The organism is Citrobacter sp. wls717, from assembly GCF_005280955.1.
Lineage (GTDB): Bacteria > Pseudomonadota > Gammaproteobacteria > Enterobacterales > Enterobacteriaceae > Citrobacter > Citrobacter werkmanii.
The window spans coordinates 1-57,671 of record NZ_SZWW01000007.1 but is presented as its reverse complement, the minus strand read 5'-3'; the positions used below and the strand labels follow the sequence as shown (position 1 = coordinate 57,671).

Genomic DNA, 57,671 nt, shown 5'->3' with positions numbered 1-57,671 from the left:
AGGACAGTATCTGAAGACTTAGTCAGCGCGGTGCCATTCCATGCCACTCCTACGTTCAGGGTAGATGCATCACCACTGGCGTTGGTCAGAGTGTTGCTAATGATCTGCGCAGTCAGCTCAAAATCAGTTGCCGTCTCCTGGCCCTGAATAGTCACATCAAAAGCACCGTCCTGAGAGTTGAAGGCATTCAGTCCTTCAGCATACTGGAAAGTCAAAGAGTTTAGCGGGGTGACAACCAACATGCTGGTGGTATCTTTTGTTGCCGTCGCATCCCACGAGGCAGTTGCAGAAGCAGTAACATCTGCCATTGCATTTGCCGCAACAAATACAGAAGCCAGAGAGGTTACTAATAATAGTTTTTTCATTTTTATCTTCTCCTAAGAACAAACTCACCACCGAGTCTTATTATTAAGTCACTCCAGCGGTTCCATTAATTGCGAGCCAGAATTGCCGCGCAAAAAAATTATCATTTGAATTAAGTAACATCTCAACAAACCCTGAAACGCAGAAATTACAAAAGACTAAGAATTTTCTTACACAAATAGTCTTCCAGGAACTTTCCCAAGATATATTTACTCAAAATAAGCCGCATTTCAGAATTATTAACCACACAAATAAGTCGAACCAAACAATTCATCTTTTTTATGTTTTTGATAAATATCAAAAAGGTCATACAAATAAAACCCTAATAAAATCCTTACAAAACATAAAGATAATTAAAATATTTATATCTTTTCTAAAATGCTGACTATTTGTTACAACTTTGATAAATTTTCATCTTCACAAGAAAATTCTCATAAAACTTTCGTTTGAAGGGGAATATTCTTATAAACAAAGAAAAAATCTGGAGGATTAATACTCGAATTGATAATTATTTCACACAAATAAAACCAGGAATTTTCCATATAAAAAGAATATTCCTGGTATTGCAAGAAAAAAATCATATTCATAAAAGCGAGAATTAGATGAAGCTTTTCAAACCGAGATAACTATTAAGTGTTACCGTACGTACACGATGTAAGGTAATCAAATCTTGTTGTTCGAGTGATTTTAATGAACGGCTGACGGTTTCAATTTTAAGATCGAGATAACTGGCAATTTCTTCCCGGGAAAAAGGCAATCGAAGCGTCGTTTCCGGTCTGCCAATACGCAAATGCATCTCGTAAAACTCCACCAGGAAAGCGGCGATTCTGGCCTCCGCGTGTTTATTCGCATAACGCCGCAATTTCTCAACAATGAACCCATTATCTCTGCACAGAAACTTGATGACTGCTGCGGCAACTGAAGGATCCTTCTCTGCGACCTTGAACAACCGCGCGATGTCGATATGGCAAACTTCCGCAGTCGTTGCAGCCCTGATGGTGGTCAGATACGTTCTCCCTTCGACAGCATCCAGCGCCATGATATCCCCTGGAACATAAAAGCGGCTGATAAAAACGTTATCGCCACATTCCACGCTGGACTTGCAATACCCCTCATGAATCACAAAAAGCATCTCTGCGGCTTCATCCTGCCGAGCGAGAATCTCACCGGCTTTAAACTTCCTTCTTTTGTCTATTAACTTGTACTCATTATCACGATCAATAGCCGTTCCCTTTGGACACAGCGAACAATGGCGGGGTGGGAACGGATTGCCGAGCGGCACAACAGGAATACTAAGTTTGTGAATATCCGATTTCACGCAACAACTCCTCATAAAAATGAGACTGATTCTAATAGAACAAGCGTTGGGAACAATACGTGAACCGCAGACCAGGAAAATTCATTCCAGACAGGGAAAATTCTGTGCTGGCTCACTTTTCTGGCACAAACGAGAATATGAATAAATATAGTCTGCTGCGGATGATTAAAAACGCAGAGCTCAAACGAACGCGGGTATGGCGAAGAAGGTTAAAACAAACCGGGCGATGCATTACTGGCCTTGCGAATCAAACGCCTGTTTTGCATCACCCGGTTTCAATTACGCGCGAATGGTATCATCTCCGAAGCCAATCCACTTGTATGTGGTCAGTGCTTCCAGTCCCATTGGGCCACGCGCGTGCAGTTTTTGCGTACTCACCGCCACTTCAGCCCCCAGTCCAAACTGGGCGCCATCGGTAAAACGGGTGGAAGCATTCACGTATACGGCAGAAGAATCAACTTCATTCACGAAACGGTTGGCGTTGCTGAGCGTGCGCGTCAGGATAGCGTCGGAGTGTTGGGTACCGTGTTCGCGAATGTGCGCGATAGCGCCATCCATATTTTCGACCACCACAACGTTCAGATCCAAAGACAGAAACTCGTTATCCAGCTCTTCCGGTTTCAGCGGCACCAGTTTGGCCGGGCCATGCAGTACCTGCATCACGATTTCGTCGCCGTGCAGCGTAACACCGCTTTCCGCCATCTTGTCGCTTAACGCAGGCAGGAAACGCTCAGCGATATCCTGATGCACCAGCAAGGTCTCCACGGTATTGCAGGTGCTCGGACGCTGGGTTTTGGCATTGACGATAATCTTCAGCGCTGGCGCGATTTCAGCAGAATCATCCACATAAATATGACACACGCCAATGCCGCCGGTGATGACCGGGATAGTCGACTGCTCGCGGCACAGCTTGTGCAGGCCCGCGCCACCGCGCGGGATCAGCATATCGATGTACTTATCCATACGCAGCATTTCAGCGACCAGCGCGCGATCCGGATTGTCGATTGACTGCACCGCTGCTGCGGGTAAACCGCAGGCTTCCAGCGCCTTTTGGATCACCGCCACGGTCGCAGCGTTAGTCCGGTAAGTCTCTTTCCCGCCGCGCAGGATCGCCGCATTACCGGTTTTCAGGCACAGGGAGGCAACATCAACGGTAACGTTAGGACGCGCTTCATAAATCACGCCAATCACGCCCAACGGGACGCGACGACGCTCAAGACGCAGTCCGCTATCCAGCAGGCCCCCGTCAATCACCTGCCCGACAGGGTCAGCAAGATTACACACCTGACGCACGTCGTCAGCAATCGCTTTCAGACGCGCAGGGGTCAATGCCAGGCGGTCGAGCATTGCTTCGCTCAGACCATTTTCACGCGCCTGTTCTACATCCTGCTTGTTAGCGCTAAGGATACTTTCCCTTTGCGCTTCCAGCTCATCGGCTATTTTTTCCAGCACGCGATTTTTTTCGCGGCTGGAGAGCAGCGCCAGCTTGTATGACGCAGCTTTGGCAGCAATGCCCATTTGTTCCAGCATATGCCTGTTCCTTAACGGGTAATCATGTCGTCGCGATGGACAGCAACCGGGCCGTATTCATAGCCGAGGATGGTGTCAATCTGCTGTGAGTGGTGTCCGGCAATACGGCGGAGCGCGTCGCTGTTATAGCGGGTCACGCCGTGGGCGATATCGCGCCCTTCGAGATTGCAGATACGAATCACTTCACCACGAGAAAAGTTGCCTGTCACGCTTTTAATGCCTTTTGGCAGTAATGAACTGCCACGTTCCAGAATCGCTGCGGTCGCGCCCTCATCGACGGTAATTTCCCCGGCAGGCGGCGCGCCGAAAATCCAGCGTTTACGGTTTTCCAGTGGAGAGGCCTGAGCATGAAAACGCGTTCCAACGGAAACGCCTTCCATCACATCGCCAATCACGCCTGGCTTGCTGCCTGCGGCAATGATGGTGTCAATCCCTGCGCGGCACGCGACATCAGCGGCCTGCAATTTCGTGCCCATACCACCCGTTCCCAGGCCAGAAACGCTGTCGCCGGCAATGGCGCGCAACGCATCGTCAATACCGTGAACGTCTTTGATCAGCTCCGCCTGCGGATTGGTGCGCGGATCGGCTGTGAAAAGTCCCTGCTGATCGGTCAGCAACAGTAGCTTATCGGCTCCGGCCAGAATTGCCGCCAGCGCCGAGAGATTGTCATTATCGCCGACTTTAATTTCGGCGGTCGCCACCGCGTCATTCTCATTGATGACAGGAACGATGTTGTTGTCCAGCAGCGCGCGTAACGTATCGCGGGCATTGAGGAAGCGCTCACGGTCTTCCATATCCGCACGCGTCAGCAGCATCTGCCCGATATGGATACCGTAAATAGAGAACAGCTGTTCCCACAGTTGAATCAATCGGCTCTGCCCTACCGCCGCCAACAGCTGTTTCGAGGCTATCGTCGCCGGAAGCTCAGGGTAACCAAGATGCTCACGCCCGGCGGCGATCGCGCCTGAGGTAACGATAACAATACGATGCCCTGCGGCATGAAGCTGCGCGCACTGGCGAACCAGTTCTACGATATGGGCGCGGTTCAGGCGGCGCGATCCGCCCGTTAACACACTGGTGCCAAGTTTTACCACCAGCGTCTGGCTGTCACTCATGATTCTCTGCCATTCAAAATTGGGGAAAATGATATCAAACGAACGTTTTAGCAGGACTGGCCCCGGTTGCCAACAGCCAGCGCACAAAGCATGAAATTTTATTGCGCAGGATCAGCAAGCGTAGCGGCAGATTTTGACGCATTTATTACAGAAACATAAAAACACTCTTTTTTAAAAATATTCTTACTTTGTCATAAAACGTTCATTGCCAGACGTTAAAAACCTTCCTGTCTTTTAACGGGGATCACACCCAGTGAATATTAGCGCGTACTTTTAATCAGGAATGAAAATGAAAAAGAGCACTCTGGCATTAGTGGTGATGGGGATTGTGGCGTCGGCATCCGTACAGGCAGCTGAAGTGTATAACAAGAACGGTAATAAACTGGATCTGTATGGCAAAGTTAAAGCCATGCATTACATGACGGATTATGACAGCAAGGACGGCGACCAAAGCTATATCCGTTTAGGCTTTAAGGGCGAAACGCAAATTAATGATGAACTGACGGGTTATGGTCGCTGGGAAGCAGAGTTCGCAGGCAATAAAGCTGAAAGTGATTCCAACCAGCAAAAAACACGTCTGGCCTTTGCCGGTCTGAAATTAAAAAATCTTGGCTCGTTTGATTATGGTCGTAACCTGGGCGCGCTGTACGATGTAGAAGCGTGGACTGATATGTTCCCGGAGTTCGGCGGCGATTCTTCTGCACAGACCGATAACTTTATGACCAAACGCGCCAGCGGCCTGGCGACTTACCGTAACACCGACTTCTTCGGCGTCGTGGATGGCCTGGATCTCACCCTGCAATATCAGGGTAAAAACCAGGACCGCGATGTGAAAAAACAGAACGGCGATGGTTTTGGTACATCCGTTACCTATGACTTTGGCGGTAGCGATTTCGCCGTAAGCGGCGCTTATACCAACTCCGATCGTACCAATCAGCAGAATCTGCAAACTCGCGGTACGGGCGATAAAGCAGAAGCCTGGGCAACGGGTTTAAAATATGATGCTAACGATATCTATATTGCGACGTTCTATTCTGAAACGCGCAATATGACGCCGATTTCTGGTGGCTTCGCCAATAAAACGCAGAACTTCGAAGCGGTTGTTCAGTACCAATTTGACTTTGGTCTGCGTCCGTCACTGGGTTATGTGCTGTCAAAAGGTAAAGATATTGAAGGCGTCGGCAATGAGGATCTGGTGAATTATATCGACGTTGGCGCCACGTATTATTTCAACAAAAATATGTCCGCGTTTGTCGATTATAAAATCAACCAGCTGGATAGCGACAATAAACTGGGCATCAACGATGATGATATCGTTGCCGTCGGTATGGTTTATCAGTTCTGATTTAGGATAAAAAATGCCGGATGGGGTTGCGCCGCCATCCGGTATTTTACTGTTCATTATGCGGTTAATTTAACCGGCTCATCTTTAAAATCGTCAGCAGGCTCCAGCGCCAAATCCAGCGACGTTAACAACCCACGTAATTTTTCATGAAACTCACGTAAGGTGTATTCCAGTCGCTCTACCACTTCAGTCTCTTTCACCGGCACCGCCGTCCAGTTGCCATCTTTATCAAACAAACCAAACTGATAGCTGTAGGTAAAGCGTTTTTCCTGCGCCTCAAGCTCCATCCACCAGCCCCAGAACTCGCGTTTCTCAGGGGCGGGTTTCACGTTGACGCAAACAGCCAAACAATCGAAAAAAAAGCGATTATCTTCGCACTGCCCTTCCCGGATGTACGGGCCAAGCGCGGTGAATTTCTTGATCAATCTACTTTTCGGATGCCCACTCGGTAACGTCATTACGATCTCCTTAGGTGAAGCTCCTGTTTTACCAAATCGATAAAATTTAGCAAACTTTTAACACAATCTCTGATTGATCCACTTGGTTATTTCTTGCAGTCCTTTGTCAAAATTGCGATACACCGGGTTGAATGGAATCTCCAGCAGCTTACCGTCAGAAGATGACGAGGTGATTAAACGCGACTCCTCTTCCGGGCTAAACGGGTCATTTTTCCAGAACCCAGACAGCATTGGCGTCGGGCAGCGTCGACCGAGCAGTCCCTGCACTTTTAATGAATAGCGATTAAGCTCAACGCGCAGTGCTTCATCGGAAGCGTCGTGCATCCCCAGGCGGCTGGCCAGAACGTCAAGATACATTTCCGGGACGCTTGCCTGACGCTGCGGGTCACTCAGCAGCGCATGCACAACCGGTCCCAGGCAGGCCACCGCCTTCAGCCGTGACGACTCCAGATACGCCAGGCGTACCGCTACGTTAGCGCCAAAACGGAAACCGAAGGCCGCCACGCGGGTGTGATCCACCCACGGGACATTAGGCAGCGCCTTTAATACATGCTGATGCAGCAGGCTGGAATCCTGAGTCAGTTTCCATTTTGATGAGAATCCGACCGACGGCATATCCAGCGTCAACATGGCAATACCGCGCGGAGCAAAGTAGCGCTCATACAGCGTATAGTAGTCCGTTTGCATGGAATCGAGACCGCCGCACATCAGTACCGTCGGGAACGGACCATCGCCTTTTGGCATATGCAGGAAGCCGGTTATCGGCGCGCCGCCAGCGACCGCAAACTCCATCTCACGCAGCGTGCCCGGCAGCCGTTGAGCGGCTTCTTCATAGGCGCGATTAGCCAGAGCCTGCGCCTGCTCTGCCAGCTCATCGCCTTTCAGATGCGGATAAGCGGCAATGTTGTACAGCGTAGAGGCATGCAGCCAGTGGCGTCCGCTTAACTGCGGATCCTCCTCCATAGACGCTTTCTGTTGCCATTCCATCGCCTGCTTTGCCCACTCATAGATCCAGTTCCCGCCACGATAGCCAATGACCGTATCGTAGAGCTCTTTATCCGTACGTTCGGCTTCGCTCATCACGATACGCGCCTGTACTTCGAGGATTTCACGCGGATCGATGCCGCGCCAGATCCACATCAGACGATTCACCATGCGATACCAGTGCGGGATTGTTTTGCCATCCAGGGCAGATTGTACGGACGGCTGCGCGCCGTGATTAAAACGACGAACCAGCGTAGACGTTTCAGGGTGTTTGAAGCGGGGTTTGAACAGGACTTCGCTGAGGTTAGCTTGTGACATTCTTGCAGCCTCCATGAATACTCATTAAGGCATAGTGTAACCTGATGGGGATTAATAAAGAACAACGCCCGGCAAAGCCAGGCGTTGAAAGCGCTGTTGATTAGCGACCAGAGATCGGCGGGACAAACACTACGCCCATATCCCACGGCTGTTCAATCCAGGTATCCTGAGGGATATCAACAATATAATCATTTACCAGCGGACGACCTGCCGGCTTAGCGAAAATAGTGACGAAATGCGCTTTAGGATACATTTCGCGGATCGCAACCGCGGTGCCGCCGGTGTCAACCAGGTCGTCGATGACGATAAAACCTTCACCGTCGCCTTCAGCACGCTTAAGCACTTTCAGCTCGCGCTGGTTGTCGTGATCGTAGCTGGAGATGCATACGGTATCGACATGACGAATACCCAATTCACGCGCCAGCAATGCGCCCGGCACCAGACCACCACGGCTAACGGCAATAATGCCTTTCCATTGTTCAGAAGGCATCAAGCGGCTTGCCAGTTTACGTGCATGGATCTGCAACATGTCCCAGGTGACGACGTATTTTTCGCTCATGTGAAGTGTCCCAGCCTGTGTATCTACGGCTAATTAATAATTGAGGGTGAATCAGGTTGCGCGAGATTATAGAGATCTGACGCACTAAAAACCAGTGTTTCGCGGAATCCGCGCCTCTTTTTGCATGCTTTATGCTAGCCGTCGGCGGAGAAAGTGGTATTCTCAATCGCATCGCGCAAGCCTGACTTGTGGTGTTTTTAATTCAGCTAACCCCGTGGACTGCAAGCAAGTTTTGTAGGACACCGCCAAGGAGACTCAACGTGTCTGAACTGTCTCAGTTATCCCCGCAACCGCTGTGGGATATTTTTGCCAAAATCTGTTCTATTCCTCACCCGTCCTACCATGAAGAGCAGCTCGCTGAACACATTCTGAGCTGGGCCCAGGAGAAAGGTTTTCACGTCGAGCGCGACCAGGTCGGTAATATCCTGATTCGCAAACCTGCCACTGCAGGCATGGAAAACCGCAAACCGGTGGTTCTGCAGGCGCACCTGGATATGGTTCCGCAGAAAAACAACGACACCGTGCACGACTTCACCAAAGATCCTATCCAGCCTTATATTGATGGCGAATGGGTGAAAGCCCGTGGCACCACGCTGGGCGCGGATAACGGCATCGGTATGGCGTCCGCGCTGGCCGTACTGGCGGATGACAATGTGGTACACGGTCCGCTGGAAGTGTTGCTGACCATGACCGAAGAAGCGGGTATGGATGGCGCGTTCGGTTTGCAGGCAAACTGGCTGCAGGCAGATATCCTGATCAACACCGACTCTGAAGAAGAAGGTGAGATCTACATGGGTTGCGCAGGGGGTATCGACTTTACCTCAAACCTGCCGCTGTCCCGTGAGGCGGTTCCGGCTGGTTTCCAGAGCTTTAAGCTGACCTTAAAAGGTCTGAAAGGCGGTCACTCCGGCGGCGAAATCCACGTCGGCCTCGGTAACGCGAATAAGCTGCTGGTACGCTTCCTGGCGGGCCACGCTGAAGAGCTGGATCTGCGTCTGATTGATTTTAACGGCGGTACGCTGCGTAACGCGATACCGCGTGAAGCCTTTGCGACCCTCGCCGTGGCCGCAGATAAAGTTGATGCGTTAAAAGCACTGGTTAACACTTACCAGGACATCCTGAAAAACGAACTGGAAGCCAAAGAGAAGAATCTGGCTCTGCTTCTGGATGCTGTCGCCAACGATAAAGCCGCCCTGACCACGCCGTCTCGCGATAGCTTTGTTCGTCTGCTGAACGCCACCCCGAACGGCGTGATCCGCAATTCCGACGTGGCGAAAGGCGTGGTGGAAACCTCCCTGAACGTCGGAGTCGTGACCATGACTGACGATAATGTACAGATCCACTGCCTGGTTCGCTCGCTGATCGACAGCGGTAAAGACTACGTGGTAAGCATGCTGGATTCACTGGGCAAGCTCGCCGGTGCCAAAACCGAAGCCAAAGGTGCGTATCCTGGCTGGCAGCCGGATGCTAACTCTCCGGTTATGCACCTGGTTCGCGAAACCTATCAGCGTCTGTTCAACAAAACGCCGAACATCCAGATTATCCACGCCGGTCTGGAATGTGGACTGTTCAAGAAACCGTATCCGGATATGGACATGGTTTCCATCGGGCCAACTATCACCGGTCCGCACTCCCCGGATGAGCAGGTTCATATTGAAAGCGTCGGCCACTACTGGACGCTGCTAACCGAGCTGCTGAAGTCGATTCCAGCGAAATAAGTCTCTGTAATAAAGCCGGATAGCGCTGCGCTTATCCGGTCTACGCGCTGATTTGTAGGCCGGATAAGGCGGTTACGCCGCCATCCGGCAATACATCAGAGTCAAATTCCCAGCAGCAGTTGCCTTTCCAGCTGTGGATCAAGCAGCGTGACGTGTAATCCCACCAGCCTTACGCCCCGCCCGCCCCGACGTTCATCCCAGGTTTTGCGCGCTGTTGCAATTAAGTCATCTTTGCTTAAGCGCGGCCAGACGTGCTCCTGCGTGGTTTGCTGAAAATCATTAAACTTGAGTTTAATTCCCTGCCGGGCGATCAACAGATCCGGTTTTACCTTTGCCAGACGTCGTTCCAGTTCGGGATATAGCCGCTCAATAATCTCCTCACATTCAGCCCATTCATGAATATCTTCTGCCAGCGTACGCTCAACGCCGACAGATTTGCGCAGTCTGTCGTTGTTGACATCCCGCTCATCAATGCCCTGGCTGCGTTCCCACAACACGCGACCAAACTTACCAAACCGTTTGAGCAACATGGCCAGGTCGTATTTTTGAACATCCTCGCAAGTACGCAATCCCATCGCTTCCAGCTTAGCGGCAGAAACTTTGCCTACGCCGGGTATTTTCCCTAGCGGCAACGTTCTGAGAAATTCGGGAACATCAGCGGGGGTAATGACATATTGCCCGTTGGGCTTATTGAGATCGGAGGCTATTTTTGCCAGAAACTTAACCGGCGCAATCCCGGCGGAGGCGGTTAACTGTAACTCGTTGAAAATCGTCTGGCGGATCTCCTGCGCTATCAGCGTGGCAGAACCGTGACAGTGAGCACTGTCGGTCACATCCAGATAGGCTTCGTCCAGCGAAAGAGGTTCGATGAGCGAGGTATAACGGGAGAAGATCGCCTGAATCTGGCGGGAGGCTTCTTTATAAGCCTCGTATCGACCAGGCAATAACGTGAGATGCGGGCACAGTTTTAACGCCATTCCGGTCGGCATTGCGCTACGCACGCCAAATTTCCGCGCCGGGTAATTGGCCGTGCTGATAACGCCCCGGCGTTCACGACTGCCGCCGATAGCGATGGGAATGTCGCGCAGGGCTGGATTATCACGCATTTCCACCGCCGCGAAAAAACAGTCCATATCAACATGTATGATTTTGCGCATGACTCGCCTCCCACAACACTGTTTAAGTATACAGTATTTTTATGGTGTGAGAAGTCTGATTATGCCTTACGCTGGACCATTCATGACAAAGCGCGCATCGCACAGGTAACGTACGATGTCCGTGGTCTTATGTTCTGCGGGATTACCCGCCGTACTGACAAAAAGCTTATTCACTTTGCGAATCTTTGCCCGCAGCAATTTTTCGATCGTCATCAGGCGAAATGCATCATTTTCAACGCAGAAAAGCTCGTAGTCGCCCAGACGCTCTCCACAAATTTCACAATGATTCATCCAGTAACGTAGCCCGGTGGTTTTACTTTTATCCAGATAGTAATTGCTGGCCTTAATGTTCTTTTTTATCTCTTCAGGCAGAGAATTAATATGAAACAGAAAGGTATTCCGTCGAATAGATTGCCAGCCTTGGCCATCATGATCCTTTCTAATAAACCGGGTAAACATCACTCCGTGAATATGGGTGAGCTGGTGGCAGTTCCAGCAGTGCATCTTCGAGGTAATTACCAGATAGTACGGCGCGACGATGTTAAAACTGTCGGTGTTGTAGACATAGTCACGAAGCGCCTCGTTTAGCTCATGAGGTTCGGTATACCAGATCCCTGAAATCTGGTCGAAATGCGCGCCCTGACAGGCCACATCCGTGACGTTATCAGTATGAATATCCAATGGAATAATATGGGTTACATCTATCACATTGCCTTCCTGCGGGATAATTTGCCCCCCACGTTGCGTGGAGGACCGGGAGTCAAATTAATGAGTGACGGGAGCAGAATGTTGACGTAAAGAAGTCACCTGCTTTTGTTTGTCCAGCTTATCAATCAGCGGTTGTACGACCTTCTCGCCGTGTTGGCCAAAATATTGATACAGCGTATCAGAAGCGCTTTGCGTTAATACCATGATCTCAATGCGACGGTTGCCGGCGCTTTCCGGATTTTTCGCATCCAGCAGCATTTGGTCGGCCATTGCGCTGACCTGCATAACTTTATTCTGTGGCATTCCGGCATCTTCCAGTACGCGTCGAGCAGACAATGCGCGGTCGCCTGACAGGTTCCAGTTGTTGTAAATGTTACTCTTATAGCTCATCGCGTCCGTATGCCCGGTGATGATGATCTTATTGTCCAGCGAGTCAAACACGGGGGCCAGCTCAACCAGCAGCGATTTAAAGAACGGCATAATTTTGGCGCTACCGCGTTCGAACATATTACGGTTCTGATCATCTTTAATCAGTACGCGCAACCCCTGAGGAACAATCTCCATCTCAAGGTTGGTCTCCATATGCGCCTTGCGGGCAATGACGTTAATGTCGGTCGCCAGCTCGCCTAACTCCTGGGCTGATTTTTGTTTCAGTAACGCCGTTTTCTCATTCACATCCAGCGCCTTTTTAGCGTTCTCTTCCGTGATCCTCGCCGTCTCCTGTGGATTCACGGTTTTATCAAGCTTGTTGCGTGTGACGTTTTTCTTCTGCGCGCCTGGCGCTATCGGCAGTTTGCCCAGCTTGTTTAACGGCGCCATACCGCCACCGTTAAAGATTGACTGGCCATGCAGCGCCGCCACGATATTTTCGCGGTCAGCCTTGCTGACGCTGTTCACAATCCACAGCGTCATAAACAGCGCCATCATCGCCAGCGTAAAGTCAGCAAAGGCGACCTTCCACGCCCCGCCATGATGACCTGCATGGTTCTTTTTAATTTGTCGGCGGATAATGGTGGTTTTCGCGCCGCGATCGCGACGATTTGGCCCCTTCCTCATGCTTATTCCTGCTCCAGCATCGCATTAACCCACGCATCCAGATTGGCGAAAGTGGGTTTAGAGGCCAGATGGAGAAGTTTACGGCCAGCATCGACCGCCAGTAGCGTCGGTTTACCGCCCGCTTGCGCCACCAGTACGGTACGTACGCATTCGAGCAGCGAATGCTCTGCCCGCGCCTGCTGTTCCATAGCGTTTGCCAGCGGGTCCATCAGGCAATAACAGATGAACACCCCTAAGAATGTCCCCACCAACGCCGCCGCCACCTTCAAACCGATAAGCGCAATGGAGCCATCGATAGACTGCATGGTGATGATAATGCCCAATACCGCAGCACAAATACCGAATCCAGGCATCGCCTCGGCGGTACGCTGCAAGGAGCGCGAAGGGGTTAACAAAGACTCTTCAGCGGTATCCAGTTCCTGATCGAGGATCCCTTCCAGTTCATGGGCATCGATTTTACCCATCGCCATCAGACGGAAGTTATCGGCGATAAATGTCACCAGTCGCTTCTGAGTCAGCACCAGCGGGTATTTTTGGAAAATGGTACTTTCTTCCGGCTGTTCGATATGCTGATCCAGCATACGCAGACCACCGTTCTGCACCATTTCCAGCAGCTCATACAGGCACATCAGTAGCTGACGCTGAAATTCCGGTCCCATTTTCTTTTTACTGATCACCCCTTTGATCTGATGGGCGATCTCTTTCAGCACATGTACCGGGTTCCCAATAATCATCGCCCCCAGGCCAGCACCAACGATAATAATAATTTCTGCTGGCTGCCAAATAGCAATTAACTGCCCACCAGCCTCAAAGTAACCGCCAAATACGCAGCCCAAAACCACTAATAAGCCAAAAATCTTTTGCATTACGTCCTCCGCATGTTGATTCGGAATTGTTAGTCTGGATATAAACAATCACGAATCTTGTGCGTGATTTTTTTATTCATTTGACAGATTCGGGCTTCGGTCAGCCCTAATACCAGCGCGATCTCTTTTAAATTCATATCGTGTTGGTAATACATTGAGAGCACGAGGCCCTCTTTTTCGCTGAGTTGGCTCAGGGCGTAACTCAACATTTCCTGCGTGACGAATTGCTCTTCCAGCCCCCGCCCTTCGAGCGGTGCTATCGGCATATCGCCATTCAGTAATTCATCCAGGCTGGCCAGCGTTTCCGCACCTTCCAGCTGTTGGTATTCCTGATAATCCTCAGACGATAATCCCCGTCGGGACAACTCCTCCCATGAGGGTTCATGCCCAAGCTGTGTGCGCGCATCACGAATCAAATCTTTAATCTGATGGTATTTTTGGCGTAGCTGGCGAGGCCGCCAGTCGAGGCTGCGCAGCTCATCCAGAATTGCGCCGCGTATGCGGTGAACGGCATAACCGGCAAAACCTTCGTCTGGTTGACCGTAGCGTCGAATCGCATTCAGCAATCCCATCAACGCCGTTTGTTCCATATCCTGCCTATCCATAACGCAGGTACATTGCGGCGCAAGTTGACGCACCACTTTGCGCACCAACGGCAGATAAGCCTGTAAATAATGGCTCTCTTGCTTTGGCGTAAGCATGGGCGTCGCATTAAAGTCTTCTGACTCGTAAGCATCCTGTATCATGTTATTTCCTGGCTTGTCGCTTATTGGAAAACGACTTTTTTCACCAATATCTCCTTATAAGGTGTCGCCATTTTGCGTTTCGCTAATTCAACTTTCAGATTTTCAAATATTTTCTTTCTGATTTCGGAGATCTTCAGCGCCCGAATATCTTCATACTTCATATTCGAAAGCTCATCTACGGTAATACTTTGATAGAGCGGTTCGTCCTGCTTAATTTTTTCAGCGTCTTTCTCTGAATCAACAACCATCACCAGCTCAGCGACCATATAGCGATCGCCGCCTTCATCATCATGCAGCGTAACCACCGTTTCTGGCAGGGAGACAAAAATATTGTTGGACTCATCCTGGCTATCTTCCGCTTCGTGAGCGGGAGTCGCTGCCGCAGCCGTGGTTCCCTTATTCATAGCATGATAAATGCCCCATCCGGCCCCCCCAGCAATACCCAAAGCGACGACGGAACTGATCACACACGCGATAACGATTTTCTTCATTTTGCTTTTACACTTTGATCAGAACGGATTCATTCCGTTGAAATTGAGGTTCATCATTGAGCACTAATGCTGACGCCACCTCATCCTGTTGATGACCTGACTGCTGTTTTTGCTGCTGCGATTGCCCCTCGGAAGAGACCTGAACATTGACTTCCATGAAGTTCTGCGCCGTCAGGTGCTGACGTAGGTTTTCGCTAAACTGCTGCAATGAGCGGCAGACATCGCTCTGATTTGCGCCGATGTGTACCATCAGCTTCCCGGCATCCAGTTGCACAGCAATTTCAAGTTTGCCCAGCGACGGAGGATCAAGACGGATGGTCGAAATTTGCTGTTGCTGACCTATCTGGAACTGAATTCTGTCTTTAAGCAACGCAGTGAGTTTCTCCCCGAGTTCCTCCGTGGACATCGTCACTGGTGCGGAAACTGGCGTCGACACGATGTTATGCTCGGTCAGTGGATTCACTGGCTGATTTCCCTGCGCCGCGGTATTGAGCAAATTCTGCGTAGAGAGCGCAGGGTTGACCGTCACGCCAGCGGTTTTTCTCTCCACCACCGGGCGAGGACTGGGGTTCTGGGTTGATTTCACCCGAGCAGAAATTTGTTGGGAGGTCGAGAGTGACGCAGGCTCCGGCGCAATCGCTCGCAGATCCTGGGCGGAAAACGTCGCCAGCTTAGCCTGTTGATCCGGGGTTGCTGGCGGCAAATCCTCGCTGAGTGACGCCAGTAACGTTTGCAGCTTAGGCGGCAGTGACGATAAGTCGGTTGTGTGCTGATCAGCCGATGGCGCGGATGTTTTTTCCGGCTGGGCCATGGCGCTCGCCAGTTGGCGCAGCAATGATGACCCCGAATGGGTGGTTTGCACCTGCGCCAGCATTCTCAACATGTCGCCATCAGGCTGCTTTTGTACATCGGCCGGGGCTGCCTGAGTCGGTTGCGCCAATAGCATAGCCAGCAATGCCTGCATGGCTGCCGGATTCGCGTCGTCTTGTTTATGCGCAGCCGCCGATGTCTGCTGATGACTCAGTTTTGCGCCAATCAACCGCTCAGCCGCGGCGTTCAGCCCCGACTGGGATAAAGAAAATGCGCTGCCGCCCTCAGGGGTTGACGGCGCCGAAATCGTCGCCTTTTCCGGTGTGGCCTCTGCCGACGCACTGACCGAGGCCAGTAATACAGGATTCATGCCTTCTCCGAAATTAAATTAACCATTGAATACGCCAACATTCCTTCCTGGTTTTGCTGATGTTTCTCCATCCGCGTTTTGAGTTCTTCCGCACGCTGCGTTCGCCGCGCAATTAATGTCTCAAACGCGACCAGCAGTCTGCTTTTCACTTCCCGTAGCGCCTCGGCGTCAGTTTCCCAGGCAGCATAGGCATGAAAGTCACGCATCACCTGCTGATGCAGACCTGGTAATCGACGCCACCGTTTTTGATCCAGGGCATCGTTCATCGCCGCCACCAGGGCATAAAGCTGCTGTTGCTGACGCTCTCTTTCCATCGCCTTATCCAAGTTTTGCTGACAGACCTTCCCAGCCTGTACGCAGATTCGTCAGGATGAGGATCACTTCATCAATTTTTTCTAACGACAACTCGCCGCTGGCTTCATACAGGCGGTAGACGCAGTGGTCATACAGCCGGGAGAGATTCACCACCAGCTCACCGCCGGTTTCAAACTCCAGCGAGCTGGTTAAGGCGTTGAGAATATCGATGCATTTATTGATGCTTTGCGCTTTACGCTCGTAGCGTTTGTTCTCAATGTGGCTTTTCGCGCGTTCCAGTTCGTCCATCAGTCCCGAAAACAGCACCAGCACCAGCTCTAACGGTGATGCTGCTGCCGTACGCGCAGCAAGATCCATCTCTTTGTATTGCGAATAACCATCCTGCGTGTCGTACATATTGGTTCTTAATCCTTCTCTTAAATCAGCCGGTTACATAAACGCGGCCATACTCACTTTCATGGTGTACACCTCAACCAGCGTATTGGTGTACTCTTCCACATAGCGCTCGTAGTTGGTGTTATAGGTTTCGGTCAGTTGATCGCTTTCGTCCTGGATTTTGCTCTGCTGGTCGTCAATGTTTTCCTGGCGCATGGCAATAATGCCGTTGCTGGAATCCAGATAGCTGTCCATCAGGTCGTCCATTTGCGCGACCATGCTGTCTTCCCCAACAAAGATAGAGGTCAAACCGTCCGGGTTTTTTTCCATTTCTTCGCTGAACTGGGTGGAGTCGATTTGTAAGTGACCGTCGGAATCCAGCGTGATGCCATAGTCGACAATCGATACGCCGCCGTATGAAGCGTGAGCGATATCATCCATTTGGTTTGCCAGCGAATTCATCCCGGCATCACCGGCAAAGACCCCGGCTGCCGTATCGTCATCGCCGTAGCTGGTGAGAGAATCTATGGTGTCGATTAGCGTGTTATAGGCATCCACGAAGGTTTGCACTTTTGCCTGAGATCCACTGGAGTCTTCCGCGACGGTAAAGGTGGTCACATCATTAGGATCATCAGGATCGCTGACCTCGGAAAAGGTCATGGTCACGCCGGGGATAACGTCATCGAAAGTATTCAAACTACTGGTGATGGCAGGACCGGTTTCACTTCCCAGATGAATTTCTGCGTCCTGCGGATTTGTGATGAGCTGCTCACTGGAAGACTCCGCCGTCGCAAAATCGGTGTTGCCCGTAACGCTCACTGAAAAGCCGCTTTGTGCTCCGGTGGTATCAGAGGTCAGCATGATAGTGGTGGTGCCGTCGGTTTTAACCAGCGCCGCCGACACGCCAGGGTTGTCATCCGAGTCATTAATTGCATCAACCAGTTCGCTGGCATCAATAAAACTGTCGCCATCTTCATCAGCAGCCGCGAGATCGATATCCATGGTCGTGCCGTCATCCATCGACAACGTAAAGGTACCGGATGCGCTGTACTGGTCATCACTCATGCTGAACGTGGTTTGTTGCGCCTGTGCAAGTGCCGAAACATAAAATGAATAGGTTCCGGCCTGAGCTTCCGAGTTTGCGGATATGGTGTTTGAATCATTGCTCGACGTAGCAGAAAACGTCAGCGGGCCGTCGGTGTCACTGTTAAGCGCATCAATTGCTGACTGAAAGTCGGTGAGCGCCGAACTTAACGAGTCCAGGCCGTTGCTCTCTGCATTCAATTCGTTCTGCTCGTTCTGCAGATTTGCCGCCTGGGTGGCGATGTCCGCGTAGGCAAATTCTTGTGCTAATTTTTGGATCGGACTCGTAAAACTCATAATCAGTGACTCCGTGCAACGTTAGTTATGTGATAGCAAAACGCATGCCAATATTTTTTATTATTGATATTCAGTAAGTTAAATTAGTAGCGGAAATGAATTTTCCCTTCCTCAGGAAGGTTTCCAGGCAAAGGCCCGGTTGCGGAAAGCACAACACCGCCGGGTGGCGGTGTTGTGAATGACATTACGTCAGAAATTACTGCAGCAGGCTGGAAACCATGCTGGACATGCTGTTGGACTGCTTCAGCATGGTGATACCCGTTTGCATCAGCACCTGTTGCTGGGTCATGTTGGACGCTTCCGTCGCGTAGTCGGTATCCATAATGTTACCGATCGCCACTTCAGTGTTGTCCTGCATGCTGGTCAGGTTAGCCGCGGTGTCGTTCAGGCGGTTGATGGATGCACCCAGTTTGGACTGGATCTTAGACACGTCGTCCATTGCAGTCTGGATAGTTCCAATCATCGCGTTTGCAGAGCCAGAAGTGGTCAGTTCGGAGCCGCCAGAGATACCTGCGCTACCGGTCTTATCTGCCTGGTCACCTTTGAAGGAAGCACTAACCTGATCCAGTGCGTTAACCAGAGTGTCCAGTTGGCTGGAAATATCAACGGTCATGGTGTCAGAAGATTCAGCGCCAACCTGGAAGGTTACGCCGCTCTGGAACAGGCCGTCTTTACCGGTGTTGCTGGTACCGGAAACACCGAACAGGTTGGTGCCGCCGTAAGTGGTGTTCTGCAGCATATCGGACATCTGCTGGCCCAGCTCGTCGTATTCGTCCTGCATCGCCTGCAAATCTTCATCGCTGTACGTTCCGTTCGCCGCCTGAGTAGACAGGTCTTTCATACGGCCCAGTACGTCGGTCATTTCGTCAAACATGCTGTCGGCTGTCTGCAGCATGGCAGTGGCATCGTTGATGTTGCTCAATGCAACGCCCATGCCGCTGGACTGCGCGGTCAGACGGTTGGCAATCTGTTTGCCCGCAGCGTCATCTGCAGAGGAGTTAATACGGTTACCTGTCGCCAGACGTTCCATAGAAGTAGACAGTGATGCGCTGCTTTTGTTGATAGCATTTACAGCAGACATTGATGCGGTATTAGTATTAATCGATAACATGGTACTGCTCCTTGGGAATAATCGTTTTCGTTTCGATACTCTGTAAAAACGACCACCCGTTTGGAAAACTTAAAGCGCTGCAGAAAATTTTTTTTGACGCGTTACACAACATCATTAGCGAGATAAAAAACGCTTCCACCTCTATTTTAGCTTTGCGTGCTACCTCCCACAAAAACCACCTTCTAAGGAAGATCTCAATCAAGATTTAATTAAAAGATTATTAGAAATATCTAATAACGGCTTGGTTGCTTACGCGCCATACGGGTTAACTTTTTGATAAGAATAAGATTATCCCTAGATGAAATCACTTTAAAAAGCCTGGTTATAGCCATGTTTTACATTTAGTTGCAAATACCCTGTACTTTTATATTGTGAGTCTCGGGCACTTTCGCTACATTTCAAATCCTTTTTTGGACAGCATAAAAAACACTCAATAGCGATTCAGCTGCAGCTTCACAGCACAAAGAAATTTCAATTTCTCCAGAATTTTAATGCACTGATTTTTAACGGTGTGACACCAGGGATATAAAATCTTGCACGGGTATACAAATCGATGAGTATCGTAGTCAACAACTGGCGGATGGATTCCTCGCTTAATGCGTTAATCCATTGTGAAACAGGCGAGATACGTCGCCTGGGCGAATACCATTTTATTCTGTTAGAGACATTAGCTAAAAATGCCGATGTCGTTTTATCTCGGTCATATTTAATGAGCGCAGTTTGGAAGAATCGCATCGTCGGTGGAAATAGCCTGCCGACAGCCGTTCATGCGCTGCGCGTTGCGATCGATGATGACGGTAAACAGCAAGAAATTATAAAAACCATACCTAAAAAAGGGTATTTATTTAATAAGAACTACCTCACTGAAACTATTGACCTTAATGAAACTGTGGTTGATGACAGCACCATTGATGAGGTCGAGAAACGTACCGAGATTGTTGAGTCCCCTGCGCCTGATGAAATGCTTCCATCAACAAATAATGGGGAAATACCCTTACTTAACAGTCAACTATCGTCAAGAAACCAGAGAAAAACGGCCATCAGACGGCATCCTTATCGAGCCGTTCTGATTACCTTACCCGTTATCGTTATCGCGCTGTCGTTGTTTATTTTAATCTCTTATTTTAAAGCACCGTCTGTCACCAAAATGGAAGAAGCTCCGCAATTGGTTAAAGAGACGCTTGAAAATGCCAACCATGTTACGGTATATCAACTTTACGACCCAGGTGAGAATAAGAAATCATCATCGCTTGTTTCAACGCATATTCTTCCCGGTATCGAGCAGCTCAACCCACTGTTGGTAAGCCATAACGCCTCGATGACCTTGTATTATCGGGTCTCACTGAACAAACTCGCCCTTGATATTGTACTTAGCAATCAATGCAATGATAAGTGGCAGTTAGCGCTAAGCTTTGACAACTGGCTAAATAAAGATAATGAAATGAATGGTATTTTAATTAAAGAAGTGGAGAAAATGTTAAATGAAATGCCAAAATGCAAATAATTTCTTTTTCCCTGCCCTGTCTGCTTTCACGCTATTTTTCACATTTACGGCTCATGCCCGCATTGAAAATACGGTCATTGCCAATTACGACCTTACTACTGGCAAAAACGTACATTATGAACTTATCGCAAGTTCTCTGGATAAAAGCACCACGATCACTCTCGTCCCTTTGGAGCAAAATAATAAAATGCCCTCTACGTTTAAAGTAGCGTCGTGTATTAATCATTATACCGGCTCATATAAACAGGGTGAGTTTCACTTTAGTACCACCAAAACCGATCAAAACGATTCTCGTATGGCTAATTTCGGGGCATTTGTCACTGAGCACAACCTGCATACATGGTGGCTCCATATAACTCCGCAGCAAAATTTGATTTTTACTCGGGATGTCGGAGGTCTGTTAATCACAGACCCCTCTGTATTTAACTTTTCAACCAAAGCATGCCAGCAGAATTAACTTAATAAACTACGGACAGTCTGGCTGGAAAGTCGGGCTTGTCCATTCACCGCCTGCGCTAATACCTGATAATTGTGATTAGCATGATCCAAAACCCCACCCAATGATTCAGAGGCTTGCACCGCACTTTCTGCCTGTGGAAAACGCGCCATACCGTCAATGAGCTGCCGGGCCTTCTCCTGCTGGGCAGCCATTTGCGCACGTTGATCGCCAATAATATCCAACGCCTGCTGTAATCCGTCCTGAGTTCGGGCTCCGCCCTGTGCTACATACTGTTGAAGCTCCTCTGAACGTGAGGGATCGGCAAATGTTTTCAGCGGGGTAAACGCTGATGACTTCGTACCGACATCACGTACGCTCAGGGTTTGCTGGATCTGCGACCACTGCTTTTCCGTGGTGGAGAACGTTAACGTGCCCTGCCGATCGTGCACCTGTACGCCGACGCGACGCAGCGCGTTGCTCATCATTATCTTGTACTGGCCTGGATCCATATCCTCTCCCACCACCACCGCCGAGTGCTGCGTTTGCCGCCCATCGGAAACACTAAACATGCGCGAGCTTATGGCATCTTTTTGCAGCATCTGCGCCAGTTCAGGCGCGTGAAAGGTCACTCGCGCCTCGCCCTGCAAAACCGGACGCAGTTGCCTGTCCACCGCGCCGCCGGATAACGCCGTTCTTTTATCCAGCCACTGGGTAAGTTCGGCTCCCTTTTGCTGCTGCGCCTGCCCGCCACGGCGCGAGGCATGGCGATAATCCAGCAAATGCTGTTCCAGTTGTCCCAGATAGTGATCGGCCTGCTGTAGCGTCGTGAGCTGATCGTTAAGCTGCACGCTATAACGCTGAGGCCGGGTGGTAATAAGCGGTGAGGCCGGGTAATCACTCGCCGTTGCGGGTAACTTTTGACGGACAGGGGCATTCTGCGCAACGGTATGCTGCTGCACAGAAGGATTAAGCGCTCCGCTACCGGAGAGTGACGTTGTATTTAAACCGACCTGCATACTATTCCTGAGCTACTGCTCGCTGTTAAATCACACTGAAAAGGTTCAACTCACTCACTTTAGAGTAGGTTTTTAAGGTGGCTTCCATCGCCATTTCCAGTCCGGTAAAGGTAATGGAAGCTGGGCCGTAATCCAGATCGCTCAACTGACTGATCAGCTGATCGTTGGACGTTGAGATATCTGTCTGAGCATCGCTGAGCATGGTCATTGTATTCTGCGTTTCACCAATGGTGGCGATGGAGGCGTTGAGCTCATCAGAGGCCACGTCTACCGTATCGATGGCATTCTGAATGTCGCTTTGCACCTGCGGATCGGCAGGATCAACCGATGGGTCCTGCAGCTCTTTCGATAATGACGTTAAGGTGTTCAGCACATCCAGGCTATCGCCGAAGAAATCGCTGACGGCCACATTGGTGTCAACCTCTACGCCATTGGAGACAGTAGTTTGGCGATGATCGCCATTCCCCTGGTAGGTATAGCTGTCGGTCACGCCGTCGCCGTCCTCATCCACCGCGACAATCGGCGGCCGATCGTTCACCGTCCCGCCAAACACATAGTGACCGTCTTCATCTTGGTAATTTAACGCCGACACCATCGCTTCAGTCATCGACTGGATATCCTGCCCCAGACTGGATAATGACTCAGCGGTATTGGTGCCGTTCGCGGCTTCCAGCAGATCGTCGCGAATCGCCAACAGATCGTTATTGACGCCGTCGAGAATAGATTCCTGCTGGCTCATCCCTGCCGACGCGGAATTAATATTCGTTTGATATTGGTCGAGGGCCGATTGCTGGCGGTTAAGCTGGGTGATACGGGTCGCCGCAATCGGATCGTCAGACGGCAACAGAATGCTTTTCCCCGTCGCCATCTGCGTGACGACATGAGAAAGATCGCTGGAAAGGTCGTTAAAACTCTGCGTCATAGACACATAAGACTGCTGGGCAGTGACTCGCATTTTTCATTCCCCTTCCGGTTAGCTACACATTTCCAGCACAGAATCGAAAATATCAGCACCTGTTGAGATGACTTTCAGGTTAGCCTCATAAATCTGCTGATAGGTAATGAGGTTGACCGCTTCTTCATCCATGCTGACGCCGCTCACGCTGCTCTGCTGGTTCTGTGCCTCGGAGTACACGTTCGCTGCGGCTTCGGCTTCCGTCTGGTTTTGCTGGCTGTAGATACCAATATTGCTGATGATCGATGAACAGGCTTCGCCCACGGTTACGCTACCGAGTCCTTCAATTTCCAGCGGTTCGGTTGAGATGTTGATCAGCGCCTGCAGGTTATCGCTGTTGCCGCTTTCGTCCGGCGAGCTGGAAAACGCCAGTTCATCGGCGGTGATATCAGGGTTTACCTCCAGCGGGCCATCCGATGAGTTTTCATCATAAATAAACAGCGGTTCACCGGGATTTCCGTTCAAATCGTAGCCCTGCGCCAGTTGGGTGTTAACCGCATCGGCAAATTGCTCCGCCATGCTGTTAATCGTTCCCGTCAGCGGCGTCAGCACCTCATTCTGATAATCAAACAGCGCGCCCAGCGAGCCGCCGGTATCGGTGTTCATGGATGAGGTAGTTCCGGCAAACGTTAACGACATACTCTGCGTGCCATCGGCGTTGGTATCCAGTTCGATGGTGGAACTCTCCTGCCCGCTAACCAATGGCTGACCGTTTTGCAGCGTGACATTATAGTTGCCTTCATCATCGATATTGACCTGAACGTCCATAATGCCGCTCAGCTCTTCCACCATCTGATCGCGGGCGTCATACAGCGCCGAAGCGTTATCGCCGTTGGCTTCAGCTTCAGCAATTTGCTGGTTATAACTGGCAATACCGGTAGTCAGGGTGTTCACCTGCGCCACCATCGCCTGCTCCTGGCTGACGATCTCACTGCTTTGCGAGTCGATGTAATCGAGGGTGTTATCCACGCGCAGCGCCAGCGCGCCGGACTCGCTGATCACCTGCTCACGCAGGGCGGAATCATCCGGGCTGGTGGTGGCTTCGTTTAGCGCGGCAAAAAAGTTATCAAATCCCCCGCTCAGGCTGCTGTTATCATCGCTGAGGACGGTTTCCAACTGCGTTAAATACTCTTGCTGGGTGTTGTAATAGCCATAATCGCTGGCGGCATACCAGACCTGGTTAACCTGATACTGGTTTGAGACCCGGCGAATACTGTCAACCTGCACACCGTTACCCGCACTGTTCGCTGAACCGGAACTCGCGCCAATGGTACTGGTGATGGCAACCTGCCGGGTATAACCGTCAGTCATCGCGTTGGCGGTGTTCTGCGCCGTTACGTTAAGCTCCACCTGCGCAGTCGATGCGCCGCTGTAGCCAATGTTAATCATATCCATCAAAGCGTCCTCGCCGGTCAGTTACCCGGTCTGTCATTAACAACCTTGCCGATTAAGAGCGGCGAAAAAACCGCAGTTCTTAAGCCGCCGCGCAACCTTTATCCTTGGTGATGAGGGGAGAGTTGTTTGACGATCATCTCCGCAATGCCAATGCCGTGCTGTTGGGCCAGACTGTTGCACAGCTGATCGTCATAAAATCCCTGCATCATGCGTACCGAGTCGCTGTTAAACGGGTTATCTTTTGAGTCGAAGATCTCATTGGTTTTACGCATCTCTTTCAGCATGTTGCGTAAGAAGATGGCTTCGAATTGCTGGGCAGCTTTCTGCAAATCGTTATCTTTGATTTTGGGGCCCATTAACGCATCGCTACCGTCAATGCCCCCGCTATGATTCACCTTGATGTCGGCCATTAAATCACCTCCAGATCGGCATCCAGCGCACCAGCTTCATGCAGGGCCTGTAAAATAGACATAATGTCGTCCGGCGTTGCCCCCAGGCTATTGAGCGCATTGACCAACGTTTTCAGACTGCTGGACTCTGGCAGACTGATCATCCCCGGACGGGCATGATTCACCGAAATATTGCTTTGCGGCGTCACCGCCGTACGACCACCGGCAAAAGCGTTCGGCTGGCTGACGTTGCTGCTTTCATTGATGGAAACCGTCAGACTGCCATGCGATACCGCCGCCGCATGCAGGGCGATACCATCGCCCATAACGACCGTACCGGTACGCGAGTTAAACACCACCCGAGCCCGGACTTTTTCCGCCTGCACCTGGACGTCATCTAACTGAGACATAAAGGCCACGCGCGCGCCGGGGCTGGTTGGCGCGCGGACGATAACGTTAGTCGAGCTTTGTGCCGTCGCAATGCCGCCAAACGACGCGTTGATCGCCGCGGCAATGTTATTGGCATCTTTAAAGGAGGGGCGTTTCAGATTGAGCGTAATGGTGTCCCCCATCTGGAAGTCGCTGGGAATTTCACGTTCTACCGACGCGCCGTTCGGTATCAGCCCGGCGGTGGGGGTATTCACGGTGACGCTGGAGCCGCTGGCTCCGGTCGCGTTCATCCCGCCGACCACCACGCTCCCTTGCGCAAGGGCATAAACCTCGCCATCCGCGCCGTGTAATTGGGTGAGCAATAGTGTGCCGCCGCGCAGGCTTTTGGCATCGCCGATCGACGAGACCGTGACGTCAATGGTCTGCCCACGCGAGTACATGGGCGGTAGCGTCGCGCTGACCGCCACCGCCGCAACGTTCTTCACCTTCGGATCGATTTTGCTCGGCAGTTGTACGCCAAACTGGCGCAGCATGTTGGTAATTGTCTGGTTGGTGAATTTGACCTGGTTTTTATCCCCGGTTCCGTCCAGACCGACCACCAGACTGTAGCCGACGAGTTGGTTTTCCCTGACCCCCTGGACGTTAACCAGCGATTCCAGAGATTGCGACTGCGCCGCGCCTGGCAGCGCCAGGCTCAGGGCGATAACGATGCCGTTTAACGCGTTCATCCAGCGCCCGCTTAAGTGTTGCATATCAAAATCCTGCTTAGATCGGGAAGAGAGGATGGTTAAACAGACGCGTCAGCCAGCCCGCCGCATTGGCATCGCTCAATGCGCCACGGCCCGCGTAGGAGATGCGTGCATCCGCAATACGCTGCGATGAGACGGAGTTGTCGTTCTGAATGTCATCGGCACGCACCAGGCCACTCAGGCGAATGTACTCATCGCCCTGGTTAAGGGTGAGCCATTTTTCACCGCGAATTTCCAGGATACCGTTCGACTGTACCGAGTGTACCGACACCGTAATTTCACCGCGCAAACTGTTTTGCTGCTGCGAGGTCGCCGTCCCGTTGAAGTCACGATTGGCGTCCACGGAAGCGGAAAGGTTATCTTTGGTATGTCCGAACAGCGTCGGCGCGCCGATGTCGACGGTATTGTTCTTACCGAAATTGGTTTTCGCCTGTTTGCTCGACTGGGTGGATTCTTCCAGCATCACGGTCAGGATATCGCCCACGCGATAGGCGCGGCGGTCCGCCGTCAGCGACCAGTTATACCCCGTTTCAAACACGCCCCCCGCACGACCATCCGCCGTTGGCGGCGCTTCCGTTTTGGGAGGAGCAAAGAATTCGTCATTTTTTTTGACCAGGAGGGCCTGCGATTCGCACCCGCTTAACAGGGGAAGCAGTACCATCAGCCAGAGATAATTTTTCACGTTCTGCCTATTTCTGCCGGATGGCGCTGTACCATCCGGCATTTCACATTCTTGAGTTACAGTGTCTGACTAATAAACTGCAGCATATCGTCTGCCGCAGAGACCATTTTGGCGTTCATCTCATAGGCGCGCTGTACGGTGATCATCGCCACCATTTCGTTGACGATGTCCACGTTCGAGCCTTCCAGTGCTTTATCCTGTAACGTTCCCAGACCATCTTCCCCCGGAATACCTTCCGTCGGTTGACCGCTGGCCGCCGTTTCCAGATACAGGTTGTCGCCTTCGGCTGAAAGCCCGGCCGGGTTGGCGAAATTCACCAGCGTTAGCTGTCCCAGCTCAGTGGGATCGCTGTCGCCGGGTAAAATCGCGCTCACCGTGCCATCGGAAGCAAATGACACGCTGGTTGAACCCGCTGGCACATCAATTTCCGGCTGTAACGGCAACCCCTGGGAGTTGGTCAGCACGCCATCAGCGTTAACCTGCATATTGCCGTCACGGGTATAAGCGATATCCCCATTGGCTTTTTGCACCTGCCAGAACCCCTGTCCCATGATGGCCACATTCATCGTATTGTCGGTGGTTTCTACATTCCCTTCGGTGAAGGTTTTTTGCGTTCCCACAATACGAACACCGCTACCGAACTGCATTCCGGTCGGCATGATGTTATTTTGATCGAGCATGGCGCCCGGCGCTTCCTGAGTCTGATAAAACAGATCCTGGAACATCACGCGGTCGCGCTTAAAGCCCGTGGTATTGACGTTGGCGATGTTGTTGGCAATCGCACTCATCTCAGCATCCTGCGCCGACAGGCCGGTTTTACTGATCCATAACGCTGCATTCATAAAACTTTATCCCTGATTAAAGGCTACGACTCAGGAGCCGCGTAGCAGCCTGTTGCCTGAGTCGCTGAGATCTTCAGCCGTTTTCATCATCTTGATTTGCGCTTCAAACTGACGGTTCATCGCGATAGATGACATCATTTCGCTCACCGCAGACACGTTACTGCCTTCCAGAAAGCCGCCGCTCACTTTGATGTTCTCATCGCGCTGCGCCGGTACGCCGTCCGCCGTCACCAGCATCCCCTCGCTATTTTTCGCCAGATTGGCGACCGGAATATCCACCAGCTTCAGGCGATCGATATCCATCGTTGCAGTAACATCGCCATCGTCAGGCGTGACGGAGAGCGTGCCGTCGCTGCCGAAAGAGGCAATCGCGTTTGGCGGTAAAATAATCGGGCCGTTATCCCCGAGCACCACGTTACCGTCGATGGTCAGTTGCCCCTGATCGTCCTGCTGAATATTGCCGTTACGGGTGTACACCTCGTTTCCCGCTTTATCCTGCACGGCGATATAACCGGGTCCCTGAATAGCAACATCAAGCGGGCGTTCGGTTTTTTCCGCCACGCCAGTGCTGTCATTGACGCCGCTGGGACTCTCCTTCGCCATAAAACGCGTATCAAAACCACCGCCTTTTACTTTGTCGTTGCTCGCCATCGCCATATCCGCGCGAAAACCATTGGTGTTAACGTTGGCGAGGTTATTGGCGCTAATTTGCTGCTCGAGCAGCGTCTGGGTGGCTCCGCTGAGTGCGGTATAAATCAACCGATCCATTTCTTAGCCTTACATCGCCTGGAAGAGAGCCTGATCCAACTGCGTACTGGTCGAAATCACCTTGGTGTTCGCCTGGTAATTACGCTGGGCGGTCATGAGATTGACCAGTTCGTTGGTAATATCCACATTGGAGCTTTCGAGCATGCCGGAGGAGAGCGTGCCGCAAGAGCCGGAGCCAGGCGTGCCAATTAGCGGCGTGCCGGATTCGCCCGTCTGTACCCAGGCTGTGCCGCTTACCGCTTCCAGTCCGTTCTCATTCGGGAAGGTAGCGAGCACGACCTGCCCCTGCAGCATACGTTCGCCGTTGCTGTAGGTGGCGTAAACTTTACCGTCATCATCCACCTGCACGCCGTTCTGCGTTGCCGAGGCATAACCGGTTGCGGAGTTGGTTGTCACCGAGAAATCAGAGCCGTACTGAGTACAGTCTGAGTAATCAATGGTCATCGAAATCGGCGCAGCGTCATCAGTAGTGAACGTGATGGTTTGCGGTGTTGTTGGCGATGTCAGCTTGCCGGTATTTGAGTCGAAGGTCAGCGTGGTCGGTGGGACGCCGCTCTGCGCCTCACCATCAAAGGTGTACTGTACTTCCCAGGTGTTATCGGCGGTTTTGGTAAAATACTGGCTAACCGAGTGTTCGTTACCCAGCGAGTCATACACAGTGGTGGTGTAGCTGTCGGTATAGGTATCGCTGTTGTTCGCGTCAAACGGTACGCTGGTGCGATCGATCGTTTCATCACTGGCGTCAAAGTTTGCCGTGAAGGTCATGCTATCGGTGGCCTGCGCCGGGATGTTGCCGGTTTTAATCTGGATATCAGTGACGGTACCGGTTTGCAGCGTGCCGCTGTCATCAACCGGATAACCTTGCAGGTAATCACCGGACGCATTGACGATATAGCCGTTTTTATCGGTCACAAAAGAGCCGGCACGCGTATAGGAAATATTCCCTGCGCTATCGCACATGACGAAAAAACCATCATCGTTAATGGCTAAATCCAGCGCATTGCCGGTTGAAACCATCGAGCCGCCGGTGGAGATACTTTGTGCGGAACCGGCCACGCTCACGCCCATCGCCTGCGTCCCGGCGTACATGGCGGAGAACTGGGTGGTCATTGATTTATAACCCACCGTACCGGAGTTAGCGATGTTGTTACTGATGCCGTCCAGTTGTTCGTTGACGGCGTTTAGCCCCGTCGCTGCAATTTCATAACTCATTGTTTCTTCCTGTAAGATTAACTAAATCAGAGCACCATATTGCTGTTGGCGTTATCGCTTCCGTCGTCAGTATCTGGCGGCGTGGTGTCATCGGAACCGCTGGTTCCGTCGGTGCTGTCCGGTACGCCAAACTGGGTGATCATGGTGAATGGCACTTCGCCAACGCCGTCAACGTTGAGCACCGGCGTGCTGCCATCAAGCGGAATACGCACATCTTCCACCTGGCCCGTCACCTCGATCGGCACTTCCTCTTCCCCGGTATTGGTCACCACGGAAACGCTGTAATCGCCCGGCGGGATGCCGTAATCCGCAGGATTGATGTCGAAGTCCACCTGGCCGGGTCCGACGGAGGTTTCACCTTCCGGGATCAGCGACACGGTATAGTCATCACCCGCTTCATCGGTAAAGTGCAGATCCACATCGGTACAACTGTCATCCAACGTGACGCGCCCCTGGATCGCCTTGCTGTTGTCTTCGATATCCAGCGAGGTGGTTTGCACCATGATGTCGTCGCCGACCATATTTCCCAGCGCCATCACCTGGATGTTGCTCATCAGCACGGCATTGGTGTTGGCCTGGACGCTCATCTCTTCCATCATCGCCACCTGCGCCATTGAGGAGAGCTGATCGATATAGGCCGTAGGATCGGTGGGATCGGTCGGGTCCTGGTTTTCAATTTCAGCCACAAACAGCGTCAGAAACGTGTCGACCGCCGAGGTTTCGGTGGACGTGGTGGTTGTTGTGGTGCTGCTGGTGTCGCTGGTATCCGTCGTTGACGACGTTGTCGAAGAACTGCTGTCTCCCACATTAGTGCTTTGCGCCGTGGCGCCGACGTTATTTTCAGCAACCGCCGTCGTCTTCTCCTGAGAAGAAGCCAGCGCCTGAGATTGGGCATACAGAGCCAGGGTATTCATTACACTTCTCCCAGTTTGAGTAAGCTTTGCTGCATACTTTTGACGTTATTCAGCACATCAACGTCGGTTTCAAAATCACGTGATGCGGACATCATGTCAGCCATTTGCTCGACCACGTTGACGTCCGGGTACCAGACAAAACCGTTCTGATCCGCCATTGGGTGATGCGGCTCATAACGCTTTACCGCCCCGCCGCTTTGCATGACGTCCTGCACTTGTACGCTGGCGCCATCAATGGCGTGACGGTTATGTCCCCCTATCAGGCTATTGTTGTAAACCGCGGCAAAAACCGGGCTGCGCGCCTTATAGGCCTGCGCCTCGCTGCTGGCAGGAGATTCCGCATTCGCCATGTTGCTGGCGACGGTATTCAGACGGATGGTTTGCGCCGTCATCGCCGAACCGGAAATCTGGTAAATATCAGTAAACGACATGGTTATTTCCCTTCAATGGCCTCTTTGATGCCGCTAAGTTGCAGATTCAAAAAAGTCAGACTGCTTTGATAATCCATACTATTTTGTGAAAACCGGGCCTGCTCGGTATTCAGCTCTACGGTATTGCCATCCTCTGAAGGCTGCATCGGCACGCGGTATTTCACGTCAACCTCGGGCGGAACATTTGTACGACTTGCCCGTTGCATCTCAGCGGCAAAATCAATATCTTTGGCTTTGAAATTTGGTGTATCGACGTTTGCCAGATTCGCAGTCAGTAGCTCGGTCCTCTCAAGACGTAACTTCACTGCCAGCGGATGTACACCCAATGCCTGCTGAAAACTGATTCCCATTTCTTGCATCACTCCTGCGTAGATATCGCTGTTATTAGCAATATGTATGCCAACTTTTAAGTGATTGATGAGAAATGACTTTATGAAAAGACACCCTCACAGAAGGAAGCCCTCTTTCCTCTTTGCCGTGGAAATGATGCTGGCTATATGCTGTGGCTTACCCGTATATGCCGCCGTCCATCCCATTCAGCGCAGCGCCCGGGAACAGATCAACGCGCAGATTCTCAATGCCGCCAGTCATGAAATTGACGCGCTGGCGCGCAAACAGCAGTGGCGGGACTATCGCTACACGTTCAATATTTATATTCCCTCCGCCGTCAGCACCAGCGCGCTATGCGCGTCGGCGCCGCAGGTTACCTCAAGCACATCACCGGAGATGGTCCTGTCACGAATGAACTTTGTGGTCAGTTGTCCGGGCAGCAATGGCTGGCAATTTAACGTGGCGGTACGCCCCGATGTGTCGATTCCGGTGGTCATGCCAAAGTCGTTGATTGCGCGAGATACGGTAATCACCGCCGATGACCTGCAGCTTAAAAAATTCAATATCAGCAACCAGCGCGAAGGGTTGATGACGAATATCGATGAGGCGATTGGTCTCACCAGCAAGCGCGCCCTGCAACCGGGCAAACCGATTACCCGTAGCGAGCTGGTACTGCCCGTACTGGTCAAACGCGACCAGCCGGTGATGATCGTCTCCCACATGGCCGGGATCACCGCCTCAATGCCGGGCGTGGCGTTGAAGAATGGTCGTAAAGGGGATGTGATAAAAATTCGCAACAGCAGCAGCCAGCGGATCATTAGCGGGATGGTGGACGATACCGGCGTGGTCACCACGCTGACGGCGGAATAGTGCGGGGATTTTTTGTGATGGGATTAAAGTTTTCCTCTATTGCCGTCGCTTTTAGCCAATAACAGATAACCAACCCAACGGAATATGTACGAGGTTGCTATGAAAATTACCCCAACTCTGCCGGGCAATCGCCCTGCATCGACAACCGAACAGGCGCGTGCAGACAAGAGCAGCGTGCAGACGAGCGCGTCCAGTTCCGCATCACTTTCCGCCGACGATATTACTCAGGCGGGATTACAAACGGCGCAGCAAACGCTGAACAGTGATACGCAAAGTGACGTTGATTACGACAAAGTGGCGCAAATGCAGGCCATGCTGGCCTCAGGCGATTTGCAGGTTGATACCGATCAACTGGCTGGGGACATGCTCAGCTTTTTCCAGAAATAAGAGGCTACAACAGTGAGTACCAGGCTACAGCAGGTGAAAACTCTGCTTCAGGGCATCCGCGAGGACGGGACGCGGTATGACGCGCTCAGACACCAGTTGGAACAACAACGTCTGTGTATGATCCGTCGCGACAGCGACGAACTACTGGCCGTCAATGAACTTATTCAACAGCATTATGAGCAGTTGCAAAACAGCAGCCAACAGCGCCGGTCGCTCCTGCAACTGCTGGGCGTAAGCGTCAATCGTGCAGGGATAGAACAGGTCTTTAGCTGGCTGCCGGGCGTGCAGAAAACTGCCGCAGAGGGCTGGTGGCAAAGCCTTGAGCAAAAAGCGAAACGCTGCAAGATGTACAACGAAAAAAACGGCGATCTGCTGATCCGTCAGTATGAATTTATTCAGGCTTTTTTAGGTACTGAGCCCGATTTTATTTACCAGCGCTAAAACTTCCTTCCCTGACGCGGAAACCGGCTTTCCGCGCCTCATCTAACCAATTGATATAAATACAATTAAAATTCAGGCATGGATATTGCACTGTTATAGCCAGATTTTGAACATTGGGATTACTGAGAACACATTATGAGTATGATTGATTGTTACGAGCCTGACTTTGTCCGGTTGTTTTTATCCCACCATCCGGATTCCGCTTTACTGGTCAACGTGCGCTGGAAAACGGAAGTTCGTCAGAGTCTGGTCTTAACCGATCCGGCCAGCTGCCAGGCTGCATTAGGCGATCCCAATGCCTTTGTCTTGCATCATTCAAAATGTGCGGCCGCCCCTGACAGCCCGACGTTATCCCCACGCGCTCAGGTATTGAATCAATCTGCTCTGAATACCATTACCCTGCCAGGCTTGTCACCGGAGCTGCGCCTCTATGCGCTGGGCATCATGCTCTCTTTTTGTGAGAAATGCCCAGACAGTAGCGACGAGACGCTGGAAAAGCTGGCTTCGCTACCGCAGGTGCTGGCTGACCATGCGCAAAGTGGAAAACTGCAGGAGCAATTCGCACAACTGCCCAGTCTGCCCCAGTTGCAGCGGGAAATGATCACCCAAATGGGCAACTGCGATTTCAATTGGGAACTGTTGCCGGAAAGCGCGCGTAAGCTGACCTTGCCCCTGCAGGTAAGCCTGCTGATGCTGCAAGATGCTAACAGTGAAGCCTTGCTCCAACAGCAATTGCATGATCAGTGGTTAATGACCTGGGAGCGCTATTTCGCGCAGGATGCCTGGATTTTCAGTAACTATCTGATTTATCGCCTTTATCACGATACCTTCCCGCAGCATGACGATGAAAGCGCGCTCCAGCGTTTCTTCTGGCTGGTCGCTGACGTCTTTATGATTCGTACACTGTTTTGCCTGTGGACACTGGACGGTTCCGCATTAAGCCACGACGAAATTTATGCCCTTTTCGCGCTGTTTGAAGCGTGGCGCAATAGCGAGCATGCCATCTCGCTGCGCCAGCATATTGTGAACATATTGCCGGGAGACCCTCTGCTCTCGGCGTTTTCCCTGATTACACGTTAGCACCTGTTGACCGGGTGAATGCCCGGTCCTTTTTCGAACCGCGAATACACATCACCATGCCTGAAACCTCTAAAGCTCGTTCCGCCCTGACCGGCATTGTCAAAACGCTGGAAACTGGCCGTGAAAAACCGTTTGTCAGCGTCATTACCCCAACGTGGAACCGCGCCGCTTTCTTACCCTATTTACTGTATATGTTCCGCTACCAGGATTACCCTGCCGACCGCCGGGAGCTGGTGATCCTCGATGATTCCCCGCAAAGCCATCAGTCGGTCATTGACAGGCTGACGCAGAATCACCCGGAGAAATTTAATATTCGTTATATCTATCATCCGGAAAAACTGACGCTGGGCAGAAAGCGGAATATGCTCAATGCGCTGGCGTTAGGTGAATATATTCTGTGTATGGATGACGATGACTATTATCCGGCGGATAAGATCTCTTATACCATCGACATGATGCAACGTCATCGGGCGTTGATTTCGGGTTCCGATCAAATCCCCATCTGGTATAGCCATATCAACCGCTTGTTTAAAAGCCGCAGCTTTGGCCCGCAAAACATTCTCAACGGCACCTTTTGCTACCATCGCAATTATTTGAAAAAGCACCGTTACGATGATGAATGTAACTTAGGCGAAGAAGAAGGATTCACCAATCAATTCACCGTGAATCCACTTCAATTGCCGGGCGAGCGCACCATCATTTGTATCTCGCATAGCCAAAATACGTTCGATAAAGACTTTGTATTGGGAAGCAGCGAGCCGCAGGAAACCACGCTGGCACAGGCGGTTACCGACCCAATGCTAAAAAACTGGTATCAAAGCCTGCATAACGCCACGCATCATCAACCGATCCGCTGGGATTACATTGATCAGGTGGTGATCGTGAATCTGGATTCGCGCCCGGATCGTTTAGCGCACATCCAGCAAGAGCTGTCGTTTCTTAATTTTCCCGCGGAAAAAGTTACCCGACTGGCCGCATCAGTAGCAACCAATGGCCAGATTGGTCGCCGTCAGTCCCATATGCAGGCGCTGCAACTGGCGCAGCGTCAGGGCTGGAAAAACTACCTGTTACTTGAAGATGACAGCGTGATCCTCAAGCAGGAAAAGCATATTCGGGTACTCAATTCGCTCCTGAGCGCGTTACCTAATTTTCCGTGGGAAGTGGTCATCCTCGGCGGAGAAATTAAGCAAGGCAGCGAACTGAAAAGCCTGCAGGGCATGATCCATGCCCGCGACTGCAATAAAGTTTGCGCCTATCTGGTAAACAGCCGTTATTACCCGACGCTGGCTCAGCAAATGGAGCATGACCTCTCCGACACCCTCGAAGGGCAATGGCAACCGCTGCTACGTGAAGGAAAATGGCTCTCGTGTTATCCGAGCATTTGTTATCAGCGTGCGGGATATAGCGATATCGAAAAGAAAGAAACCGATAACATCGGCTACTACTTCAATAAAATTAATAAAAAACCCGAGACCGTCAACGCGCTGGTAAGCAACTCGCAACCGTCGACTTCCACTCATATCGATGCCATTGGCTTCTATATGGAAACATCGCTGCATTACACGGTGTACCGCCCCATTATTAGCGCGCTTCAGGCGATGGGCCATTCTTGCTCGTTGTTGGTGAGTGACAAAATACACAAGTCGTTTCTGGATGAAATGACAGCGACGATTAAAACCATTAACGACTCCGCGCTGGGCGGAACACGCCTTTCTACGGTCATTGAGCAACGCCAGCGTTTCAAATGCCTGGTAAGCCCCTACTACACACCGTTGCTAAACGGGCTGGCGGATACCCATGTGCGTGCCATGTATGGCCTGGCGAAAGAAGAGTGGAACCATGCCTGGTGGAACGCTTTTTATCATCGCATCCTGTGCTACAGCCACTATAGCCAGCACGCGCTTGATATTGGCGGTAGTGCAAAAGTGGTCGGCAATCCCCGCTTCGATGAGTGGCACAACCACACTTTTGATAACACGTTGCCAAACAGTCTGAAGCTCAATGCGAAAAAACAGACCATTCTGTATGCCCCTACCTATGGCGCGCTAAGCTCGCTGCCCCATTGGGCGGAACAGCTCGGTCGCTTAAGTCATGAATATAATATCGTCACAAAATTGCATCATGGCACCCTTCACAGACCGGAGGAAACCGCCTCTCTGGCGCTGGCGCAGCGCTATTTAAAGAACAGACTCGACGACCCACAGCATCTGCTGGCGCTTATTGCACAAGCAGATTACATCCTGACGGACAGCAGCGGCTTTATTTTTGACGCTATTCATATGAATAAACGCGTCATTTTACTGAGCTGGCCAGGTATGGCTTCGCTATTGGATGGACAACAAAGTTTCTCTACCCCTGACAGTGCCGATCAACGTATCCGTGACATTCTCCCGGTGGCTCAGGACATACAGGCGTTACGCAACGCGCTCTCCGACGCGTTTGATTGGGCTGCGCTGGAAACGCCGTTAGCTGAGATTCGCCGCCACTATTGTGATGCATTTATGGATGGACAGGCGGGGAAACGGGCAGCTCAGGAAATCGTAAGCCTCATCGAGGCGTCGCCCCAACAACACAGCAATACGTTGCTGATAAGCCTGCAACAGAAGTTATTTAGTTGATAACACAGTAATTGTCGCCAGAGATGAATCTATGCCAACGCCTTTAGTGAGTATTATCGTCACCAGTTATAATCACGATGCTTTCCTTGAAGAGGCGCTGGATAGCGTCTTTAACCAGACGTGGAAAAATATCGAAGTGATCATCGTCGATGATGCGTCTACCGATCGGTCTGTTGATATCATTAAAAAATATCAACGGAAATATAATTGCAAAACGATCCTACGCGAAACTAACTATTATTCGCAGAAAAATAAAATTGGTGATAAACCGATCATCGAGGCAATGAATATGGCCTCGGGTAAATATATTGCTGTCGTCGACTCTGATGATCTTATCGTCCGCACCAAAATCTCCCATCAGGTTAATATTCTCGAGAAAAATCCACATTGCGTCATGTGCTATAGCGCCATTGAGGTCATCATGCCTGATGGCTCGCGTTTTCCCTACAGCGATATATTCCTTGATGGCGATGTTTTTCATCACCTTCTGGTATCAGGCAATCTCAGTCTTTATATCGGATCGTTAATCCGCCGCGAGGCGTATCTGAAGATAGAGCGCTCCGATCCTGAACTGGTACAGGAAGACTGGGATATGTTTCTGAAACTTTCCCGCCAGGGGCATTTTATTTCATCCCGACGTTTAGTGGCTTACTACCGTCGCCATGACAACAACACCTGGTACAGAAAAGATAACAGCAAATTAATGTACCAAAACCGGATGATGATCCTTAATCAGTGGAAACATGAAGAGGCCTGGGTAGACGCGATGAACAGCCGCTGGAAGCAGTATGCTCATCCCGACCATACGCTGATCAAAGAAGATATTGACGAACTGTTGCTTAAACAGCCAACCGACCCCTTGCTACATTTCCAGGGTTTTATCGTGGCCATTCACCATAAAGACGTCAGCAAAGCACAATATCATATTGTTCAGGCCATCATCTATTGTGATAGTCGCCTGGAAATATTACCTCAATTATATTTTGCCGCGTTAAAAAGTATTACTGATAAGAAGATCAGAAGCACGCTCCTTACCAGTCTGAAAACCAGACTGCCAGAACACTATCAACAGATTAGTGAAAAATTCCCTCAGGACCCTCAGCAATGAAACAAGCAGATCATAACCTTATTACGGTCACCAAACCTTTCTTACCTCCACTCGAGGAGTTTATGCCGTATCTGCAAGAGATTTGGTCAAGTAAGCAGTTAACCAATAATGGCGTCATGCATCAACTGTTAGAGGAAAGGTTAGCGTCTTACTTGAACGTTCCTTATATCTCACTGTTTTGTAATGCGACTATCGCGTTAATTGCCGCAATGCAAACGCTGAGAATTAAAGGCGAGGTCATTACCACCCCTTATTCTTTTGTTGCCACGACTCATAGCATTCTCTGGAACCAATTAACGCCAGTATTTGTTGATATTGAACCACACAGCTTTAATATCAACCCGCACCTGATTGAGTCGGCCATTACCCCGAAAACAGGGTTAATTATGCCGGTGCATGTCTACGGCCAAAGCTGTAACACTACTGAAATAGAAAAAATTTCCAATAATTATGGTATTCCCGTCATTTATGATGCGGCACATGCTTTTGCTGTAGAAGATTGCGGCGGAAGCATTCTACGTCATGGCGATCTTTCGGTCCTCAGCTTCCATGCAACAAAAGTGTTCAATACTTTTGAGGGTGGCGCCATCGTCAGTTACGATAAAAAAACAAAACAACGGATCGATTACCTGAAAAACTTTGGTATTGCTGACGAGTTAACCGTTGTCGCGCCAGGCATCAATGGCAAAATGAATGAAATCCAGTCGGCTTTTGGTCTCTTGCAATTAAATTATATTGATGAGGCGATAGCCAGGCGCCAAAAAATCGATCGCTGTTATCGAGAGCAACTCGCCAACACGCAAGGGATCGTTATTCCTGACAGCAATGCCAATCTTAAGAGTAACTACAGTTATTTCCCAATCCTGGTGCGCCCCGACTATAAAATGTCGCGAGATGCGTTATACGATCATCTCAAAAAACATAACATTTTAACGCGGCGTTATTTCTACCCGTTGCTGTCGAATCTTAACATGTACAAAAACATGTCTGGTGCCAATAAAGAGACGCTGCCCGTGGCGAACCAAATCGCCGAACAGGTGCTGTGTCTGCCGATTTATCCTGATATGACCCCCGAAGAACTCAGCACTATTATTGAGCTCATAACAGCATGATCAATGTACTTATCTTCCCTGCAGGGACCGAAATTGGCAGAGAAATTTACCTGTCTCTTCGATACGAAAAAAACGTAAATCTGGTTTTAGCCGGGGCGGATTACGATAGCCATGCCCGACATTACACCAGCGAGTACCATATCGTACCTGACGTTACGCATTGCAATTGGTTACCCACATTGCAGGCATTAGTGCTGCAAGAAAAAATTGATTACATTTTCCCGGCACATGATGAAGCCCTTCTTGCCTTATCTGAAAACCGGGGCGCGCTTTCTGCCACGGTACTCTGCCCATCGCAAGAAACCTGCCAGATTACGCGTTTTAAAAGTAAAACATATCAGGCTCTCACACATTCAATTCCCACCCCGCAGATCTTTAACGACGTTACTGAGATAAAGCAATGGCCCGTTTTTGTTAAACCAGATCGCGGTCAGGGCGCGCAGGGAGCAGCGCGTGTTGATACCCCAGCCATGCTGGCATCATTACAGGCAGAAAGAGATGATCTGATTGTTTGCGAATATTTAAGTGGGGAAGAGTTTACGGTTGATTGTTTTTCCGATCGCGCTCAGGGATTACTGTTTTGCCAACCTCGCATACGCTCACGTATACGTGCCGGTATTGCAATGACCTCAACCTTAGTGAGTCTGCCGGAAGTGGACGCTTACGCTCGCGCTATTTCGCAGCAATTGCAGCTCTACGGCGCATGGTTTTTTCAGTTGAAGCGTTCTGCCTCAGGTACTTTGACATTACTGGAAGTCGCGCCGCGTATTGCAGGCACAATGGCGCTTAATCGTGCTAATGGCGTTAATTTCGCCATGCTGACGTTGTACGAAAGTATGCGGGTAAACGTCAAATTGCACCCGCTCAGTAAAAACCTGCAAATTACACGTAGCTTAACGAATCACTATACGCATAATTTCACGTTTCGACATGTCTACATCGACTACGATGATACCGTCGTCATCAAAGATAAACTCTGCGTGCCTGTCTTCACTTTTCTCTGCCAATGTCTTAATCGCGGGATAAAAATTCATCTCATTACGCGTCATGCCGGTGACATTTATGCTGAACTGGCGAAACGGCGGATTAACAATTTCTTTGACACCATTACCCACTTAGGTAAAAACGATAAGAAAAGTGATTATATTGACGAGGCCGACGCCATATTTATCGACGACAGTTTCTCTGAACGACAGGAAGTTAATTCGGTCACCGGACTTCCTGTCTTCGACATCAGCATGCTCGAACTATTAATATGTGAATAACATGAAGAAAAATATTATATTTTTGCATCTCGAAAGTCTCAATCACACGATCTTTAACAATCGCCAGTGGTTTCCTTTTACGAATAAAATTTATAACCAGTCGCTACGACTTAATAATTTCATTTCTACTGCCACCTCCTCACTGATGGCATTTAGCGATCTCTTGCATGGTGATGACAATACGTTAGAACATAACATCCATCTCGAAGAAAACATCTCCATCCATCGTCACGGCCCCGCGCTTTTCGACGTTTTAAAGCAGCACGGATACACCGCTGCTGGTATGGGGTATCCCAAAAACTGGGCAAATGTGGATACCATCTGGAGTGAGACGGATACTTTTAATTGGTATGACAGCGCGAAAATAATGCAGGCTGAAATGCAGCAGGTCATTTCCCGCCCGGAGCCCTTCGCGCTCTATCTGTGGAACCTCAGTAGTCATCTGTGTTATTACGATGATATCAAAAGAGGGGGCAGTAACAGCCTCGAACGCTGGCAGCGTGGCTACCAAAGTATGGATTTAATGGTCGGTCAAACCATTAAAATGTTGATGGAAAACAAAAAGCTTGATAATACAATGATTATCGCCTTTGGCGATCATGGCGATGACTTTTGGGGGCACGGATTTAATGGCGGTTATACGCATGGTATTGAACCCTACACGCCATTAGTTCATACCCCAGCATTTATTTTCTGTCCAGGCATGAAAGCCGTTGATTTAAACCATATGGTCAGTATGGTCGATATCTACAATACAGTACTGACCTTACTTGATATAACGCCTGCTGAAGGTATTGAAAAACAAGCTTTCGCATTAACGCCACAACGCCGTTTTTGTTACAGTCGTAATCTATTTGCACAACAGAAAAGTCAGCATGGCGGAAGTCCACTCAAGAAAGGGTATGCCATCACTTCCGAACACTTTCACTTAATGAAGGTCGATAATCAGCTAAAGATGTTTTTATGGAAGGCTGACCCGGCAAATCATTTTGATATATTACCCTTAATTAAATATAAGAAATCAGGAGAAGCTTACCTTGATCTTGATAAAGCACATCGGCAACGTACTGGCGGCATTCATCCGCATATGCAGCATTTTTTCTCAGCCGACATGGTACCGTTGATTGTGCAACATATTGATGATATGAAATTACAGCTGGATGTGTGGATAAAAAATAAAAACAAGATGAAACCGGAAGAATAACCCAGTCCACGAATTTTTTATTTGTATCCCTTCACCACCTCAATAATCGAGGTGGTGGATATCGATGGTGTTCTGGGAAAATAGACCACTTCGCACAGGTACGACAAACTATCAAAGCGTCCGGCCCAGTCATCGCCCATCACCAGCGTATCAGCGTTAAACTGGCGAATATAATCTGCTTTTTTCTCCAGCGACTCTTCGAGAAACACGCTGTCCACGCATTTCAACCCGGCAACAATCCCCATGCGATCGCTTTGGCTATAAACCGGCATCCGGCCTTTTTTATGCATATTTAGCGCATCTGAGGAGACGCCGACAATCAGCCGCTCACCCAACTGCCCGGCGCGTTCAAGAATACGCAGATGCCCAATATGAAAAACATCAAATGTGCCGAAAGTAATGATCGTTTTCATACCAGTCCCAGCGTCTTCTGTCTTAGCCAACATTGCGCGGCGATTTCATCTACGGCTTTTTGCTCTTTTACCTGCGCCTCATTGCTCAGCGCGTAACGCTTATCTGCCAACGTCATGGCGACAATTTTCTCTTCACAAGCCGCGGCGACCAGATTTTTTTGAATACGCTGCTCTTTGATTTTAGCCAGCGTTTTTTCCTGTTCCTGCCAGGCAATCACCGTGCGTAGCGTGCCTTTGTATCCGGTCACGTTTTTGAGTGATTCAACCGAAGGCGCCTCAACGCCGGTGCTGGTTTTTTGAATAAGGTAACCCAGCGCTTTGATGTTATTGTCAAAGCCGGTACAGACCTGCTGCTGTTTAGCCAACTGGACCGTCATGTCTTTGACTGATTTATCCCGCAGGCGCTGCAACTGCGCCAGGGTATCAATAATTTGCCGCATGATTATTTACCTTCCGTTTTCTTTGCCTGGGGGAAAAGGGCCTGTAAACGACTTTGCACCAGTTCAAGTGACGCGGGTTCACTTACCTCCTGACGCAGGAAACGCTCAATGGCGGGGAACACTTTGACGGCTTTATCAACGCTGGGATCGGCTCCGGCAACATAGCCCCCCAACGGGATCAGCGGCTTAATTTCCATATAGGCGGCATAGTTTTGTTTCAGCAGACGGGCCGATTGCTGATGCTCGTAGGGCGTAACCTGGGTCATGCATCGACTGATCGACTGCCCAATATCAATGGCTGGATAATGCCCGGCTTCCGCCAGCTTACGGGTCAGTACGATATGCCCATCCAACACCGCGCGCGCGCAGTCAACGATTGGATCCTGTTGGTCGTCCCCTTCCGCCAGCACCGTGTAAATGGCGGTCATTGATCCTTCACTTTCACTGTTGCCGGCGCTTTCCACAAGCTTAGGGATCATACCGAACGCCGAGGGCGGATAGCCTTTCGTCGCCGGAGGTTCTCCCAATGACAACGCGATCTCGCGCTGCGCCATGGCATAACGGGTTAACGAATCCACCAGCAATAAAACGTGATGCCCACGATCGCGAAACCAGGCGGCGATAGAGTGGCACAGCTCGGTGGCTTTCAAACGCATCAACGGCGACTCATCCGCCGGAGCCGCCACGATAATGGATTTTGCCAACCCTTCCGCGCCCAGCGAGTGATCGATAAACTCTTTCACCTCGCGGCCACGCTCGCCAATTAACCCCACCACCACGATGTCGGCCTTGGTCTGGCGGGTAATCATCCCCAGCAGCACACTTTTTCCCACGCCGCTGCCAGCCATCAACCCCACGCGCTGGCCTTTGCCGATAGTTAATAACCCGTTGATTGCTTTCACACCAACATCCAGCGGTTGGTTCACCGACCGACGCGTAAGGGGGTTGATAGACGGCGCCTGAGGTGGCAGCACGTCATTGCCGGTCAGACGGCCTTTAGCATCCAGCGGTTCGCCCAGGCCATTGACCACCCGCCCCAGCCAGCTTTCGCTGATCAGGATCTCCTGGGCTTTTTCTTCGGGGAATACGCGCGCCCCCGCCATCAGTCCGACGGGGTGTTTGAAGGGCATCAGGTAGGTGATATCACGATTAAATCCCACCGCCTGCGCGTCGATCAGCGTATGGTTTGCGCTTTCAACACGGCACAATTGGCCGGTTACCAACGGGCAGCCCACGCTCTCCAGCAAAATGCCGTTCACGCGAACCAGTCGCCCGGCAACCCGGGCTAAAGGAATCGACTCAATAGAACGCAGCGCGTTGTCGAAGCTGGAAAGATCACTCACCCGTCGGCTCCGGCAGCAGCGACTCTTTAAGAGCCGACATACATTGCTCGAGGCGATGCTCGCAGCCAATATCCAGCTCGGATTTATCGGTAATCACCCGACACTCGCCCGCCTGTAGATCGGGAGAGGGAGTCAGTCCCCAGGCAGTGACCTTCTCAGGCGCGACATCTTTGATGCGGTTAAATTCTTCGTTACTTAGCAGCACCTGTAGCGACTCAGGCATCGCCGGAAAGGCCGAAATTGCCTCTTCGACCAGCGATAATAGCTGCGTCGGTTGCAGCGCCAGCTCACAGCGAATCACCTGGCGGGTCACCTTTTCAACCAGCTGCAACAGGTCTTCCCGCTGTTTACGCTGGACGTGCGCCAGATAGTCATTCACTTTGCCGGAGATAGCCTCCAGCGGCTGGGCGGCGCGTTCAAACTGCTTGCGCCCTTCCTGCTGTCCGGCCAGGCTGCCTTCAGTGTATCCCTGACGACGACCTTCATCGTGCCCCTTCTGATGACCTTCCTGAAAACCCTGCTCCTGGCCTTCGGTCATCCCCTGCTCAAAACCTTTTTGCAGCCCTTCCTGGAAGCCGTCCATCAGTTGGCGCTGATAATCCGCCGGAGTAATCCCCGGCGTGAGCTGTTCAGCCTGTAGATGGCGCTGGCGAGGAGGAAAACGATGCAGCCGGTAACGACCACGAATGGTTTCAATCGCCATAGGTTACTCCGCCGTCTGTTCAGCAAACAGCTGTAGCTGTATTTCACCCGCTTCCTCAAGTTCGCGGGCAATTCCCATGATTTCACGGCGTATCTGCTCAATACGGCTCACCGGAACCGGACCAAGACGTGAGGTTATCGCCTCCAGTTGTTGTACCTGACGCTTAGGCATCACGGCATAAATCGAACGGCGTAACAGCGCTTCAGTACCTTTCAGCGCCACCGCCCAATCTTCCATCGGTACTTCGTCCAGCAGACGACGACGCACTTCGTCAGTTTGGCGGCTCAGAATAAAGAAGTCGTACATTTCATCCTGCAACTGTTCGAGCACATTTTCATCGCGTTCGCGCAGCTGATCGAGAATCACCTGTTGATTTCCCTGGAAGCGGTTCACGATATCCGCAGCCTGCTTGATCCCTTTCACTTTCGAGCCATGTTCAGAAAGCACCGACAGCCCACGCTCGATCAAACGATCCAGCTCATCCACCACGTCCCTGTTCACATCGTTCAGTTTAGCTACGCGATAGAGGATCTCGTTTTGCACTGACTCATTCATGTAAGACAGTACCGTGGCCGAGATTTCTGGCGTCAGGAAGGCAAGAAATACGGCCTGTAGCTGCAAATGCTCTTCTGAGATCAGTATCGCCAACTGGCGCGGCTCCACCCACTGTAAACGCGCCATCCGCGAACGGATCTCATCGCCATAAATACCGTTGATCACGCTGCTGGCGATTTCTGTGCCCAGCGCTTTATTGAGGATCCCTTGCAGCATGGAACGCGATGCGCCGTTGATACCGCTTTGTTCGCGGAATTCATCAAAAAAGTTATTGATCACTTTTTTAGCTATGCTGGTTTTTACCCCAGACAGACGCGCCATGTTTTCACTCAGGCGAACCACCTCTTCGCGGCTGAGTTTTTGCATCACCGTGGCTGCCGCCTCCTCGCCCAGACACAGCAATAAAATTGCGGCCTGTTCCAGATAGCTATTGTTGCTGCCGTTATTTATTGTCAATTCGCTCATTGCTGGTAATCCATTGTCTGAGAACTTCAGCTACGCGATCGGTGTCGCTCATCGCCAGTTTTTGCAGGAACTCCAGCTTCACTTCCAGACCGGAGCTCTGCGAAGGCAGGCTATCGTCACCAGGGAAAGAAGGCAGTTCGATATTTTTACGTTCATCTTCAGCGGCCGCAAAATGGGGTTTGTCCGCAGGAATCGCGATCGGTGCGGCGTCCAGCGCCAGCTCTGGCGCCGACGTCCGGCGACGTTCGGCGGTCAACCGTTTCATGACCGGGCGAACAACAAACAGCAGCAACAGCAGAGCCAACAGACCGCAGCCAATCAGACGCACCCAGGCCAGAATGTCGTCATCCTTCCAAAAGGGGACCACCGGCTCGACGGGGATCGACTGCGGCACAAAATTAAGCAGCGATAAAGACAGATTGTCGCCACGCCTGGCATCAATCCCGGCGGCGTTATTCAACAGCGCCGTCAATTGCGTGGTTTGCTCCGGTTTCCAGTTCTTCAACGCAGGCGCGCTCTGGTTAAGTACCACAGCCACATTTAAACGTTTAATGTCGAAACCGGGATGCTGGATATGTTCAACGCTACGGTCCCAGGAGTAGTCGCGTTTGTTCTCGCTATGCTTTGACAACGCAGCGGGCTGGTTAGATTCCTCTGGCGCGCTTCCATTGGCGCCATTCGTCACTTGATTTGCCGCCACTGGAGGACGATTACTCAGCGAGCCGGGGATCCCCATGGCGATTTGGCTGGTATCGCTATCGAGTACCGTCTCTTCACGGTTAACTTTTGGCGTGTCGCCGTAATGCTCCTGGGTTTCGTCGATATTGCTCAGATCGAGATCCGGCATCACGCTCACCCGGTAGTTGCCAGTGCCGACCAGCGAGTCGAGAACATTTGCGAGGCTGGCGCGGGTCTTATCCTGAATATCTTTGAGGATCTGGTCGCGCTTACGCGTCGCCGCAGAAACCGCTTCACCCGCGCCAATACCGTCGGACAATAAATTCCCCGCCTGGTCGACAACGCTGACCTGCGAAGCTTTCAAATCAGGCACGCTGCCGGACACCAGGTGCACGATAGCATTCACCTGGTCCAGATCCAGCTTGCTGCCATAATGCAGACGCACCACCACCGAGGCGCTGTTTTGCGGTTCGTCGCTGACGACAAAGGAACTCTCTTCATTCAGCGCCAGATGCACTCGGGCGCTCTCGACGGCGTCCAGCGTCATGATGCTCTGCGCCAGTTCGCCTTCCAGACTCCGCTTGTAGCGAACGTTTTGCACAAACTGACTGGCGCCCAGCACTTCATCTTTATCCATCAGTTCATAGCCGCTGGGCAGCATGGCCTGAACGCCTTTCGCCGCCAGCGTCATTCGCGTTTTGGACAAGTCCTCTTCCGGAACCAGAATTTGTCCGCTTTGCGGATCGATCCGGTATTCCAGCTTTTCACCATCCAGCACGGTGACGATCTGCGAAACCGGGATATTCTCCTGGCTACCGTACAGCGAAACATAGCCGTGGTTGCCATTCCATAGCCGCAACAGCCGCTGCTGCCAGTAACGCCAGACGTTTATTACCATCCAGCCTGAAAGAGAAGGATGGTAAAAACTGAGTAACTTTTTTTATTAGTTCATTCATAGCGTTAGACTGACATGCTCATCAGGTCATTGAATCCGGAAGCGACTTTATTGCGTACCTGCACCAGCGCGGAAAACGATAACGATGCCTGCTGGCTGGCGATCATCGCCCCCGCCAGGTCGTCGCTTTTCCCCATCTCAATGGCCGTTTGTTTTTGTTCCGCAACCTGCTGGAACCGATCAACATGATTCAGCGCCCCTTGCATAACGCGGTCGAACGAAACCGGAGATGATGCCTGCTGGGCGTTAACCTGCATCGGTGAAAGGACGGGCGCTTGCGCGACCGCTTTCATCTGCTGCATGTCCTGCATCATTTGCGTCTGCATCGTACTGGCTGGGGCTATCGTATTTATGCTCATGACCTACTCTTAAAATTAGAAAAGCGTTCTCGGTACCACAGACTGATTCAGGAAAAGATCTCTATTCCCTGTTTTCGCATTGATGCCAGACGATAACGAAGCGCACGTGGGGTGATTCCTAATAAATCAGCGATTTTGGTTTTATTACCCTGATATTTGCGCATCAGGTCAGCGATATATTGATACTGCGCGCTACGACCATGCTGGCCCAGATTGGCGCTGGTGGTGATTTGCGCGCTGGGTTTAGGTTGCCATTGCGGCTCGCTCCAGGAATCGGACTCAATAGATGGCAGACCTAACGTATCTGGATAAATAACGCCATCACGATTAAGGATCATTCCTCGTTGAATCGCGTTCTCCAGTTGGCGTACGTTACCCGGCCACGCATAGCTGAGTAATGCCCGGCGTGACGATTCAGAAAGCTTGATATTTTTTACCAGCACCGTGGAGTATTTTTTAATAAAGGATTCCGCCAATGGGATAATATCTTCCATACGCTCGCGCAAGGGCGGCATCGTCAACGGAATCACTGACATGCGATAATAGAGATCTTCTCTGAAGCGTCCTGCCGCAACCTCTTCTTCAAGGTTTTTATTGGTGCAGGCAATTAAACGAAAATTTAATTTGATGAGACGGTTACTGCCTAAACGCTCAACCTGTTGTTCCTGTAATACGCGCAGTATCTTGGCCTGTAGCGCCAACGGCATATCACCGATCTCATCCAGCAACAATGTACCGTTATTAGCTAATTCCATCTTTCCCGGTACGGTGGCCACTGCCCCGGTAAACGCCCCTTTATCATAACCAAAGAGCGTGGCTTCCAGCATATTTTCAGGAATAGCAGCGCAATTCACACCGATATAAGGCGCCGACGCCTCCTGTGCAAATGCAATCGAGTGGATAAATTTGGCGATACATTCTTTACCCGTACCGGTTTCGCCATGGATAAGTACTGGAACATTAAAAGCAGCAATACGTCTTGCCATTGAAAAAACGTTAATGCTGGAGACTGCTTCGGCAATAAGTTCAAACATGATTATTTACACTTAGAAGTAAAGTTAACATCCGTTACGAGAAATATACAAATCATTCCAAAGCACAATCATCGAATAATAGATATCACCCGTGCCATGTCTTAATCCCATCCTTGCTCATGTTTTACCGCCCTTTCACAGGGCAGCCCTATCGGAGACTATTTTCAAATAGGGTTTTTCCTAAAAAAATACTATCACCGGTATCATTAACAATCTTAAATTAAAAGATAATAAAAATATTATTCCTTGAAAAACAATCAACTACAAAAAAATCCGCATGAAAAACAGACAACAAGATAACCCTACGCAGCAACAGACTGTAGGCGGGCAACATCACGGATATGTAATTAATTATTTTTTAATTATAGTTCATCACCATTAATAACTTGCAGAAGGGAGGGGTAAAATATCTAATATCCAGCCCTGGATCAGTGAAGAGCCCAGGTACTGCATTTCATATCTAATGGACTTCAACACTATGAGAATAGCGTCAAGGATGAGTAATAAATTAAATGGATTTGTATTTTCTTTGATAACCGCGGGATTTGATATCAACTCATCCGCCCCAGAAATTACAGCTGAGAAAGCGTACCATGCTGAAATATAGTCAAACGCCCGGAATCTTTAAACTTGAAGGAAACCGGCTTGGACGTCCATATCATCGTCTGCCGACTATGTTTACGGGAAGTTTTGATACAATTGAATCACATCTTGGAAACTATTTCCTGAAAAAACACCGCACAAATATAACACTAAAAAAAATACAGTGTGAGATGGATATTATCAATAAAAGTGCGGAGTTATTAGTTTCTCAGGTTGGGCATCTGGCCTTTGATATCGACCGCGCATTATTGTTAATGTTATTAGGTAACTTTTATGGTCTGGCATCATCTCTCGCCGACGAGAAGTCGCAGGATGATTTACCAACCAAAACGGAAATCCGCTTGCGAAGCAGACTGGCGCAGGATATTTGCAATATCATTTTTAATAAAAATATATCTGGTATTCCACTGACGCTCAAACCCGACAGCAGCACCATACAAACCCACTGGGCTTATCAGCTTACATTTGTATTAGGTGATGATGAGAATTGCAGTTTCCGCATCTTACTGGACGATTCGCATACCGATTATATTCTGAATTTGATTCGCCGTAGCGAGCATGGAGAGAAAAAAAAGCAGATTGATAAAGCCAGCGCTGAAACGCGTAAAAAAACGCTGATCAAAGAAATCATTCATACGCTGCCGCTAACCATGAACGTGAAGATTGCAGAAATTCCTCTGAATGTTGCCGACCTGACGACGATTAAACCCGGCGATATTTTACCGATTGCGATGTCTGATACTTTCCCTGTTTATATCGGGAAATCCGAATTATTTAATGCCCTGATCGTAGAGGATAAAGACAAACTGTTTTTGTCCGAATTAACGAGCAAGACGGAGAAATCCTATGAGTAAGCCAGAAGATATTTTAGAGCAAGGCTTCGAGTTAGCCCCCGAAGCAACTACGCCACCCGCGCCGTCTGTCACTGAAAAGCTGGTAGCGCGTTTAGAAGACCGTTTTTCCGAGTCGATGTCATTACTCAAACGTATTCCAGTCACGCTAACGCTGGAAGTCTCCTCCGTGGAGGTGATGCTGGCCGATCTGCTAAACATTGATGATGACACCGTCATCGAGATGGATAAACTCGCCGGTGAACCGCTGGATATTAAGGTCAATAATATCCTGCTAGGTAAGGCTGAAGTGGTTGTGGTCAACGAAAAATATGGCCTGCGCGTCCTTGAATTCAACACGCATGAAATTAACGACCTGGCACCATGAAACGCGCGCCAACACTCACGCTCTTACTGGGTATCTCGTTACTCATCCTTTCTCCCTTTGCCTGCGCGCAAGGGGGAGATATCCCGTTGCTGAATGTGGTTTCACACGGAAATAGCCAGGAATACAGCGTAAAAATCCAGGTCCTGATCCTGATGACCCTGGTGGGTATTCTGCCTACCCTGGTGCTGATGATGACCTGTTTTACCCGTTTTATTATTGTTCTTTCCCTGCTGCGTCAGGCATTAGGGCTGCAGCAAACGCCGCCGAACCGCATACTGATTGGCATTGCCCTGTCGTTAACCATGCTGGTGATGCGCCCAATCTGGATCAACATTTACGATCATGCCGTAGTCCCTTTTGAAAACGATCAAATCACGCTCCCCGACGCCCTGAGTACAGCCGCTTCGCCATTGAAACGTTTTATGTTGGCGCAAACCAATAAAAAAGCAATTGCGCAGATAATGACGATCGCCAACGCGAAAGGGAATGCAGTCGATCAGGATCTTTCTATTATCGTTCCCGCCTATGTGCTAAGCGAACTCAAAACCGCCTTCCAGATAGGTTTTATGATTTACATTCCGTTCCTCGTGATCGATCTGATCGTCGCCAGCGTACTGATGGCGATGGGGATGATGATGCTGTCACCGCTGATCGTTTCGCTGCCCTTTAAGCTGATGCTGTTTGTGCTTATTGATGGCTGGGCGCTGACCGTTGGTACGCTGACCTCCAGCATTCGCGGTCTGGGACTGGGCTAACGGAGAGCTGACATGCTAACCATTGATGTAGCCGCAGACATCGTCGCCAGCGGTATAAAAGTCGTGATCATTTTAGTCTGCGTGTTAGTCGTTCCCAGCCTGCTGGTCGGTATGTTGGTCAGCATTTTTCAGGCTGTGACGCAGATTAACGAACAAACGCTTAGTTTTTTACCCAGGCTGATCGTCACCCTCGCGGTATTGGGTATTTGCGGAAAATGGATGATCGTCCAGTTGAGCGATCTCTGCGTGCATCTGTTCTCTCAGGCCGCCATTCTGGTGCACTGACATGCGCGAAACAGATATTACACAGTTAAGTAATCTGATACTGGGCATGTGGTTTCCCTTCGTGCGCATTATGGCGTTTATTCACTACGCGCCGGTACTGGATAATGCCGCGCTGACTATACGTATACGCATTATTTTGTCCCTGGCGTTGGCCTTTATCATTACGCCGCTTATCCCCCACCCGGTACCCACCAGCCTGCTGTCGATCAACAGCATTATTTTGACCGCAGAGCAGTTTCTGTGGGGAATGCTTTTCGGCCTGATGCTGCAGTTTTTATTTTTAGCGCTACAACTGGCGGGCCAAATTCTCTCTTTTAATATGGGGATGAGCATGGCGGTGATGAACGACCCCAGCAGCGGCGCGTCAACGACGGTGCTGGCGGAAATGATCAACATCTACGCGGTGATACTGTTTTTTGCCATGGACGGGCATCTGCTGCTGGTGAGTATTTTATTTAAAGGCTTTACTTACTGGCCGATTGGCAATGCGTTGCATCCGCAATCTCTGCGCACGATTTCTCTGGCGCTGGGCTGGGTATTCGCCGCCGCCACGCTGCTGGCGCTGCCGACGACCTTTATCATGCTGATTGTTCAGGGCTGCTTTGGTCTGCTAAACCGTATTGCACCACCGCTCAACCTGTACTCATTAGGTTTTCCCATCAACATGCTGGCGGGTCTGTTCTGCTTTGCAACCCTGCTTTACAACCTGCCCGACCACTATTTGCACCTGGCGAATTTCGTCTTACAGCAGCTTGACGCGTTGAAGGGACACTATGGCGGATAGCAGTAGCGAAGAAAAAACAGAAAAACCCTCGGCGCAAAAACTTCGCAAGGCCAGACAAGAGGGACAAATACCGCGTTCAAAAGATATGGGGCTTGCCGCCAGTCTGTTTGCCGCATTTATGGTGATCTCCAGCAGCTTTCCCTGGTACGAAGATTTCGTGCGCGAAAGCTTTACCAGCGTGCATCAGTACGCGCAGAACATTAATGACCCGGACATCATCGGTCAGTTCCTTGAACACCATCTGCTGATTCTGGGGAAATTCATCCTGACGCTGTTACCCATGCCGGTTGCCGCGCTATTTGCCTCACTGGTTCCGGGAGGCTGGCTATTCCTGCCGAAAAAAATATTGCCGGACTTTAGCAAATTAAGCCCGATCAAAGGGATTGGTCGCCTGTTTTCCACCGACCATCTGGTGGATACCGGCAAGATGACGCTCAAAGCGATAGTGCTGCTGGTGATGCTATGGATCAGCGTACGCAATAACGTTGCCGAATTTCTCGGCTTACAAGAGCTTCATTTCAAACAGGCCGTCAGCGATGGTCTGGCGCTGTACAGCAGCATCATGCGCAACTTTGTCATCCTGTTTGTTTTCTTTGCGTTGATCGATGTCCCTCTGGCGAAAAAAATGTTCACCAAAGGGCTGAAAATGACGAAACAGGAAGTGAAGGAAGAGTATAAAAATCAGGAAGGTAAACCCGAGGTTAAGGCCAGAATTCGTCGCCTGCAACGGCAAATGGCGATGGGGCAAATTCGTAAAGTTGTGCCAAAAGCCGATGTGGTAATCACCAACCCAACCCACTATGCCGTGGCGCTACAATACGACCAGTCACGCGCCGCCGCGCCTTTCGTGGTTGCCAAAGGCACCGATGAAATCGCGCTGTATATCCGGCAGGTAGCGGCAGAAAGCAATATTGAAGTCGTTGAGTTTCCTAAGCTGGCACGCTCCGTTTATTACACCACCCAGGTGAATCAACAGATCCCATTTCAACTGTATCGGGCGATTGCACACGTCCTGACCTATGTACTGCAAATGAAGCACTGGCGTGACGGTTCACAAGCACGTCCTTCGCTGAACAGACATATTTCCATTCCAAAAGAGGTTCTTAAACTGGATGCCGAAAACAACTAAACAATTCCTGGCGCTGCTGCGTAACGGTAACATCGGCATTCCGCTGGTTATACTGTGTATCCTGGCCATGGTGATCCTGCCGTTACCACCGGCCCTGCTGGATATTCTGTTCACCTTTAACATCGTGCTGGCGGTAATGGTGCTGTTAGTGGCCGTTTCTGCAAAACGCCCGCTCGAATTCAGCTTGTTCCCGACCATTCTGCTGATCACCACCCTGATGCGATTGACGCTGAACGTGGCGTCAACGCGCGTGGTATTACTGCACGGTCACATGGGCGCAGGCGCTGCCGGTAAGGTGATTGAGTCCTTCGGTCAGGTGGTGATCGGCGGTAACTTTGTCGTTGGTTTCGTGGTGTTCATCATTCTGATGATCATTAACTTTATCGTGGTGACCAAAGGCGCGGAGCGTATCTCCGAAGTTTCTGCTCGTTTTACGCTTGACGCCATGCCCGGTAAGCAGATGGCGATCGACGCCGATCTGAATGCAGGACTGATTAATCAGGCGCAGGCGCAAGCGCGACGTAAAGACGTGGCGGGCGAAGCGGATTTCTATGGCGCGATGGATGGTGCGTCAAAGTTTGTGCGCGGCGATGCCATCGCCGGGATGATGATCCTGGCTATCAACCTGATCGGCGGCGTCTGTATCGGGATCTTTAAATACGATTTAAGCGCCGAAGCCGCATTCCAGCAATACGTACTGATGACCATCGGTGACGGTCTGGTCGCCCAGATCCCTTCTCTGCTGTTGTCGACAGCGGCAGCGATCATCGTCACTCGCGTAAGCGACAGCGGCGATATTGCCACAGACGTGCGTAGCCAACTACTGGCCAGCCCCTCGGTGCTGTATACCGCCACCAGCATTATGTTTGTGTTGGCTGTGGTGCCGGGGATGCCGCATTTCCCCTTCCTGATTTTCAGCGCCCTGCTGGGATTCACCGCCTGGCGCATGAGCAAGCGCCCCAAGGTTGCGGAGACCGAAGAGAAAAATCTCGAAACGCTGACCAAAACCATCGCAGAAACCACCGAGCAGCAGGTCAGTTGGGAAACCATCCCTTTAATTGAACCTATCAGCCTGAGTCTGGGATACAAGCTGGTGTCGTTGGTCGATAAATCCAAAGGGAATCCGCTCACTCAGCGTATTCGCGGTGTGCGGCAGGTGATCTCAGACAGCAACGGCGTGTTGTTACCGGAAATTCGCATTCGCGAAAACTTCCGCCTCAAACCGACCCAGTACGCGATTTTTATCAATGGGATCAAGGCCGATGAGGCCGACATTCCCGCAGATAAGCTGATGGCGCTGCCCTCCAGTGAAACCTATGGCGAGATCGACGGTGTTTTAGGCCACGATCCGGCCTACGGTATGCCGGTCACCTGGATTGTTCCGGCGCAAAAAGCTAAAGCGTTAAATATGGGGTATCAGGTTATCGATAGCGCCAGCGTTATTGCGACGCATGTGAATAAGATCATTCGCAACTATATTCCAGAGCTGTTTAATTACGATGACATTACGCAGTTGCATAACCGTCTCTCTTCTATGGCGCCGCGTCTGGCGGAAGATTTGAGCGCAGCGCTGAATTACAGCCAACTGTTGAAAGTGTACCGGGCGCTGCTTATCGAAGGCGTGTCATTGCGCGATATCGTCACCATAGCCACCGTGCTGGTCGCCAGTAGCGCTGTGACCAAAGATCATATTCTGTTAACGGCGGATGTGCGTCTGGCGCTACGTCGCAGCATTACCCATCCGTTTGTGCGTAAAGATGAGCTGGCGGTATATACGCTGAATAGTGACCTGGAGAATCTGCTGGCGAATGTGGTGAACCAGGCTCAGCAAAGTGGAAAAGTGGTGCTGGATAGCGTGCCGGTCGATCCCAATATGCTGAATCAGTTTCAGACCAATATGCCGCAGATAAAAGAGCAGATGAAAGCGGCGGGGAAAGAACCCGTGCTGCTGGTTGCGCCGCAGTTACGTCCTCTGCTCGCGCGCTATGCGCGCCTGTTTGCCCCGGGCCTACAGGTGTTGTCTTATAACGAAGTTCCGGATGAGCTTGAATTAAAGATCATGGGGGCGTTGAGTTAACGCCTGGCGAGGCGGTGTAATTGCACCGCCTTTTGATTACAGAATCGTATTTTCCGTAAGAATACGACGGGCGCCAAGATAATGATCCTGCCAGAAGTCATCGGATAAATTGCTCACCCGAATGGTTTCTCCCGTCCGCGGTGATTCAATAAATTGCCCCTGCCCCAAATAGACGCCCATATGATCGGCAATATCCCGGCTGTGAATATGAAAGAACACTAAATCACCACGGCGAAGATCGCGGTTAGAGACAATCGTTGCCCGTCGGTAGTGATACATTTCATTCGCCGTACGGGGCAATTTTGCCGCCAGGATTTTGTTGTAGGCATAAAAAATCAGCCCGCTACAGTCAAACCCTTCATCCGGACTGGTACCGCCCCACAAGTAAGGTTTGCCTAACTGCTGCTCAAGTCGGTGGATAGCCACTTCGGTGATATTGTGCAGATGATCGCTACTGAGAAAATGGTCATTCTCAGCCAGTTCTTGCCAGCGATGGTCGCTGGCTTTTAGCGGGCCCGGGAACCACTCAGGGTGCTGCTTAATCAGCGCCCGGTTCTGCTGGCGCAGCGCGCGTTTACTTTCTGCGTTGCCTTCCACGACGTAGCTTGCCTGTTTTTTTACCTGTGCGTGATACAGTTTCAGTAGCCGGGCGCGGTTACGCATACGTAATTGCGCCGCATAGCTTAACTGGGCGTCAGATAAGTGGGGCTGAACTTTGGCGACAGACGGTAATGACAGCACAACACACAAAGACAGCAGGCCCGGCAAGAAGCAACGGGGTGCAGAGACAAAAAGCATGAAAAGAAGAATACCTGGTCAAACACGTTCGCCGCAGTCTAGCGCTATTGCCCGTCATTCCTGTTTAATATTCGATTATTAAATAATTAATATTTTAAATTCAACACATTAGGCATTCTTTATTAATAAGACGAAATGCAGAGGGGTGGTCAGCAAAATAGGCCCGTGTCTGACAGCCTTTAAGCGCAATTTTTCGTATAAAGAAAAACTAAAGTGTAAACGCCGCACGAGAGACTTGCGAAAAACTCTCTTGGTGCTAATGTGAGCGCTCCAGATCCAGATTTATCCGATTTGGGGACTCTTTTTGCCGTCCTGGCGTGTGTAATCGTTTTATCAAGGAATAAGCAGTATGCGTAAAATCGCATTTTTTCTTGCGATGCTTTTATTGCCGTGCGTTTCATTTGCTGGTTTGCTGAGCAGCAGCAGCCCGACCACGCCTGTCAGCAAAGAATATAAGCAGCAGTTAATGGGCTCCCCTGTCTATATCCAGATCTTCAAAGAAGAGCGAACGCTTGATCTGTACGTCAAGATGGGCGAACAGTATCAATTGCTCGACAGTTATAAGATCTGCAATTATTCCGGCGGCTTAGGGCCGAAACAGCGTCAGGGTGATTTCAAAAGCCCGGAAGGTTTTTACAGCGTACAACGCGGACAGCTCAAACCGGATAGCCGCTTCTATAAAGCGATTAACATCGGTTTCCCTAACGCCTACGACCGTGCACACGGTTATGAAGGTAAATACCTGATGATCCACGGCGCCTGCGTTTCCGTCGGCTGCTATGCGATGACCGACAACGGTATTGATGAGATTTTCCAGTTTGTCACCGGCGCTCTGGTGTTCGGGCAATCCAGCGTACAGGTTAGCATTTACCCGTTCCGCATGACCGATGCCAATATGCAGCGCCATAAGTTTTCGTATTACAAAGATTTCTGGGCCCAGTTAAAGCCAGGATACGATTACTTTGAACAAACGCGTAAGCCACCGACCGTTTCCGTCGTCGATGGCCGTTACGTTATCAGCAAGCCGTTGAGTCACGAAGTCGTTCAACCGCAGCTGGCATCAAACTACTCGCTCCCCGAGACAAAATAATGCCCATTCGCCTGGCATAATCTTTTGCCAGGTTTCATTGCCGGTTAACGGCTGAGTGGCAATCACGGTGACCACATCATTGGGTGTGGTCTCTGAGCTAAAATCAATTTCCACATCCTGATCCAGCAGTGTCGCTACGCCAAATGGCGCTCGACGGGTGATCCAAAACAGGTTGGTCGAGCAGAAAGCCATCACATAACGACCGTCAGACAACAGCATGTTGAAGACGCCCTTCTCCCCCAGTTCTCCTGCCAGCACCGCGATATATTTAAACACCGCTGTCATATTACCTGGCGTGCGCGGATAACGCTCTGTCAGCTTGTGCAGCAGCCAGCAGAAGGCTTTTTCGCTGTCAGTTTCACCGACCGGGCGGAAATTACCGGTCTCCAGCGATTTATAACCGCTGAGCTGCCCGTTATGGGCATACGTCCAGTTACGTCCCCATAGTTCACGGGTAAATGGATGGGTATTTTCCAGCGCCACTTCCCCACGATTCGCCTGACGAATGTGGGCAATCACGGAACAGGATTTGATGGGATAGTCTTGTACCAGTTTGGCGATAGGCGAATTAAAGCTGGGTTGCGGATCTTTAAACGTACGGCAACCCTTACCCTCATAAAACGTAATACCCCAGCCGTCTTTGTGCGGCCCGGTCCCTCCGCCGCGCTGAACCAGCCCGGTGAAGCTAAAGCAGATATCGGTTGGCACATTGGCGCTCATCCCGAGCAGTTCGCACATACATCACCTACCTTAAAACCGTGAACTGCCTGATGGCGCTGCGCTTATCAGGCCT

60 protein-coding genes and 1 pseudogene (1 of these 61 running past the window's edge) are annotated in these 57,671 nt (G+C 50.7%); 21 read left to right on the top strand and 40 right to left on the bottom strand.

Going from position 1 to position 57,671, the window contains the following annotated elements; genetic code table 11:
• The 4 genes from FDX09_RS05040 to proB form a co-directional block, all read right to left on the bottom strand.
• Nucleotides 1-365, bottom strand: partial view of a common pilus major fimbrillin subunit EcpA gene (locus tag FDX09_RS05040; protein ID WP_038637704.1) — the 5' portion only. 217 nt of this gene lie to the left of the window's left edge; 365 of the gene's 582 nt are visible here — the first part of the coding sequence; the start codon lies at nt 363-365; its stop codon lies beyond the left edge, outside the window.
• Nucleotides 366-961: 596 nt separating this feature from the next.
• Nucleotides 962-1,681: a Crp/Fnr family transcriptional regulator gene (locus FDX09_RS05035; RefSeq protein ID WP_069323872.1), complete on the bottom strand. Its 720-nt coding sequence runs from the start codon at nt 1,679-1,681 to the stop codon at nt 962-964.
• 279 nt (nt 1,682-1,960) lie between these two features.
• Complete coding sequence (gene proA / locus FDX09_RS05030; RefSeq protein WP_085047718.1) at nt 1,961-3,211, bottom strand: glutamate-5-semialdehyde dehydrogenase; 1,251 nt, start codon at nt 3,209-3,211, stop codon at nt 1,961-1,963.
• Nucleotides 3,212-3,222: 11 nt separating this feature from the next.
• The gene (proB, locus tag FDX09_RS05025; RefSeq protein ID WP_003031373.1) at nt 3,223-4,326 is read right to left on the bottom strand and encodes a glutamate 5-kinase; all 1,104 of its coding nucleotides are present in this window, start codon (nt 4,324-4,326) and stop codon (nt 3,223-3,225) included.
• A gap of 289 nt (nt 4,327-4,615) precedes the next feature.
• Between proB and phoE the strand changes: the two genes are divergently transcribed.
• Complete coding sequence (gene phoE / locus FDX09_RS05020; protein ID WP_042310379.1) at nt 4,616-5,671, top strand: phosphoporin PhoE; 1,056 nt, start codon at nt 4,616-4,618, stop codon at nt 5,669-5,671.
• A gap of 56 nt (nt 5,672-5,727) precedes the next feature.
• Here the strand turns inward: phoE and crl are convergent, their stop codons facing one another.
• The 3 genes from crl to gpt form a co-directional block, all read right to left on the bottom strand.
• The gene (gene crl / locus FDX09_RS05015) at nt 5,728-6,129 is read right to left on the bottom strand and encodes a sigma factor-binding protein Crl (protein WP_061383058.1); all 402 of its coding nucleotides are present in this window, start codon (nt 6,127-6,129) and stop codon (nt 5,728-5,730) included.
• A 57-nt stretch (nt 6,130-6,186) separates the two neighbouring features.
• The gene (gene frsA / locus FDX09_RS05010; protein ID WP_038637686.1) at nt 6,187-7,431 is read right to left on the bottom strand and encodes an esterase FrsA; all 1,245 of its coding nucleotides are present in this window, start codon (nt 7,429-7,431) and stop codon (nt 6,187-6,189) included.
• A 100-nt stretch (nt 7,432-7,531) separates the two neighbouring features.
• Nucleotides 7,532-7,990 carry a xanthine phosphoribosyltransferase gene (gene gpt, locus FDX09_RS05005; RefSeq protein WP_038637683.1) on the bottom strand — a complete coding sequence of 153 codons (459 nt, stop codon included), beginning with the start codon at nt 7,988-7,990 and terminating at the stop codon, nt 7,532-7,534.
• A 260-nt stretch (nt 7,991-8,250) separates the two neighbouring features.
• Between gpt and pepD the strand changes: the two genes are divergently transcribed.
• Nucleotides 8,251-9,708 (top strand): cytosol nonspecific dipeptidase, encoded by a 1,458-nt coding sequence (gene pepD / locus FDX09_RS05000; RefSeq protein ID WP_137346873.1) that lies wholly within the window; start codon nt 8,251-8,253, stop codon nt 9,706-9,708.
• A 101-nt stretch (nt 9,709-9,809) separates the two neighbouring features.
• Here the strand turns inward: pepD and dinB are convergent, their stop codons facing one another.
• From dinB to lafA, 11 genes are all read right to left on the bottom strand, one after another.
• Nucleotides 9,810-10,865 carry a DNA polymerase IV gene (dinB, locus tag FDX09_RS04995; RefSeq protein WP_038637679.1) on the bottom strand — a complete coding sequence of 352 codons (1,056 nt, stop codon included), beginning with the start codon at nt 10,863-10,865 and terminating at the stop codon, nt 9,810-9,812.
• 66 nt (nt 10,866-10,931) lie between these two features.
• A complete protein-coding gene (locus tag FDX09_RS04990) occupies nt 10,932-11,573 on the bottom strand; it encodes a DNA primase (RefSeq protein WP_085047721.1) in 642 nt (213 codons plus the stop codon).
• Nucleotides 11,574-11,630: 57 nt separating this feature from the next.
• Nucleotides 11,631-12,629, bottom strand: coding sequence for a putative lateral flagellar export/assembly protein LafU (lafU, locus tag FDX09_RS04985; protein ID WP_038637675.1), 999 nt, complete (start codon nt 12,627-12,629; stop codon nt 11,631-11,633).
• 2 nt (nt 12,630-12,631) lie between these two features.
• Nucleotides 12,632-13,495: a flagellar motor stator protein MotA gene (motA, locus tag FDX09_RS04980; protein WP_006685923.1), complete on the bottom strand. Its 864-nt coding sequence runs from the start codon at nt 13,493-13,495 to the stop codon at nt 12,632-12,634.
• Between the two features lie 29 nt (nt 13,496-13,524).
• A complete protein-coding gene (locus FDX09_RS04975; protein WP_038637670.1) occupies nt 13,525-14,241 on the bottom strand; it encodes a FliA/WhiG family RNA polymerase sigma factor in 717 nt (238 codons plus the stop codon).
• Nucleotides 14,242-14,261: 20 nt separating this feature from the next.
• Nucleotides 14,262-14,732, bottom strand: coding sequence for a flagellar basal body-associated FliL family protein (locus FDX09_RS04970; protein WP_038637667.1), 471 nt, complete (start codon nt 14,730-14,732; stop codon nt 14,262-14,264).
• Between the two features lie 7 nt (nt 14,733-14,739).
• The gene (locus FDX09_RS04965; RefSeq protein WP_038637664.1) at nt 14,740-15,912 is read right to left on the bottom strand and encodes a flagellar hook-length control protein FliK; all 1,173 of its coding nucleotides are present in this window, start codon (nt 15,910-15,912) and stop codon (nt 14,740-14,742) included.
• The gene (locus tag FDX09_RS04960) at nt 15,909-16,226 is read right to left on the bottom strand and encodes a flagellar protein FliT (RefSeq protein ID WP_087856476.1); all 318 of its coding nucleotides are present in this window, start codon (nt 16,224-16,226) and stop codon (nt 15,909-15,911) included. The genes FDX09_RS04965 and FDX09_RS04960 overlap by 4 nt, the downstream gene beginning before the upstream one ends.
• Before the next feature lie 4 nt (nt 16,227-16,230).
• Nucleotides 16,231-16,623: a flagellar export chaperone FliS gene (gene fliS, locus FDX09_RS04955; protein ID WP_003843794.1), complete on the bottom strand. Its 393-nt coding sequence runs from the start codon at nt 16,621-16,623 to the stop codon at nt 16,231-16,233.
• A gap of 33 nt (nt 16,624-16,656) precedes the next feature.
• Nucleotides 16,657-17,982, bottom strand: a complete 1,326-nt coding sequence (gene fliD, locus FDX09_RS04950) for a flagellar filament capping protein FliD (protein ID WP_137346872.1) — start codon at nt 17,980-17,982, stop codon at nt 16,657-16,659.
• Between the two features lie 196 nt (nt 17,983-18,178).
• The gene (lafA, locus tag FDX09_RS04945) at nt 18,179-19,093 is read right to left on the bottom strand and encodes a lateral flagellin LafA (protein ID WP_087856478.1); all 915 of its coding nucleotides are present in this window, start codon (nt 19,091-19,093) and stop codon (nt 18,179-18,181) included.
• A gap of 553 nt (nt 19,094-19,646) precedes the next feature.
• Between lafA and FDX09_RS04940 the strand changes: the two genes are divergently transcribed.
• A complete protein-coding gene (locus FDX09_RS04940) occupies nt 19,647-20,597 on the top strand; it encodes a winged helix-turn-helix domain-containing protein (RefSeq protein ID WP_137346871.1) in 951 nt (316 codons plus the stop codon).
• Complete coding sequence (locus tag FDX09_RS04935; protein ID WP_085047728.1) at nt 20,575-21,054, top strand: hypothetical protein; 480 nt, start codon at nt 20,575-20,577, stop codon at nt 21,052-21,054. Before FDX09_RS04940 ends, FDX09_RS04935 begins: the two co-directional genes overlap by 23 nt.
• Here the strand turns inward: FDX09_RS04935 and FDX09_RS04930 are convergent.
• From FDX09_RS04930 to flgB, 12 genes are all read right to left on the bottom strand, one after another.
• Nucleotides 21,051-22,052, bottom strand: a complete 1,002-nt coding sequence (locus tag FDX09_RS04930; RefSeq protein WP_121528628.1) for a flagellar hook-associated protein — start codon at nt 22,050-22,052, stop codon at nt 21,051-21,053. The two genes, FDX09_RS04935 and FDX09_RS04930, sit on opposite strands and share 4 nt — an antisense overlap.
• Before the next feature lie 25 nt (nt 22,053-22,077).
• The gene (gene flgL / locus FDX09_RS04925) at nt 22,078-23,007 is read right to left on the bottom strand and encodes a flagellar hook-associated protein FlgL (protein ID WP_069323862.1); all 930 of its coding nucleotides are present in this window, start codon (nt 23,005-23,007) and stop codon (nt 22,078-22,080) included.
• A gap of 18 nt (nt 23,008-23,025) precedes the next feature.
• Nucleotides 23,026-24,402: a flagellar hook-associated protein FlgK gene (gene flgK / locus FDX09_RS04920; protein ID WP_087856482.1), complete on the bottom strand. Its 1,377-nt coding sequence runs from the start codon at nt 24,400-24,402 to the stop codon at nt 23,026-23,028.
• A gap of 98 nt (nt 24,403-24,500) precedes the next feature.
• Nucleotides 24,501-24,803, bottom strand: a complete 303-nt coding sequence (locus FDX09_RS04915) for a rod-binding protein (protein WP_110498852.1) — start codon at nt 24,801-24,803, stop codon at nt 24,501-24,503.
• Between the two features lie 8 nt (nt 24,804-24,811).
• Entirely contained in the window at nt 24,812-25,933 is a 1,122-nt protein-coding gene (locus FDX09_RS04910; RefSeq protein WP_087856483.1) for a flagellar basal body P-ring protein FlgI, read from the bottom strand.
• A 13-nt stretch (nt 25,934-25,946) separates the two neighbouring features.
• On the bottom strand, nt 25,947-26,612 hold the full coding sequence (flgH, locus tag FDX09_RS04905; RefSeq protein WP_038643004.1) for a flagellar basal body L-ring protein FlgH: 666 nt from the start codon (nt 26,610-26,612) through the stop codon (nt 25,947-25,949).
• Between the two features lie 56 nt (nt 26,613-26,668).
• Nucleotides 26,669-27,454, bottom strand: a complete 786-nt coding sequence (gene flgG, locus FDX09_RS04900) for a flagellar basal-body rod protein FlgG (RefSeq protein ID WP_038637632.1) — start codon at nt 27,452-27,454, stop codon at nt 26,669-26,671.
• A 30-nt stretch (nt 27,455-27,484) separates the two neighbouring features.
• Entirely contained in the window at nt 27,485-28,222 is a 738-nt protein-coding gene (locus FDX09_RS04895; RefSeq protein WP_038637629.1) for a flagellar basal body rod protein FlgF, read from the bottom strand.
• A 9-nt stretch (nt 28,223-28,231) separates the two neighbouring features.
• Nucleotides 28,232-29,434: a flagellar hook protein FlgE gene (gene flgE, locus FDX09_RS04890; RefSeq protein ID WP_085047733.1), complete on the bottom strand. Its 1,203-nt coding sequence runs from the start codon at nt 29,432-29,434 to the stop codon at nt 28,232-28,234.
• Between the two features lie 26 nt (nt 29,435-29,460).
• Nucleotides 29,461-30,348 (bottom strand): flagellar hook capping FlgD N-terminal domain-containing protein, encoded by an 888-nt coding sequence (locus FDX09_RS04885; RefSeq protein ID WP_085047734.1) that lies wholly within the window; start codon nt 30,346-30,348, stop codon nt 29,461-29,463.
• On the bottom strand, nt 30,348-30,779 hold the full coding sequence (flgC, locus tag FDX09_RS04880) for a flagellar basal body rod protein FlgC (RefSeq protein ID WP_006685942.1): 432 nt from the start codon (nt 30,777-30,779) through the stop codon (nt 30,348-30,350). Before flgC ends, FDX09_RS04885 begins: the two co-directional genes overlap by 1 nt.
• Before the next feature lie 2 nt (nt 30,780-30,781).
• On the bottom strand, nt 30,782-31,129 hold the full coding sequence (gene flgB, locus FDX09_RS04875) for a flagellar biosynthesis protein FlgB (RefSeq protein WP_042310529.1): 348 nt from the start codon (nt 31,127-31,129) through the stop codon (nt 30,782-30,784).
• 133 nt (nt 31,130-31,262) lie between these two features.
• Here flgB and flgA point away from each other — a divergent pair, with 133 nt between their 5' ends.
• The 9 genes from flgA (at nt 31,263) to FDX09_RS04830 (ending at nt 41,194) form a co-directional block, all read left to right on the top strand.
• Complete coding sequence (gene flgA / locus FDX09_RS04870) at nt 31,263-31,979, top strand: flagellar basal body P-ring formation chaperone FlgA (protein WP_233614383.1); 717 nt, start codon at nt 31,263-31,265, stop codon at nt 31,977-31,979.
• Between the two features lie 99 nt (nt 31,980-32,078).
• A complete protein-coding gene (flgM, locus tag FDX09_RS04865; RefSeq protein WP_038643000.1) occupies nt 32,079-32,366 on the top strand; it encodes a flagellar biosynthesis anti-sigma factor FlgM in 288 nt (95 codons plus the stop codon).
• A gap of 12 nt (nt 32,367-32,378) precedes the next feature.
• Complete coding sequence (locus tag FDX09_RS04860) at nt 32,379-32,807, top strand: flagellar protein FlgN (protein WP_038637617.1); 429 nt, start codon at nt 32,379-32,381, stop codon at nt 32,805-32,807.
• A gap of 135 nt (nt 32,808-32,942) precedes the next feature.
• Nucleotides 32,943-33,887 (top strand): lysine-N-methylase, encoded by a 945-nt coding sequence (locus FDX09_RS04855; protein ID WP_137346869.1) that lies wholly within the window; start codon nt 32,943-32,945, stop codon nt 33,885-33,887.
• 56 nt (nt 33,888-33,943) lie between these two features.
• Nucleotides 33,944-36,505, top strand: a complete 2,562-nt coding sequence (locus FDX09_RS04850) for a glycosyltransferase (protein ID WP_137346868.1) — start codon at nt 33,944-33,946, stop codon at nt 36,503-36,505.
• 31 nt (nt 36,506-36,536) lie between these two features.
• Nucleotides 36,537-37,613, top strand: coding sequence for a glycosyltransferase (locus FDX09_RS04845; RefSeq protein ID WP_087856490.1), 1,077 nt, complete (start codon nt 36,537-36,539; stop codon nt 37,611-37,613).
• Complete coding sequence (locus FDX09_RS04840) at nt 37,610-38,725, top strand: DegT/DnrJ/EryC1/StrS family aminotransferase (protein WP_038637606.1); 1,116 nt, start codon at nt 37,610-37,612, stop codon at nt 38,723-38,725. Before FDX09_RS04845 ends, FDX09_RS04840 begins: the two co-directional genes overlap by 4 nt.
• The gene (locus tag FDX09_RS04835) at nt 38,722-39,990 is read left to right on the top strand and encodes an ATP-grasp domain-containing protein (protein WP_137346867.1); all 1,269 of its coding nucleotides are present in this window, start codon (nt 38,722-38,724) and stop codon (nt 39,988-39,990) included. The genes FDX09_RS04840 and FDX09_RS04835 overlap by 4 nt, the downstream gene beginning before the upstream one ends.
• Before the next feature lies 1 nt (nt 39,991).
• Nucleotides 39,992-41,194, top strand: a complete 1,203-nt coding sequence (locus FDX09_RS04830) for a sulfatase-like hydrolase/transferase (protein ID WP_137346866.1) — start codon at nt 39,992-39,994, stop codon at nt 41,192-41,194.
• A 17-nt stretch (nt 41,195-41,211) separates the two neighbouring features.
• On the opposite strand, the gene FDX09_RS04825 is transcribed toward FDX09_RS04830, so the two are convergent.
• From FDX09_RS04825 to FDX09_RS04790, 8 genes and pseudogenes are all read right to left on the bottom strand, one after another.
• Nucleotides 41,212-41,607 carry an adenylyltransferase/cytidyltransferase family protein gene (locus FDX09_RS04825; protein WP_038637597.1) on the bottom strand — a complete coding sequence of 132 codons (396 nt, stop codon included), beginning with the start codon at nt 41,605-41,607 and terminating at the stop codon, nt 41,212-41,214.
• Entirely contained in the window at nt 41,604-42,047 is a 444-nt protein-coding gene (gene fliJ, locus FDX09_RS04820; RefSeq protein ID WP_087856494.1) for a flagellar export protein FliJ, read from the bottom strand. The genes FDX09_RS04825 and fliJ overlap by 4 nt, the downstream gene beginning before the upstream one ends.
• Before the next feature lie 2 nt (nt 42,048-42,049).
• Nucleotides 42,050-43,390, bottom strand: a complete 1,341-nt coding sequence (gene fliI / locus FDX09_RS04815; protein WP_038637588.1) for a flagellar protein export ATPase FliI — start codon at nt 43,388-43,390, stop codon at nt 42,050-42,052.
• A complete protein-coding gene (gene fliH, locus FDX09_RS04810; RefSeq protein WP_038637585.1) occupies nt 43,383-44,093 on the bottom strand; it encodes a flagellar assembly protein FliH in 711 nt (236 codons plus the stop codon). The genes fliI and fliH overlap by 8 nt, the downstream gene beginning before the upstream one ends.
• 3 nt (nt 44,094-44,096) lie before the next feature.
• On the bottom strand, nt 44,097-45,113 hold the full coding sequence (locus FDX09_RS04805; RefSeq protein ID WP_038637583.1) for a flagellar motor switch protein FliG: 1,017 nt from the start codon (nt 45,111-45,113) through the stop codon (nt 44,097-44,099).
• Nucleotides 45,091-46,747: pseudogene (gene fliF / locus FDX09_RS04800) on the bottom strand (flagellar basal-body MS-ring/collar protein FliF). The gene FDX09_RS04805 and the pseudogene fliF overlap by 23 nt, the downstream one beginning before the upstream one ends.
• A gap of 4 nt (nt 46,748-46,751) precedes the next feature.
• A complete protein-coding gene (locus FDX09_RS04795) occupies nt 46,752-47,105 on the bottom strand; it encodes a flagellar hook-basal body complex protein FliE (protein WP_038637576.1) in 354 nt (117 codons plus the stop codon).
• Between the two features lie 47 nt (nt 47,106-47,152).
• The gene (locus FDX09_RS04790) at nt 47,153-48,139 is read right to left on the bottom strand and encodes a sigma-54 dependent transcriptional regulator (protein WP_137346865.1); all 987 of its coding nucleotides are present in this window, start codon (nt 48,137-48,139) and stop codon (nt 47,153-47,155) included.
• 593 nt (nt 48,140-48,732) lie between these two features.
• Here FDX09_RS04790 and FDX09_RS04785 point away from each other — a divergent pair.
• From FDX09_RS04785 to flhA, 7 genes are read left to right on the top strand one after another with little or no spacing between them, the layout of a single operon-like run.
• Nucleotides 48,733-49,596, top strand: a complete 864-nt coding sequence (locus FDX09_RS04785) for a FliM/FliN family flagellar motor switch protein (RefSeq protein ID WP_137346864.1) — start codon at nt 48,733-48,735, stop codon at nt 49,594-49,596.
• On the top strand, nt 49,589-49,960 hold the full coding sequence (locus FDX09_RS04780) for a FliM/FliN family flagellar motor switch protein (RefSeq protein WP_003838856.1): 372 nt from the start codon (nt 49,589-49,591) through the stop codon (nt 49,958-49,960). Before FDX09_RS04785 ends, FDX09_RS04780 begins: the two co-directional genes overlap by 8 nt.
• Complete coding sequence (fliP, locus tag FDX09_RS04775; protein WP_038637565.1) at nt 49,957-50,715, top strand: flagellar type III secretion system pore protein FliP; 759 nt, start codon at nt 49,957-49,959, stop codon at nt 50,713-50,715. The genes FDX09_RS04780 and fliP overlap by 4 nt, the downstream gene beginning before the upstream one ends.
• Before the next feature lie 12 nt (nt 50,716-50,727).
• Nucleotides 50,728-51,000, top strand: a complete 273-nt coding sequence (locus FDX09_RS04770; RefSeq protein ID WP_038637561.1) for a flagellar biosynthetic protein FliQ — start codon at nt 50,728-50,730, stop codon at nt 50,998-51,000.
• Between the two features lies 1 nt (nt 51,001).
• On the top strand, nt 51,002-51,784 hold the full coding sequence (locus tag FDX09_RS04765; protein ID WP_038637559.1) for a flagellar biosynthetic protein FliR: 783 nt from the start codon (nt 51,002-51,004) through the stop codon (nt 51,782-51,784).
• Nucleotides 51,774-52,913 (top strand): flagellar biosynthesis protein FlhB, encoded by a 1,140-nt coding sequence (gene flhB / locus FDX09_RS04760; protein WP_137346863.1) that lies wholly within the window; start codon nt 51,774-51,776, stop codon nt 52,911-52,913. The genes FDX09_RS04765 and flhB overlap by 11 nt, the downstream gene beginning before the upstream one ends.
• A complete protein-coding gene (flhA, locus tag FDX09_RS04755) occupies nt 52,897-54,990 on the top strand; it encodes a flagellar biosynthesis protein FlhA (protein ID WP_038637552.1) in 2,094 nt (697 codons plus the stop codon). The genes flhB and flhA overlap by 17 nt, the downstream gene beginning before the upstream one ends.
• 36 nt (nt 54,991-55,026) lie before the next feature.
• Here the strand turns inward: flhA and FDX09_RS04750 are convergent, their stop codons facing one another.
• Entirely contained in the window at nt 55,027-55,788 is a 762-nt protein-coding gene (locus tag FDX09_RS04750) for a C40 family peptidase (RefSeq protein ID WP_121528619.1), read from the bottom strand.
• Nucleotides 55,789-56,137: 349 nt separating this feature from the next.
• On the opposite strand from FDX09_RS04750, the gene dpaA reads away from it, so the two are divergent.
• Entirely contained in the window at nt 56,138-56,878 is a 741-nt protein-coding gene (dpaA, locus tag FDX09_RS04745; protein ID WP_038637546.1) for a peptidoglycan meso-diaminopimelic acid protein amidase, read from the top strand.
• Here the strand turns inward: dpaA and FDX09_RS04740 are convergent.
• Nucleotides 56,849-57,616: a class II glutamine amidotransferase gene (locus tag FDX09_RS04740; RefSeq protein WP_137346862.1), complete on the bottom strand. Its 768-nt coding sequence runs from the start codon at nt 57,614-57,616 to the stop codon at nt 56,849-56,851. The genes dpaA and FDX09_RS04740 overlap by 30 nt on opposite strands.
• Between the last annotated feature and the right edge of the window lie 55 nt (nt 57,617-57,671).

Coding starts and splice junctions, on each gene's coding strand:
- proA (WP_085047718.1), bottom strand. CDS start 3,211: ATGCTGGAACAAATGGGCATTGCTGCCAAAGCTGCGTCATACAAGCTG.
- proB (WP_003031373.1), bottom strand. CDS start 4,326: ATGAGTGACAGCCAGACGCTGGTGGTAAAACTTGGCACCAGTGTGTTA.
- phoE (WP_042310379.1), top strand. CDS start 4,616: ATGAAAAAGAGCACTCTGGCATTAGTGGTGATGGGGATTGTGGCGTCG.
- crl (WP_061383058.1), bottom strand. CDS start 6,129: ATGACGTTACCGAGTGGGCATCCGAAAAGTAGATTGATCAAGAAATTC.
- frsA (WP_038637686.1), bottom strand. CDS start 7,431: ATGTCACAAGCTAACCTCAGCGAAGTCCTGTTCAAACCCCGCTTCAAA.
- gpt (WP_038637683.1), bottom strand. CDS start 7,990: ATGAGCGAAAAATACGTCGTCACCTGGGACATGTTGCAGATCCATGCA.
- dinB (WP_038637679.1), bottom strand. CDS start 10,865: ATGCGCAAAATCATACATGTTGATATGGACTGTTTTTTCGCGGCGGTG.
- lafU (WP_038637675.1), bottom strand. CDS start 12,629: ATGAGGAAGGGGCCAAATCGTCGCGATCGCGGCGCGAAAACCACCATT.
- motA (WP_006685923.1), bottom strand. CDS start 13,495: ATGCAAAAGATTTTTGGCTTATTAGTGGTTTTGGGCTGCGTATTTGGC.
- FDX09_RS04975 (WP_038637670.1), bottom strand. CDS start 14,241: ATGATACAGGATGCTTACGAGTCAGAAGACTTTAATGCGACGCCCATG.
- FDX09_RS04970 (WP_038637667.1), bottom strand. CDS start 14,732: ATGAAGAAAATCGTTATCGCGTGTGTGATCAGTTCCGTCGTCGCTTTG.
- FDX09_RS04965 (WP_038637664.1), bottom strand. CDS start 15,912: ATGAATCCTGTATTACTGGCCTCGGTCAGTGCGTCGGCAGAGGCCACA.
- FDX09_RS04960 (WP_087856476.1), bottom strand. CDS start 16,226: ATGGAAAGAGAGCGTCAGCAACAGCAGCTTTATGCCCTGGTGGCGGCG.
- fliS (WP_003843794.1), bottom strand. CDS start 16,623: ATGTACGACACGCAGGATGGTTATTCGCAATACAAAGAGATGGATCTT.
- fliD (WP_137346872.1), bottom strand. CDS start 17,982: ATGAGTTTTACGAGTCCGATCCAAAAATTAGCACAAGAATTTGCCTAC.
- lafA (WP_087856478.1), bottom strand. CDS start 19,093: ATGTTATCGATTAATACTAATACCGCATCAATGTCTGCTGTAAATGCT.
- FDX09_RS04940 (WP_137346871.1), top strand. CDS start 19,647: ATGAGTATCGTAGTCAACAACTGGCGGATGGATTCCTCGCTTAATGCG.
- FDX09_RS04935 (WP_085047728.1), top strand. CDS start 20,575: ATGAAATGCCAAAATGCAAATAATTTCTTTTTCCCTGCCCTGTCTGCT.
- FDX09_RS04930 (WP_121528628.1), bottom strand. CDS start 22,052: ATGCAGGTCGGTTTAAATACAACGTCACTCTCCGGTAGCGGAGCGCTT.
- flgL (WP_069323862.1), bottom strand. CDS start 23,007: ATGCGAGTCACTGCCCAGCAGTCTTATGTGTCTATGACGCAGAGTTTT.
- flgK (WP_087856482.1), bottom strand. CDS start 24,402: ATGGATATGATTAACATTGGCTACAGCGGCGCATCGACTGCGCAGGTG.
- FDX09_RS04910 (WP_087856483.1), bottom strand. CDS start 25,933: ATGCAACACTTAAGCGGGCGCTGGATGAACGCGTTAAACGGCATCGTT.
- flgG (WP_038637632.1), bottom strand. CDS start 27,454: ATGAATGCAGCGTTATGGATCAGTAAAACCGGCCTGTCGGCGCAGGAT.
- FDX09_RS04895 (WP_038637629.1), bottom strand. CDS start 28,222: ATGGATCGGTTGATTTATACCGCACTCAGCGGAGCCACCCAGACGCTG.
- flgE (WP_085047733.1), bottom strand. CDS start 29,434: ATGAGTTATGAAATTGCAGCGACGGGGCTAAACGCCGTCAACGAACAA.
- FDX09_RS04885 (WP_085047734.1), bottom strand. CDS start 30,348: ATGAATACCCTGGCTCTGTATGCCCAATCTCAGGCGCTGGCTTCTTCT.
- flgC (WP_006685942.1), bottom strand. CDS start 30,779: ATGTCGTTTACTGATATTTACCAGATTTCCGGTTCGGCGATGACGGCG.
- flgB (WP_042310529.1), bottom strand. CDS start 31,129: ATGGGAATCAGTTTTCAGCAGGCATTGGGTGTACATCCGCTGGCAGTG.
- flgA (WP_233614383.1), top strand. CDS start 31,263: ATGATGCTGGCTATATGCTGTGGCTTACCCGTATATGCCGCCGTCCAT.
- flgM (WP_038643000.1), top strand. CDS start 32,079: ATGAAAATTACCCCAACTCTGCCGGGCAATCGCCCTGCATCGACAACC.
- FDX09_RS04855 (WP_137346869.1), top strand. CDS start 32,943: ATGAGTATGATTGATTGTTACGAGCCTGACTTTGTCCGGTTGTTTTTA.
- FDX09_RS04850 (WP_137346868.1), top strand. CDS start 33,944: ATGCCTGAAACCTCTAAAGCTCGTTCCGCCCTGACCGGCATTGTCAAA.
- FDX09_RS04845 (WP_087856490.1), top strand. CDS start 36,537: ATGCCAACGCCTTTAGTGAGTATTATCGTCACCAGTTATAATCACGAT.
- FDX09_RS04840 (WP_038637606.1), top strand. CDS start 37,610: ATGAAACAAGCAGATCATAACCTTATTACGGTCACCAAACCTTTCTTA.
- FDX09_RS04835 (WP_137346867.1), top strand. CDS start 38,722: ATGATCAATGTACTTATCTTCCCTGCAGGGACCGAAATTGGCAGAGAA.
- FDX09_RS04830 (WP_137346866.1), top strand. CDS start 39,992: ATGAAGAAAAATATTATATTTTTGCATCTCGAAAGTCTCAATCACACG.
- FDX09_RS04825 (WP_038637597.1), bottom strand. CDS start 41,607: ATGAAAACGATCATTACTTTCGGCACATTTGATGTTTTTCATATTGGG.
- fliJ (WP_087856494.1), bottom strand. CDS start 42,047: ATGCGGCAAATTATTGATACCCTGGCGCAGTTGCAGCGCCTGCGGGAT.
- fliH (WP_038637585.1), bottom strand. CDS start 44,093: ATGGCGATTGAAACCATTCGTGGTCGTTACCGGCTGCATCGTTTTCCT.
- FDX09_RS04805 (WP_038637583.1), bottom strand. CDS start 45,113: ATGAGCGAATTGACAATAAATAACGGCAGCAACAATAGCTATCTGGAA.
- FDX09_RS04795 (WP_038637576.1), bottom strand. CDS start 47,105: ATGAGCATAAATACGATAGCCCCAGCCAGTACGATGCAGACGCAAATG.
- FDX09_RS04790 (WP_137346865.1), bottom strand. CDS start 48,139: ATGTTTGAACTTATTGCCGAAGCAGTCTCCAGCATTAACGTTTTTTCA.
- FDX09_RS04785 (WP_137346864.1), top strand. CDS start 48,733: ATGCTGAAATATAGTCAAACGCCCGGAATCTTTAAACTTGAAGGAAAC.
- FDX09_RS04780 (WP_003838856.1), top strand. CDS start 49,589: ATGAGTAAGCCAGAAGATATTTTAGAGCAAGGCTTCGAGTTAGCCCCC.
- fliP (WP_038637565.1), top strand. CDS start 49,957: ATGAAACGCGCGCCAACACTCACGCTCTTACTGGGTATCTCGTTACTC.
- FDX09_RS04770 (WP_038637561.1), top strand. CDS start 50,728: ATGCTAACCATTGATGTAGCCGCAGACATCGTCGCCAGCGGTATAAAA.
- FDX09_RS04765 (WP_038637559.1), top strand. CDS start 51,002: ATGCGCGAAACAGATATTACACAGTTAAGTAATCTGATACTGGGCATG.
- flhB (WP_137346863.1), top strand. CDS start 51,774: ATGGCGGATAGCAGTAGCGAAGAAAAAACAGAAAAACCCTCGGCGCAA.
- flhA (WP_038637552.1), top strand. CDS start 52,897: ATGCCGAAAACAACTAAACAATTCCTGGCGCTGCTGCGTAACGGTAAC.
- FDX09_RS04750 (WP_121528619.1), bottom strand. CDS start 55,788: ATGCTTTTTGTCTCTGCACCCCGTTGCTTCTTGCCGGGCCTGCTGTCT.
- dpaA (WP_038637546.1), top strand. CDS start 56,138: ATGCGTAAAATCGCATTTTTTCTTGCGATGCTTTTATTGCCGTGCGTT.
- FDX09_RS04740 (WP_137346862.1), bottom strand. CDS start 57,616: ATGTGCGAACTGCTCGGGATGAGCGCCAATGTGCCAACCGATATCTGC.